At 47.3% G+C, this 57671-nt stretch carries 45 protein-coding genes and 1 riboswitch (2 of these 46 cut by a window edge); of the genes, 11 read left to right on the plus strand and 34 right to left on the minus strand.

Going from position 1 to position 57671, the window contains the following annotated elements; all coding sequences use genetic code 11:
* From BM358_RS20465 to BM358_RS20475, 3 genes are all read left to right on the plus strand, one after another.
* Window positions 1–741 carry the 3' portion of an MFS transporter gene (locus tag BM358_RS20465; protein WP_028541834.1) on the plus strand. Its footprint begins 492 nt before the window's first position, so only the last 741 of its 1233 coding nucleotides appear in the window; its start codon lies beyond the left edge, outside the window; the stop codon is at window positions 739–741.
* 328 nt (window positions 742–1069) lie between these two features.
* Complete coding sequence (locus tag BM358_RS20470; protein WP_023990304.1) at window positions 1070–2203, plus strand: virulence factor; 1134 nt, start codon at window positions 1070–1072, stop codon at window positions 2201–2203.
* Window positions 2204–2324: 121 nt separating this feature from the next.
* A riboswitch (Lysine riboswitch) is annotated at window positions 2325–2527 on the plus strand.
* 134 nt (window positions 2528–2661) lie between these two features.
* Window positions 2662–4128, plus strand: a complete 1467-nt coding sequence (locus BM358_RS20475) for an amino acid permease (RefSeq protein WP_023990305.1) — start codon at window positions 2662–2664, stop codon at window positions 4126–4128.
* Window positions 4129–4247: 119 nt separating this feature from the next.
* On the opposite strand, the gene BM358_RS20480 is transcribed toward BM358_RS20475, so the two are convergent.
* Both BM358_RS20480 and BM358_RS20485 read right to left on the minus strand, forming a co-directional pair.
* Window positions 4248–5624: an MFS transporter gene (locus BM358_RS20480; protein ID WP_028541833.1), complete on the minus strand. Its 1377-nt coding sequence runs from the start codon at window positions 5622–5624 to the stop codon at window positions 4248–4250.
* Window positions 5625–5671: 47 nt separating this feature from the next.
* On the minus strand, window positions 5672–6799 hold the full coding sequence (locus tag BM358_RS20485; protein WP_028541832.1) for a transglutaminase domain-containing protein: 1128 nt from the start codon (window positions 6797–6799) through the stop codon (window positions 5672–5674).
* A 280-nt stretch (window positions 6800–7079) separates the two neighbouring features.
* On the opposite strand from BM358_RS20485, the gene BM358_RS20490 reads away from it, so the two are divergent.
* The 3 genes from BM358_RS20490 to BM358_RS20500 are packed head-to-tail and all read left to right on the plus strand — an operon-like array spanning window position 7080 to window position 9538.
* The gene (locus BM358_RS20490; RefSeq protein ID WP_016820309.1) at window positions 7080–7325 is read left to right on the plus strand and encodes a FeoA family protein; all 246 of its coding nucleotides are present in this window, start codon (window positions 7080–7082) and stop codon (window positions 7323–7325) included.
* A complete protein-coding gene (gene feoB, locus BM358_RS20495; protein ID WP_028541831.1) occupies window positions 7316–9325 on the plus strand; it encodes a ferrous iron transport protein B in 2010 nt (669 codons plus the stop codon). The genes BM358_RS20490 and feoB overlap by 10 nt, the downstream gene beginning before the upstream one ends.
* A 36-nt stretch (window positions 9326–9361) precedes the next feature.
* The gene (locus tag BM358_RS20500) at window positions 9362–9538 is read left to right on the plus strand and encodes a FeoB-associated Cys-rich membrane protein (RefSeq protein WP_023990309.1); all 177 of its coding nucleotides are present in this window, start codon (window positions 9362–9364) and stop codon (window positions 9536–9538) included.
* A 91-nt stretch (window positions 9539–9629) separates the two neighbouring features.
* On the opposite strand, the gene xylB is transcribed toward BM358_RS20500, so the two are convergent.
* Complete coding sequence (gene xylB / locus BM358_RS20505; protein WP_028541830.1) at window positions 9630–11153, minus strand: xylulokinase; 1524 nt, start codon at window positions 11151–11153, stop codon at window positions 9630–9632.
* 48 nt (window positions 11154–11201) lie between these two features.
* Window positions 11202–12518 (minus strand): xylose isomerase, encoded by a 1317-nt coding sequence (gene xylA, locus BM358_RS20510; RefSeq protein ID WP_013311966.1) that lies wholly within the window; start codon window positions 12516–12518, stop codon window positions 11202–11204.
* A 133-nt stretch (window positions 12519–12651) separates the two neighbouring features.
* On the opposite strand from xylA, the gene BM358_RS20515 reads away from it, so the two are divergent.
* Window positions 12652–13824, plus strand: a complete 1173-nt coding sequence (locus tag BM358_RS20515; protein WP_028541829.1) for an ROK family transcriptional regulator — start codon at window positions 12652–12654, stop codon at window positions 13822–13824.
* A gap of 71 nt (window positions 13825–13895) precedes the next feature.
* Here the strand turns inward: BM358_RS20515 and BM358_RS20520 are convergent, their stop codons facing one another.
* From BM358_RS20520 to trxB, 5 genes are all read right to left on the minus strand, one after another.
* Complete coding sequence (locus BM358_RS20520; protein ID WP_023990313.1) at window positions 13896–15353, minus strand: glycoside hydrolase family 1 protein; 1458 nt, start codon at window positions 15351–15353, stop codon at window positions 13896–13898.
* Window positions 15354–15369: 16 nt separating this feature from the next.
* The gene (licT, locus tag BM358_RS20525) at window positions 15370–16206 is read right to left on the minus strand and encodes a BglG family transcription antiterminator LicT (protein WP_028541828.1); all 837 of its coding nucleotides are present in this window, start codon (window positions 16204–16206) and stop codon (window positions 15370–15372) included.
* Between the two features lie 50 nt (window positions 16207–16256).
* Window positions 16257–18146: a beta-glucoside-specific PTS transporter subunit IIABC gene (locus BM358_RS20530; protein ID WP_028541827.1), complete on the minus strand. Its 1890-nt coding sequence runs from the start codon at window positions 18144–18146 to the stop codon at window positions 16257–16259.
* A 364-nt stretch (window positions 18147–18510) separates the two neighbouring features.
* Window positions 18511–18741: a glutaredoxin family protein gene (locus tag BM358_RS20535; protein ID WP_007432162.1), complete on the minus strand. Its 231-nt coding sequence runs from the start codon at window positions 18739–18741 to the stop codon at window positions 18511–18513.
* Window positions 18742–18799: 58 nt separating this feature from the next.
* Complete coding sequence (gene trxB, locus BM358_RS20540; RefSeq protein WP_028541826.1) at window positions 18800–19741, minus strand: thioredoxin-disulfide reductase; 942 nt, start codon at window positions 19739–19741, stop codon at window positions 18800–18802.
* 281 nt (window positions 19742–20022) lie between these two features.
* Here trxB and BM358_RS20545 point away from each other — a divergent pair, with 281 nt between their 5' ends.
* Window positions 20023–20754 carry a ZIP family metal transporter gene (locus BM358_RS20545; protein WP_023990317.1) on the plus strand — a complete coding sequence of 244 codons (732 nt, stop codon included), beginning with the start codon at window positions 20023–20025 and terminating at the stop codon, window positions 20752–20754.
* Between the two features lie 81 nt (window positions 20755–20835).
* On the opposite strand, the gene BM358_RS20550 is transcribed toward BM358_RS20545, so the two are convergent.
* On the minus strand, window positions 20836–21297 hold the full coding sequence (locus tag BM358_RS20550; protein WP_028541825.1) for a hypothetical protein: 462 nt from the start codon (window positions 21295–21297) through the stop codon (window positions 20836–20838).
* A 10-nt stretch (window positions 21298–21307) separates the two neighbouring features.
* On the minus strand, window positions 21308–21862 hold the full coding sequence (locus tag BM358_RS20555; RefSeq protein WP_028541824.1) for an NAD(P)H-dependent oxidoreductase: 555 nt from the start codon (window positions 21860–21862) through the stop codon (window positions 21308–21310).
* A 133-nt stretch (window positions 21863–21995) separates the two neighbouring features.
* On the opposite strand from BM358_RS20555, the gene BM358_RS20560 reads away from it, so the two are divergent.
* Entirely contained in the window at window positions 21996–22631 is a 636-nt protein-coding gene (locus BM358_RS20560) for an HlyD family efflux transporter periplasmic adaptor subunit (protein ID WP_028541823.1), read from the plus strand.
* 9 nt (window positions 22632–22640) lie between these two features.
* On the plus strand, window positions 22641–24164 hold the full coding sequence (locus BM358_RS20565) for a DHA2 family efflux MFS transporter permease subunit (protein ID WP_023990320.1): 1524 nt from the start codon (window positions 22641–22643) through the stop codon (window positions 24162–24164).
* A gap of 146 nt (window positions 24165–24310) precedes the next feature.
* Here the strand turns inward: BM358_RS20565 and BM358_RS20570 are convergent, their stop codons facing one another.
* The 15 genes from BM358_RS20570 to BM358_RS20640 form a co-directional block, all read right to left on the minus strand.
* Window positions 24311–26293, minus strand: a complete 1983-nt coding sequence (locus BM358_RS20570; RefSeq protein ID WP_305728700.1) for a heavy metal translocating P-type ATPase — start codon at window positions 26291–26293, stop codon at window positions 24311–24313.
* Between the two features lie 429 nt (window positions 26294–26722).
* A complete protein-coding gene (locus BM358_RS20575) occupies window positions 26723–28174 on the minus strand; it encodes an aldolase/citrate lyase/malate synthase family protein (RefSeq protein ID WP_023990323.1) in 1452 nt (483 codons plus the stop codon).
* A gap of 306 nt (window positions 28175–28480) precedes the next feature.
* Window positions 28481–30922 (minus strand): heavy metal translocating P-type ATPase, encoded by a 2442-nt coding sequence (locus tag BM358_RS20580; RefSeq protein ID WP_028541822.1) that lies wholly within the window; start codon window positions 30920–30922, stop codon window positions 28481–28483.
* Between the two features lie 189 nt (window positions 30923–31111).
* Window positions 31112–31480, minus strand: a complete 369-nt coding sequence (locus BM358_RS20585) for an ArsR/SmtB family transcription factor (protein WP_007432172.1) — start codon at window positions 31478–31480, stop codon at window positions 31112–31114.
* Window positions 31481–31628: 148 nt separating this feature from the next.
* Window positions 31629–32753 (minus strand): NADH:flavin oxidoreductase, encoded by a 1125-nt coding sequence (locus tag BM358_RS20590; protein WP_028541821.1) that lies wholly within the window; start codon window positions 32751–32753, stop codon window positions 31629–31631.
* Between the two features lie 203 nt (window positions 32754–32956).
* Window positions 32957–33292 (minus strand): cytochrome o ubiquinol oxidase subunit IV, encoded by a 336-nt coding sequence (gene cyoD / locus BM358_RS20595; protein ID WP_023990326.1) that lies wholly within the window; start codon window positions 33290–33292, stop codon window positions 32957–32959.
* Window positions 33293–33901 (minus strand): cytochrome o ubiquinol oxidase subunit III, encoded by a 609-nt coding sequence (cyoC, locus tag BM358_RS20600; RefSeq protein ID WP_023990327.1) that lies wholly within the window; start codon window positions 33899–33901, stop codon window positions 33293–33295.
* Window positions 33901–35877: a cbb3-type cytochrome c oxidase subunit I gene (locus tag BM358_RS20605; RefSeq protein ID WP_023990328.1), complete on the minus strand. Its 1977-nt coding sequence runs from the start codon at window positions 35875–35877 to the stop codon at window positions 33901–33903. Before BM358_RS20605 ends, cyoC begins: the two co-directional genes overlap by 1 nt.
* A 25-nt stretch (window positions 35878–35902) precedes the next feature.
* Window positions 35903–36886: a ubiquinol oxidase subunit II gene (gene cyoA, locus BM358_RS20610; protein WP_023990329.1), complete on the minus strand. Its 984-nt coding sequence runs from the start codon at window positions 36884–36886 to the stop codon at window positions 35903–35905.
* Between the two features lie 342 nt (window positions 36887–37228).
* Window positions 37229–37477 (minus strand): hypothetical protein, encoded by a 249-nt coding sequence (locus BM358_RS20615; RefSeq protein WP_013311984.1) that lies wholly within the window; start codon window positions 37475–37477, stop codon window positions 37229–37231.
* A gap of 215 nt (window positions 37478–37692) precedes the next feature.
* Window positions 37693–39039, minus strand: coding sequence for a GH1 family beta-glucosidase (locus tag BM358_RS20620; protein WP_025721514.1), 1347 nt, complete (start codon window positions 39037–39039; stop codon window positions 37693–37695).
* On the minus strand, window positions 39036–41516 hold the full coding sequence (locus tag BM358_RS20625; protein WP_028541820.1) for a glycoside hydrolase family 95 protein: 2481 nt from the start codon (window positions 41514–41516) through the stop codon (window positions 39036–39038). The genes BM358_RS20620 and BM358_RS20625 overlap by 4 nt, the downstream gene beginning before the upstream one ends.
* A gap of 106 nt (window positions 41517–41622) precedes the next feature.
* A complete protein-coding gene (locus BM358_RS20630; protein WP_023990332.1) occupies window positions 41623–43317 on the minus strand; it encodes an ABC transporter substrate-binding protein in 1695 nt (564 codons plus the stop codon).
* A gap of 74 nt (window positions 43318–43391) precedes the next feature.
* A complete protein-coding gene (locus tag BM358_RS20635) occupies window positions 43392–44294 on the minus strand; it encodes a carbohydrate ABC transporter permease (protein WP_023990333.1) in 903 nt (300 codons plus the stop codon).
* Between the two features lie 15 nt (window positions 44295–44309).
* Entirely contained in the window at window positions 44310–45323 is a 1014-nt protein-coding gene (locus BM358_RS20640; protein WP_023990334.1) for an ABC transporter permease, read from the minus strand.
* Between the two features lie 241 nt (window positions 45324–45564).
* Here BM358_RS20640 and BM358_RS20645 point away from each other — a divergent pair, with 241 nt between their 5' ends.
* On the plus strand, window positions 45565–46041 hold the full coding sequence (locus tag BM358_RS20645) for a GyrI-like domain-containing protein (RefSeq protein ID WP_023990335.1): 477 nt from the start codon (window positions 45565–45567) through the stop codon (window positions 46039–46041).
* A gap of 74 nt (window positions 46042–46115) precedes the next feature.
* Here BM358_RS20645 and cydC read toward each other — a convergent pair whose 3' ends face one another.
* From cydC to BM358_RS20685, 8 genes are all read right to left on the minus strand, one after another.
* Window positions 46116–47882, minus strand: a complete 1767-nt coding sequence (gene cydC / locus BM358_RS20650) for a thiol reductant ABC exporter subunit CydC (RefSeq protein WP_028541819.1) — start codon at window positions 47880–47882, stop codon at window positions 46116–46118.
* Complete coding sequence (gene cydD / locus BM358_RS20655) at window positions 47863–49623, minus strand: thiol reductant ABC exporter subunit CydD (RefSeq protein ID WP_028541818.1); 1761 nt, start codon at window positions 49621–49623, stop codon at window positions 47863–47865. Before cydD ends, cydC begins: the two co-directional genes overlap by 20 nt.
* Window positions 49623–50636, minus strand: coding sequence for a cytochrome d ubiquinol oxidase subunit II (cydB, locus tag BM358_RS20660; RefSeq protein ID WP_023990338.1), 1014 nt, complete (start codon window positions 50634–50636; stop codon window positions 49623–49625). Before cydB ends, cydD begins: the two co-directional genes overlap by 1 nt.
* Entirely contained in the window at window positions 50623–52029 is a 1407-nt protein-coding gene (locus BM358_RS20665) for a cytochrome ubiquinol oxidase subunit I (RefSeq protein WP_028541817.1), read from the minus strand. The genes cydB and BM358_RS20665 overlap by 14 nt, the downstream gene beginning before the upstream one ends.
* Window positions 52030–52435: 406 nt before the next feature.
* The gene (locus BM358_RS20670; protein ID WP_028541816.1) at window positions 52436–54094 is read right to left on the minus strand and encodes a response regulator transcription factor; all 1659 of its coding nucleotides are present in this window, start codon (window positions 54092–54094) and stop codon (window positions 52436–52438) included.
* Window positions 54087–55877 carry a sensor histidine kinase gene (locus BM358_RS20675; RefSeq protein ID WP_023990341.1) on the minus strand — a complete coding sequence of 597 codons (1791 nt, stop codon included), beginning with the start codon at window positions 55875–55877 and terminating at the stop codon, window positions 54087–54089. Before BM358_RS20675 ends, BM358_RS20670 begins: the two co-directional genes overlap by 8 nt.
* Window positions 55878–56041: 164 nt before the next feature.
* On the minus strand, window positions 56042–56623 hold the full coding sequence (def, locus tag BM358_RS20680) for a peptide deformylase (protein WP_028541815.1): 582 nt from the start codon (window positions 56621–56623) through the stop codon (window positions 56042–56044).
* A gap of 218 nt (window positions 56624–56841) precedes the next feature.
* Window positions 56842–57671: the 3' portion of a YrpD family protein gene (locus tag BM358_RS20685; RefSeq protein ID WP_028541814.1), read on the minus strand. 226 nt of this gene lie beyond the right edge of the window; only the last 830 of its 1056 coding nucleotides appear in the window; the start codon falls outside the window, past its right edge — the gene reads right to left on this strand; it ends in the stop codon at window positions 56842–56844.

Below are 57671 nucleotides of genomic sequence, written 5' to 3' on the forward strand. Positions count from 1 at the left end.
TTTAGTATTGTCATTAGCGAGCAAATGGGGTGGAATACGGTATTTCGGATGCTAGGCATTTTGTATGCAATTACCTTCCTAATCGTCCTTTTTTTCCTGCCTAAAACCCCCTCCCCTCAACGAGGTGTTCGCATTTGGGCAGCTTTCAGTCAGTTGGGGACCGTTCTGCGCTCGTATCCTTTATGGTTAAGCTATACGGTTGCTTTTGTTCTCCTGATGTCCTTTGTGAGCATGTATACGGTTTTGGGTAGCTATCTTGGCGGCCCTGAATTTGGCCTGAATAGCCGACAGATGCTTTATGTCAGATCCGCTGGTATCATCGGCATGCTCCTTTCACCATTCGCCGGAAAGCTAGCCCAGAAATACGGTGTGCACCTTATATTACGTACAGCTCTTATTCTTTCCATTCTGAGTTTGGCGCTGATGGGAATGACACACTCTCTTATGACTATCGTGGTGTTGAGTGTATGCTTTGTCAGCGGCATTGCCCTGAGTGTTCCTTCACTCATAGCAATCGTCGGCCAGCTCGGCGGCGCAGCGAGGGCTATAGCTGTCTCACTATATACCTTCATCCTGTTTGCCGGTACAAGTCTAGCTCCTGTGCTTTCCATTCGCTTGATGGATAATGGCGGTAATCAGACGACTACATTTATGCTGCTGGCAGCTGTTCTGTTTCTAGGCTTTATCGCCTCCCTGCTCATTCGCAGCCACCAGAACGATCCGCTGAAGCGGAATGCATAGACAGCATCAAACTATAAACCAAACTTAAAAGCTACCTATAGCGCCACTGCGCAGTCGGATGGTGCTTCCCATCGCCACCGCTACGCTTGTACAGCACCATTCCGCCACTCCGTTTTCATGTTAATTTTTCGAGTTCGGCTTATATAGCATCCTGTTTTTATTAAAAAAACCTCCATATTCATCAGCCATGTTCACATGAATTAGTGTGAGATATGTCATTGTGTTTTCCTCGGAAACACGAACTTCTCTTTGGAGACATTCGCAGAATGAGTTACAATACAGATAAGCTATATATGGAGAACTTTTGAACAGGAGGCTGTACTGAGCTATGAAAATAACATCTATCGAGCCAACTCCCAGTCCGAACACCATGATGCTGCATCTGGATGAGCGACTGGAAGCGGGTATCCGCAGAACATATACACGGGACAATGAGCGTTCCGCTCCTCCATTTATCCGGCGCATGCTGGGCATTGAAGGGGTCAAAAGCGTGTTTCACACGACCGACTTTGTAGCCCTTGACCGCAAAGGGAATGCAGACTGGTCCACCATTTTGGGTCAAGTCCGGGATCGGCTAGGCGAGGAAGGCGCTGACGCCAATTGGGATTTGCCAGAGGAAACCTCTGGAGAAGCATTTGGCGAGGCACAGGTCTTTGTGCAATTTTTTCGCGGCATTCCTATGCAAATTCGAGTCAAGGCGGGGCAGCAGGAGGAACGAATTTCCTTGTCTGACCGCTTTGTGCAAGCCGTTACCCGTGTAGCGAGTGCAACGCTGATTAAGGAACGCAAGCTGAGTGATTACGGCGTCCGCTATGGTGAACTACCGGACATTGCACGCGAGGTCGAGCAGGAACTGGAAGCTGCCTTTCCGCAAGAGCGGCTGGAGCAGATTATCCAACAGGCGATTGCCCACGGCGCAAACAACAGCGAATTCGTGGAGGAACGCCGCGAGTGGAGCGATGCCGAGTTGGGGCAGGCCCTGCAGCACGAGGATTGGCGCACACGCTACGCTGCGCTGGATCGGCTGGAACCGACGCCCGAGCATTTGCCGCTTATCCGGCAAGCGCTGCATGACGACAAAATGCAGCTGCGGCGGCTGGGCGTCGTCTATCTGGGCGATATTCGCTCACCGGAGGCGATGGACCTGCTAGCCGAGGCACTGCGCGATCCTTCAGCGGCAGTACGCCGCACCGCAGGCGACACGTTGTCGGACATCGGCGACCCGGTCGCTACCAGCGCAATGATCGGAGCCCTGTCGGATAGCAGCAAGTTGGTGCGCTGGCGGGCGGCACGTTTTTTATACGAGGTTGGAACTGAGGATGCGCGTGATGCGCTGGAGAAGGCCGTCGATGATCCCGAATTCGAGGTTAGTCTACAGGCTAAAATGGCGCTGGAGCGCATCGAATCAGGCGAACAAGCCGCGGGAACAGTTTGGCAGCAGATGGCCAAGCGGAACTCTTAATTTAAGATTCTACGAGTGATTTTCAAAAAATTGTCGATTGTCAGAAGATGTACAGGTACGATATACTGTAGTTCGCTATACAATAAAATATCATGTCATACACCTCATCAACCCTGTTTTATGATGAGGTAGAGGTCGCGGATGTAATCAGTACACCGGAGGAGACGATAAGAGCCGTCTGAGATTCCAGTGGAAAGGTACACCCGCCGAAGTATGCGGAGCTGACTCTTTGTAAATACTCCGAATGCTGGGGCTGCTAACCGAAAGGAGCAGAACTGTCACACGCTGTCCTAACACAGACACGTGTGTTGAGCTATCTTGTTATAGAAGAAGGTATGGTGCGGAATGCATAGACAAGACCGCAGGCGTATTCCCTGCGGTTTTTTGATTTATATACTCCCCCTCCTTCTGGCTCTTGCCCTGACATGAAATACAATTTCATGAAGGAGTGTTTGAACGTGCAACACAAAGCAACACCTGACGCAACCTTGCGTAAAAGTCTCAAAGCCCGCCATATGACGATGATCGCCCTCGGCGGCTCTATCGGAACAGGTCTGTTCCTCGCCAGTGGAGGCGCGGTTGCCGAAGCTGGACCCGGTGGTGCCCTGCTGGCTTATGCAGCAGTTGGTCTCATGGTCTACTTCCTCATGACCAGCCTCGGTGAGTTGGCTACATTTATGCCTGAATCTGGCTCTTTTAACACCTATGCAGGTCGCTTCGTCGATCCGGCTTTTGGTTTCGCCATGGGCTGGAACTTCTGGTACAATTGGGCGGTGACGATTGCTGCCGAATTGGCAGCAGCGACCGTGCTCATCAAATACTGGTTCCCGGAAAGCCACTCTGCCTGGTGGAGTCTGTTATTCCTAGCCGTAATCTTCGCGCTGAACGCGTTGACCGTCAAAGGCTACGGTGAGTCTGAATACTGGTTCGCCATGATTAAAATTGTGACCGTCGTCATCTTTTTGACTGTAGGTGTGCTGATGATCTTTGGCATTATGGGTGGCCCTGCGATCGGCTTTGCCAACTTCACGGTAGGAGACGCCCCGTTCCATGGCGGATTCTTTGCTGTACTGGGCGTATTCATGGCAGCGGGCTTTTCCTTTCAGGGAACGGAGCTGATTGGGGTAGCCGCTGGAGAGAGCGAAAATCCGCGTGAAAATGTGCCGCGCGCCATCCGTCAAATCTTTTGGCGCATCCTGTTCTTTTATATTCTGGCGATTCTCGTGATTGGATTGATCATTCCGTACACCAATCCGAATCTGCTGCGGGGAGATATCAGTGACATCGGGGTCAGCCCGTTCACGCTCGTATTTGAAAAAGCAGGGCTTGCGATTGCTGCTTCTGTTATGAACGCCGTTATTTTGACTTCCGTATTGTCGGCAGGTAACTCGGGTATGTACGCGGCAACTCGGGTACTGTACGCTTTGGCACGGGAAGGTAAAGCCCCGCGTTTCCTCGGACATATCAATAGACGCGGCATTCCTATGAACGCGCTTCTGATCACGACCGCTGTCGGTATGCTGGCCTTTCTCGCCTCTCTGTATGGAGACGGTGTAGTCTATAACTGGCTGCTGAATGCCTCCGGAATGTGTGGATTTATTACGTGGGTCGGGATTGCGGTCAGCCATTATCGTTTCCGCCGTGCCTTTACTGCACAGGGTCACAGTCTAAGTGAGCTGCCATACAAAGCCCGCTGGTTCCCGTTTGGGCCGTTGTTCGCCTTCGCTCTGTGTATCATTGTCATTATCGGGCAAGGGGCGGATGCCTTCACCGGACAGGAGATTGACTGGAAAACGATGATCGCTACGTACATGAGTGTGCCGCTGTTCCTTCTGCTGTGGCTCGGCTACAAATGGACCAAACGTACTAAAATCGTTCCGTTAAAAGAATGTGATTTGAGTCCAGATGCTTCTTCGGATAAATAATAGAAAACAGTAAAAAAAAGCCCGTCTCCACATATCAGGAAAAACACGCTGGTAAACCTGGTCCAAGACCGTTTATCCGCATTTTCACCTGTATATGCCCGGAGACGGGCTTTTTCTGTTTATTTGGAGGAAGGTTCCAATGAAGCTGACAAAGACATGGATAAGGCACGACGACTAAAAATACCGTATATAACAGCAATCAGCGTCAGCACTGCAGAAAACAAGTACAAATTAACGATGCCCAGATGATCTGCAATCCAGCCCATTAACAGCAGCGATATACAAAAGGTCAAACTTGTCAGTGTGGCCTGGGCAGACAGCACCTTGGGCAAATCATGTACGGACACACTCATTTGCATCATCGTACGGCGGGATACGACGGACATTTCCGCAGGTAGTCCCATCAACAACACGATAAGCAGTGTCAGCGGCGGTAATGTGTTCAGTGCATACCACGCTGTCAGCAGCCCGTAGCCTACCATCCCCGCCAGCATGGCGGGCAGCAGTCTGCGCTGCAAATGCTTGACGCAGGCGAGGACAACGATGCCGCCGCCAATCGCTCCTGCAAAATACGCTGCATTGATGTATCCCCACCATGCCTCACTCTTGTGCAAAACCTGCTGAGCGAAAGCAAGCGTGAACGCGCCTACCCAAACCGAACCCCCTAGAAGGTCAATCATATCCATAAAAATAAGAGCTTTCAGTCTGCGACTGGCTCCGATGAGGCTCCAGCCTTCACGGAGTATTTCCTTTTTACGTTTGGGAGGTAGTGCGGTGCTCTCTGATTCCGGGCCATACAGTGTATCTTCCAACCGTGCAGGAGGCAAGTCATGATGCCCTTGCCCGGACTCAGTACCAGTTTCGGAAACTGAGACATCTCCACCTCGCACCCTTGTTCCAGGTTGCAGCAAATAATGGGCTTTGCCCTCTAGTGGATCTCGAATCAGACTGGTGAAGATCATTGCTACCATATACAGCCCGCCGGCCACCAGTAGTGTTTTTTCTGAGCCTAGCATGGCTACGAGCACACCACTAAGCCCCCACCCCGCTAATTGCACCGTCTGATCGCTGACCGATACCAGACTGTTTGCCCGCATGAGTCCTTCCCCAGACGCAAGGCGGGGAATCAGCGCATTACGCGCAGGCGTGGTCCATCCGTCCAGAAAGGACATGGCTGCCACCAACGTAAACACCATCACCCATATCGGCTCCGTACCCGCTGACCACAAGTGGCCCAGCAGAACAGCAAAGAAAGCCAATTGCCCGAACTGAGAAACGAATAAAATAAAAGGAAGCTGGAATCGGACCAAAATGAGCGGTGCTAAAAAGCCGCTGATCATCTGTGCCCCCATTCGCAGCAACGGGACGAGTACCGAAGAGAAGATCGAGTCCGTTTCATGAAAAACCAGAGACACAAGTGCCATAATGTAAAGAATGTCGGCCGCATTGGACATAGTCTGCGTGCCAAGCAAGTAGGTAAAGGAACGCTTGTGCATATAAATAGAATACTCCTTTGTTAATGTAGCTTTTTACAGCAAGATGATTAGGTCCATTTCAGGGTTACACGAAGATTGCCGGTACTTCCTAGATCCGTAATCTGATAGGAAATGGATTTTAAACCGAGTTGATATAAGGATTGTAAATCCTCCTTGAGACTTCGCTCCGTTCCCTGATAGGCAAAGGTAAGTGTCGTCCCTCCCTTATTTACAATCTTACGCACCTGTTCCTTAATGTCGGCGGATGTTTTAACCAGACCCTTGCCGTCTTGCAGCGGATATTCGAGGGTATTGTACAGTTTTTGATACACAGCAGCCTTTGATCCTCCGGTAGCTACCAGTGCTGATAAGGTTTCCCGATACGATGTATTCGCCTGAGGATACGGCTTAACCCATGAGTGATCCCGTCGCATTTCGGTATCCGTCAACAGATAATATGAAGTGCTTACCTCGTTCGCGCGATCCGGGGTTGGATCATCCCATGTCGTATCCATGTGATACCATCGACCATCTAATAAAACAAGATTCCAGGCATGCAGCTGGCCCCCTGCTCTTCCTTCCACAATCCGGTTCGTAATGCCTGCACGTTCCAGCATTTTATAGGCCAGCAGTGAATAACCCTGACAGACTGTGCTTCCCGTTTTCAGGCCATCATAGGCTGTGTACTTTTGTTGTGATTCATCATACTTCAGGCGAACGACAATCCAATCATGAATGGCCTTTACCTTCTCATGATCCGTCATTCCCTTCGTAATAATATCCCCCAGCACTGCTTTAACTGTGCTATCCACATATGCTGTCTGTTCCTTCGTCTCCCGGTAGCTTAGACGAATCGTAACCTGAGCGGAGGTCGTTGTGCCTGTATAGCTGAATGCGTAGCTTTTGATCGTATAATTCACATACGGATCGCTCTCCATGGCCTGTTGGATGGCCGTCTGTAATTGTTGCTTGAGACCGTTCACTCGCCCTTGATATGTAAAGGTCAGCGTTTCACTCCGCGTAGCCATTGCCTGTAAAAGCTTGTTCTGAAGCTGCTGCGATGATACGGATGGAGCCGGCTTGGTCGATGCCGCATACACATTGCTACCCCACTCCACAGCCTGCGGCAGCAACACAGCCAGCGCTGCACCCGCAACCAGACATTTTACAAGCCTAACCCCGATTTTTCTGTTCATACAGAGCGTTCCTGCCCTTCTTAGCATAGTTGTAAACAGCTATATCTTACCATAAAAACAGTTGCCCCAAACGCTCTAGTTTTGTCGGTTGCAGACGAGTAAGGGTGCAGTTCAAGACAGGTTGTGACATTATACACGCCTATATAATAGATGGGACAACGAGCAGACTTGTCGTTCGCAGAGAGTTTTATCACAGCAATCTAGGTTTCCTCATGATATGGTACTGGCATCGGAAGTAAATGATATTGATTCTCATTCTAGATCAGAAAGGCTGAGCACCATGCCAGAATGTATCTCACTCCTTCGTACACCATTAGGTCAAACTGTGCGTTTGCAATCTCTTGCCCCTCTTCATCCCTCATTGCGCCGCCGCTTAACAGATATGGGTATCAACGAAGGTTCCATCATACGATTAAAGAAAATCAGTTTATTGGGCGGTCCTATCGTCATTGAATGCAACGGCCAGCTGGTTGGCCTCCGTCAAAATCAAGTGAAGCAACTGGAGGTTGTTCCAACATGGACATGATCGCTCTATTCGGTAATCCCAACACAGGAAAAACCTCATTATTCAACAAGCTGACTCGTACGTATGCAGAAGTAGGAAACTGGTCCGGCGTCACAGTGGAAAAGAAAACAGGAATCCTGCGTGATAAGTCTGCCGTATTGGTGGATTTGCCGGGCGCCTACTCTTTACTCCCTCTTTCGCTGGATGAAGGTGTCGCAACCCGATATTTGCTGGAAGAACCTCCTACGGCCCTGATCAACATCGTGGATGCCTCCCAGCTCCAGCGCAATCTCTATCTGACCGTACAACTACTGGAGTATGGACGTCCGATTGTACTTGGCTTAAACATGACTGACGTAGCCGATGCCACGGGTCTTCGCGTAAACAAGGAATTGTTAGCCGATCAGTTGAACGTTCCCATCATTCCTATGGTGGCGCGTACAGGCAGTGGAAGTAAGCAAATGCTCGCTTCTCTTCGGGAGGTAAGACGTACATCCAATGCTTTTCAATTGGACTACGGCCCTGCCGTTGAAGCTGCTATTACCGATATTTGCGACTTGCTGCCAAATGCACCTGTGCCGCAACTGCGGTGGGCCGCACTGCAATGTCTGGAAGGTAATCCTGTCGTCATGGAATGGATGACGAATGAGGTACAGCGTGAACAAGTAACTGTGCGCATCCACCGTTGCGAGGAAGAACTTCTCGGTGAAGGCCATGCCATCATCCCTGCTCAGCATATTCGTTCTGTACGAACAGCATGGATTGCTGATCTGTGCACCAAGGCACTCGACACCTCCAAACTCAGACCGCACAGCTTGACGGATAGGCTGGATGCACTATTAACTCACCGATATCTGGGGGTTCCGATCTTTTTGCTGCTGATGTACGCTACCTTCAAGTTCACCTTCGATTGGGCGGGTACGATCCTTTCAGATATGCTGGATGGATTTTTTTCAGGGACACTCAGCACTTGGATTTCTGAGTTACTCGTTCACTTGAACGCGTCCGCTTTTACACAAAGTCTAGTCGTGGACGGCATCGTGGCTGGAGTCGGGGGTGTGCTTGTTTTTCTGCCTCAAATTGCTATTTTATTTCTGATAATTTCAGTGATCGAAGACTCCGGGTATATGGCACGGGTCACGATACTAATGGATCGCCTGATGCAATCCGTTGGCTTGAACGGGAAAAGCTTCATTCCCTTCATCATCGGATTTGGCTGCAATGTCCCTGCGATTATGGCGGCACGCACCATTGAACAGCCCAGAGAACGTCTCATTACAACATTGTTGGTGCCCTTTATGTCGTGTTCGGCCCGCCTGCCGGTATATGCGTTGTTTGCGGGTGTGTTTTTCCCAACACATGCGGCAAGCATCATCATGCTGATGTATGTGTTAGGAATCATCGTTTCACTTATACTTGCCAAAATTTTTTCCAAAGTATCCATTTTGTCGGGTGAGCCCTCCCTCTTCATCGTGGAACTTCCTCCCTATCGAGTGCCGCAGGCTCTTACACTATTCCGCAGCACATGGGAGAAGGTCAAAGGCTTCGTCCGTAAAGCTGGAACAATTATTCTTGCAGGTTCCGTTGGCATCTGGCTCTTGTCCAATTTCGGTCCGCAGGGCTTCGGGGCAGACATGGATGACAGCCTGCTTGCCACCGTTGGAGGTTGGTTCGCTCCATTACTGGCACCTCTCGGTTTTGGCACCTGGCAAGCAGGTGCTTCCCTGCTCACAGGCTTTATGGCCAAGGAAGTTGTCGTATCAACGATGAATATTATTTACCACGTTCCTGATATGCAGGGACTTGAACTACAGGTCAGACAGGCCTTTACACCGCTTGCCTCTTTTAGCTTTATGGTGTTCATTCTGTTGTATGTTCCGTGTCTGGCTACGGTAGCGGTCATTCGTAAAGAAACCCTTTCGTGGCGTTGGACCGCATTTTCTGTGATCTATCCTTTGACCGTCGCATATATCATCGCCGTCTTGATCTATCAATGTGGCAGATTATTAGGTTGGGGTTAAGTCAGGCCCTACAGTAAATAAAAGGAAGTGGATTCCATGATCAATATCATCATTTTATTGGCGATCCTCGGTTATAGTGCGTGGGTGCTGGTACGATTTTTGCGAAAAAGCCGTCAAGGCGCCTGTGCGGGGTGTTCGTCGAGCAAGTCATGTCCTGGCTGTGCCGGGAGTTCTATGAATGAAGATCATGCGAAAATCGAGAAAAGTATTTAATTCAAACTCATCATCACATGAAAAAAAAAGCGGCTCCGGGGGTTTCTTACACCCGAAGCCGCTTTTCATTTACGCTCAAAACTCACCGTATTCACCGATATACTGCCAAATGCTCACTTAGCTCTCGCGTATGCAGGTAAACTTCACGGTACAGTTCGTATAGACCTTCATACCGTGCCACATGTTCCGGGTTTGGCGAATATCTCGCTGCTTCACGCAAAAAAGCTTCAGCACACGCTTGCAGAGATTCAAACCAGCCACTACCATAAGCAGCCAGCATGGCCGCCCCCAAGGCAGGTCCCTGCTCGCTTTCCAGCTTGATGATATCCGCGTTAAAAATATCTGCCTGCATTTGCAGCCATGCTTCATTACGTGCACCGCCACCGATGGAAATGACTTCGTTCACCGTTTTGCCCGTTCCTCTGAGAATATCAATGGATTCCTTGAGCGAAAACGTAATTCCCTCCAGTACCGCCCGTGTAAAATGCGCAAGCTTATGCCCCGCATCCATCCCGATAAAGCTGCCTCGAATGGTTGCATCTGGATGAGGTGTACGTTCGCCGACGATATAAGGCGTGAACAGCAGCCCTTGGCTGCCCGGCTCAATAGAGTTCACATCTGCCAACAGTGCATCAAAAGAATGCCCTGGTGCAAAGGTATCCTTAAACCAGGTCAAGCTGTATCCGGCCGCGAGCGTAACCCCCATAATATAATAAGCATCCTGCTCACTATGATTAAAAAAATGCGCCCGCCCCTGCACATCAATATCCTTGCGTTCCTCATAAGAAAGTACAACCCCTGAGGTGCCGATGCTGCACAGGGTGCGGCCTTCGCTCAAAATGTCGGCGCCAATCGCGCCACATGCGTTGTCCGCACCACCTGCAAAGACCTTCGTTTCAGGCGAAAGCCCGCTCTGCTCCGCAATCTCCGGCAGTAGCGTACCCGTCTGATCAAAGGATTCCACTAGCGGCGGGAACAGCGACAACGGTAGGTCAAACGCGGCAGCGATCTCTTCGCTCCACTGCTTGTTCGCAATATCCAGCAGCAGCGTGCCCGCCGCATCCGAATACTCCGTCGCCAGCTCTCCTGTCAGACAGTAGCGCACATAATCCTTGGGCAGCATAAAATGTGCCGCACGGGCCAGCACGTCTGGCTCATGCTCCTGCACCCACAGCAGCTTGGGCAGCGTGAAGCCTTCCAGCGCGCGATTACGTGCGATGTTCAGCAGCTCCGATCCGAGCTTTTCTTCAATACGACGGCATTGTGCTGTTGTACGCGTGTCATTCCACAGAATAGCCGGACGAAGCACTTGGCCTTCCTTGTCAGTCAGCACAAGCCCGTGCATCTGTCCCGAAAAGCTAATACCGTCCACGGCATCTGTGCCGCCGATTCCGGCCTTCTCCACAAGCTGTTTCAGTGATGCTAACGTGCCACTGACCCAGTCCTCAGGGTGCTGTTCGCTATACCCCGCCTTCGGCTGATGGAGCGGATAAGACTGGGAGGTTTCATAAGACACCTGCCCCTTGCGGTTAACCAGCACCGTTTTGACCGCGCTGGTACCCAAATCTACGCCGATGACATAGCGTTCCTGCTCCTGATTTAGCTTCTCCTGCATTAGAGTTCCTCCTTCCCTGTTATCGTACTGCCCTTATTAGTTCTGGCATTAGTCAGCCAAAATGTATTGATTTAATGTTGCTTTCAGATATTCCTGACGACCAGATACGTTTTTACGTGGTGTTTCGTTTGCCAGAGCATATTCAGCCAGAGAAGCAAGCGTTGCTTTTCCGGATACGATGTCTGCTCCAATACCTTCTTTAAAGCTGCTATAGCGCTTCTCAATAAAGTCTTCAAACACACGATCTTCGATCAGTTTGGCGGCTACCTTCAGTCCCTTCGCATACGTATCCATACCTGCGATGTGCGCAAGGAACAAGTCTTCTGGCTCAAATGATGCTCTGCGCACCTTGGCATCAAAGTTGATACCGCCACGGCCCAAGCCTTCATTTTGCAGCACTTCATACATGGTCAGTGTGGCATCATACAGATCAACCGGGAATTCGTCCGTATCCCAGCCCAGCAGCAAATCTCCCTGATTTGCATCCAGTGATCCCAGCATGCCGTTAATCCGTGCTACACGTACTTCATGATCAAAAGTATGCCCCGCCAAAGTTGCATGATTAGCTTCCAGATTAAGCTTGAAATGCTGATCCAGATCATATTTTTGCAGGAAGGCAATCGTCGTCGCCGCATCAAAATCATACTGATGCTTCGTTGGCTCCTTCGGTTTTGGCTCAATCAGGAACTGAGCGTCAAAGCCGATTTCACGCGCATAGTCTACGGCCATATGGAACATTCGTCCCAAATTGTCCTGCTCCAGCTTCAAATCCGTGTTCAGCAGTGTTTCGTAGCCTTCACGGCCTCCCCAGAAAACATAGTTATCCGCGCCCAGACGTTTGCCCACTTCCAACCCTTTTTTAATCTGAGCAGCTGCGTGTGCGTATACATCTGCATTGCAAGTCGAGGCAGCTCCATGCAAATAACGTGGATGGCTAAACATGTTCGCCGTGTTCCACAGCAGTTTTTTCCCCGTAGCTTTCATATGTTCCTCAATCAGATCCACGATGGTATCCAGATTGCTGTAAAATTCCTTCAATGACGCGCCTTCTGGTGCAATATCCACATCGTGGAAAGCAAAATAAGGTAAATTCAGCTTATCCAGCAGCTCAAAGGCAGCTTCCACACGTGCCTTCGCCAAATCCAGCCCGGTAAACTTAGACCATGGACGTTCCGCTGTTTCTACACCAAAAGGATCGGAGCCGCCTGCAACCAGTGTATGCCAATAGGCCATGCTAAAACGCAAATGCTCCTCCATCGTTTTTCCCGCTACAATTTCCTGTGGATTATAAAATTTGAACGCAAAAGGATTGTCGGATTGCTTGCCCTCAAAGTTAATTTTAGATACCTGTTCGAAATAAGCCATTATAAGTTCCTCCTTTATAGTAAACGTTTACAAAAACGATTCTAGCACAGCTAAAAGACTTTGTCTATTGCTTAAACTAAGTTTGTTTTTATGATATAATATCAGGAATTACACCAACAGGAAGTGAATTAACATGAATGTCACTGGCGATCAGGCGCTTGTCAAAAAGCTGAATAAATCCATTGTGCTGGAGCGTATTCGCCTTCATGCTCCGCTATCCCGCGCACAGTTATCCAGTCAAACTGGATTAAACAAGGCCACCGTTTCCAATCTGGTGGCAGAGCTCATCACCGATGGACTTGTGTATGAGACGGGATTAGGGGAATCCAGCGGCGGGCGTAAGCCTTTGATGCTACTGTTCAACAGCCGTGCAGGCTTTGTACTCGGTATTGAGGTGAGTGTACAGTACATCAAGGGCGCTCTGACCGATCTGGCAGGTACCATTGAAACAGAGCTTACCTTTTCCCTAACCCAGCATGATCCTGCCTTTATCATGGAACAGATTCGAAAGCTCGTTCAGGAGCTCATGCAGGTCACTCCTCCCTCCCCTCATGGTATCGTCGGCATTGGGCTGGGGGTACCGGGTATGGTGGATGAAACCGGAACCGTTTTGTTCGCACCCAATCTGGGCTGGGAAGAGGTTCCACTGCGGCGGCAGCTTGAGGCTGAGCTAGGTTTGCCCGTCGTAGTGGATAACGAAGCCAACGTCGGCGCACAGGGCGAGTTGTACTATGGTATGGACGGTGATCACCGACAGCTGGTGCGGGATCTGGTCTACATCAGTGCAGGGTCCGGGATCGGGGCCGGGATTATCATTGACGGCAAGCCGTATCAAGGAGCTTGGGGGTACGCCGGAGAGACGGGTCATATGACCATTGATTGGAACGGACGGCTCTGCTCCTGCGGTAGTCGCGGCTGCTGGGAGCTCTATGCTTCGGAGAAGGCGTACGTAGCATCCACATTGAAACTGCCTGCACATAATACAGCGGAATTACTGCCGTTTGCTCAGCAAGGTGAAGCGAGTACATTAAGCGTCCTTAGTGATATTGGGCGATATTTGGGTGTGGGTATTACCAACATTGTGAACAGCCTCAACCCCGGAATGCTTATCATCGGCGGTCCACTGGCGGAAGCCAGACCTTGGTTGGAGCAAAGTATGCGTGAAGTGATTGACGAACGTGCCCTGCCCTATCACCGTCGGCAACTACAGATTCGTTTCTCCACGCTTGGCAGCCGTTCGACGATGCTAGGTGCCGCCTATGCAGCAACCGCTCCTTTTCTCGGGCGTGTGCGCGTATCTTTATAAGAAAAAAAGCGTACGGGAACACTCAAGTTCCTGTACGCCCACTTTTCTCGGGATTTTGCAAAATCCTCTTCTTACAACCCGTTATTGGAGATAACATCCTTATACCAGTAGAAACTCTTTTTTCGTTTTCTTTCAAGTGTCCCATTACCGTCATTGTCTTTGTCCACATATATAAATCCGTATCTTTTTTCCATTTCAGATGAGGAATAACTGACCAAGTCGATCGCTCCCCAGCTGGTGTAGCCCATGAGTTCAACCCCGTCTAGAATCGCTTCATGCATTTGTTCAAAATGTGCACGGAAGTAATCAATACGGTAATCATCCTGAATACTACCATCTTCCTCCACCTTGTCGTATGCCCCCAAACCATTTTCTACAATGAACAATGGTACTTCATAGCGGCTGTACAGCTCATTCAGAGAGAGTCTCAAGCCGACCGGGTCAACCTGCCAGCCCCAATCACTCGTTTCCAGATAAGGATTTTTAACGCCGCCAATCGTATTCCCACTGACTTTTTCCATGCCTTCACTATCCGCACTAGCAACCAACGACATATAGTAACTAAAGGAAATGAAATCCACCGGATGCGTCTTCAAAATTTCATCGTCACCCTCGAGCTTTTCAATCACGATTTCCTTTTCACGGAAGAAGCGTTTCATATAATGGGGATACGCTCCACGAACCTGTACATCCGTGAAAAAATAGTTGAACTGATTATCTTTAAACGCTGCCAGAATATCCTGTGGATTACAGGTGTGCGGATACGTCGTTAGCCGGGTTAACATACAGCCGATTTTAGAATCTGGAATGATTTCGTGACAGTATTTTACGGCTAGAGCACTAGCTATAAATTGATGATGCAAACCCTGATAAACCGCTAGCTCTACATTTTCAAAGCGCTCCGGTAAAATACCACCGCTCGTAAACGGATGGCGCACGATACTATCTATTTCATTAAAAGTGATCCAGTGCTTTACTTTATTTTGGTATCTTTTAAATACAGTCTTACAAAAATGGATAAAGAAATCTACAACTTTCCGTTGGGTCCAGCCTCCGTAATGGTTTACAAGATACATTGGCATTTCGTAATGGGACAGGGTGACAAGTGGCTCTATCCCGTTTTTATGCATTTCATCAAACAGCCGATCATAAAATTGCAGTCCAGCCTCGTTGGGCTTGTCCTCATCTCCGTTGGGAAAAATACGCGTCCAAGCAATAGAAACTCGTAACGTTTTAAATCCCATTTCACCAAACAATGCTAAATCTTCGGGATAGCGGTGATAAAAATCAATTCCCTGACGTTTGGGATAATCATGATCTGACGTGTCCTGCATCGCCTTTTGGATATGTTCCTCAGTCATTGAATTGTGTTTTTTATAATCAGCTTTGCTCACATTCTTTTTGTAAATAGCCATATCTGCTGTAGATATCCCTTTACCATCGACATTCCAGGCGCCCTCCACCTGATTTGCGGCTACCGCACCTCCCCATAAAAAACCTTTCGGAAATGTTCTTTTTATTTCTGTCATCTCTAGCTCCTCCTCTTTAATTTCTGCTTATGACTCGTTTTAAGTGAATGATCAGATACATGAGTTCTTCATCCGGGATCAAAAGTTCGAATTTGGCTTCAATATATTGTTGAATCGATAATGCACACTTCTCTTCTTCAGGATACTTGTTCACAATTTGGCTCATTAATTCTGGATCTTGAGAATCTAACATTTTATGCTCAAGTAATCTCTGAACAAAAAATTGAAGGTGCGTTAGAAAACGCGAATAGTTGATGCTGTGGGTATCCAGTTCGATTTGGTAATGCAGTTTAATGATGTTCAAAATGTCTTTGACCGTATTGGTCATCAATAAAACCTGGTTCATATTGTTATCGGTTTGTTGAGCATTAACCAAATGAAAGGCGATATTCGCCGCTTCCTCTTCAGGCAGTTCTAGACCGATACGCTTTTCAATCAAGGAGAGCGCATACAAGCCAATACCGAACTCTTCCGGATAAAACTTTTTGACCTCCCACAGCATCCGATTCTGAATCTTCATATTTTCTTTAAATCGTTTGGTTGCCATATACAGATGGTCTGTCAGGGATACATATAAATGCTCGTTCAAGTGACTGGATAGTGTATTTTTGGCATAAGATATGATTTCGTCTGCCAGAATCAAATACTCTTTGGGTGTTTCCTTCATTAGCGCTGTCAGATCGGAAGACATGCTTTCATTTTCAAGAACATATATCTTTTCAATCTCGTTCTCATCGACGAAGTCACCAGGTTTGCTTTTAAAGCCGATCCCTTTCCCCATCACGATAATTTCTTTGTGATCCTCACGTTTGGCAAGAACAATACTCGTATTGAGAACTTTAATTACTTTCATATCCAACGACATCTCACTTTCCAGGCTTGATTCCCCCAACAAACACACTGTTAAAGTACAGTAATTAGAGGCTTCTCCGGCCCTGTCTTTTCTGAACTTTCATGACCCATGATTTCCAGATAGTCCGCCGTGTTGGTCACAATAATCGGAGTTATCGTATCATACCCCGCCCTTTGTATGGCTTCAAGTTCAAATTCAATCAGAAGTTGCCCATGCTTAATTTCGTCCCCTTCCTGTACATGCACAGTAAAATGCTGGCCTTTCAGCTTAATGGTATCCAAACCGATGTGAATGAGCAGTTCTACGCCTTCAACTGATTTTAAGGCTATGGAATGCTTGGTGCGGAATACATTTGCTACGATGCCGTCAAAAGGTGCGACCACTTTTCCGCTACTTGGTTGAATAGCCATCCCTTTACCCATTGCTTCCTGAGAGAATGCTTCATCTTTGACCTGCTGTAAGGGAATTACGGTGCCCTCCATAGGTGCGAAAATAACGGTTTTAGATTTGAAGCTTTTACTTATACTTTGTGCTTTAGCAGGCTCGGGACGAGCTTCTTTTTTAGCCGGTTCGGTAACCGTATCTTGAAAGCCGATCATATAAACTGCAATAAACGTCACAATGATCGAAATAGCCATCGTAATAAGCGCATATACCAGGTTAGAGTGATCTTCACTGATAAACATCGGCAGTGATGCAAAACCTGGACCCACAGCTGCATAAGCTTTTAAATTCATAAGACCTGCAAACAATCCGGCAACCCCGGCTCCAATCATACAGGCGAACAGTGTTTTTTTCAGGCGTAAATGTACGCCATACAAAGCGGGTTCCGTAATGCCGAATACCCCTGAAATACCTGCGGACAAAGCAATTTGTTTGAACTTGGGATCTTTCGTTTTCAGCGAGACGGCAAATGCACCCGCGCCTTGGGCCATATTGGAAGCCAACATGGCAACCAGTACCAATGTTTCATATCCTGGTGAAGCCAGCGCAGCAAAAATAATAGGATAGAATACTTTGTGCATGCCGAACATGACGATTAGCGGCATCACGATAGACATCAATACGACTGTAAGCCAGCCGATTCGTTCCTGAATCCAGAATACACCGTTGGACATACCTAAGCCCAAATACGTACCTAGAGGTCCTAAGGCAATGAGAGAAACAGGTGCGACAATCAGAATGACGATTAATGGTTTTAGAAATATTTTCACAGGTCCGGGAGAGATTTTATCAGCAAATTTCTCAATATATGACATGAGCCATATGGTCAAAATAATAGGAATAACGGAGGTAGCGTATTGTACCGATGCTACGGGCAAGCCTGCAAATGTGACAGCTTTCTCACCTCCTAGCAAACTGATTAAGTTCGGATGAAGTAGCACACCCCCTAGGAGTACGGATACGAATGGATTAGTCTTGAATTTCTGCGCGCTGGAGAAAGCCAGCAGCATAGGCAGAAAATAAAATGCCGCATCCGAGATTACACTTAGGATCATATACGTTTGGCTTTCCTTGCTCATGATTCCGGTTACTGTGCATAGCAAGAGCAGTGCTTTTAACATCCCTGATGCAGCAATGGCCGGAATAATGGGCTGGAAAATACCTGCAATCATGCTCGCAAAACTATTGAACAATCCCTTAAAGCTTCGATCCATCTTCACTTTTTCGGCTTCATCGGAAGACGATTGATTCGGGTCCAGCAATTTGACTAGCTCATTGTAGACATAGCCTACATCATTTCCTATAATGACCTGATATTGTCCACCGCTATTCACGGCTCCCATAACTCCGTCCAAAGCTTTAATTTCATCTGTTTGTGCCAATTCCGGCTTACGAAGCGTCATCCGTAATCGAGTAGAGCAATGAATAACACTGTTAATATTATCGTTCCCGCCCACTTTGTTAAAAATGGCTTGTGCGATATCTTTGTAATTCATGAGTTACACCTACCTTCTTAAAATAAGGAACAAAAAAAGACCTAAAAAGGGTAGGGAAAAATATCCTACCCAATCTAGGTCTTGCCTGCCGAACAGTAACACGCCTTTATTGGATATTGTGCTATTTAGTTAATTAGAAGTCATAATTGATGGTGCATTGATGAATTGTTACATAGAAGCAACCCGGGTTTTAAGCGCTTACAATTAAAATATAGCACCTATTATCTACAGATGCAATACTTTTCGACAAAATTCTCTCTTTGTAAAAAGAAGTAAAAAGACCTCCATCGCAGCTGTAACTGCAATGGGGGCCTTATTTAAACCATATAACGATCATAGGACCGTCATCTGCTGTTAGGTTGGATTAAGCGTTCAACACTTTTTCAAACTTGGTTTTGTTCATACCGGAAATACGTTCTTCCCCGATCAAAGTCAATGGAACGGCACGAATGCCCATATCCCAAACCTCTTGAGCAAAAGCTTCATTGGTTTCAATGTTGCGTTCTTCGTACTCCACGCCTTTTTCACTCAAATAGCTTTTTACTTGACGGCAATGCGGGCAGTTTGTAGATGTGTATACAATTGCTTTTTCCATGAATATCACCTCATCATTTATTTTGTTACATCATATTTATTCAACCTTGCGAAGATCATTACAGGGCCAGTGCGCTGTGCTCCAAGCTTTCGATGTATTTCTCGCTGTCCATAGCAGCCATGCAGCCACTACCTGCTGCGGTAATTGCTTGTCTGTAGCGTGTATCCTGTACGTCGCCACAAGCGAATACGCCTGGCACGTTTGTTTCAGAAGTCCCCGGATTTACGACGATATAACCGTTGGCATCCGTTGTAATTTGCCCCTCGAGGAAGCCTGTATTCGGATGATGACCAATCGCCACGAATACGCCGCTAACTGTAATGGTCTCCTCTTCGCCTGTTGCATTATTCAGCACTTTCAAGCCAGTGACTCCGTTCTCGTCAGCGATCACTTCTACAGGAGTACGATTAAGCGCCCATTCAATTTTGTTGTTCGCACGAGCACGATCCTGCATAATTTTGGAGGCGCGCATTTCTTCACGACGATGCACCAACGTTACTTTGGAGGCAAAACGAGTCAGGAAATTGGCTTCTTCCAATGCAGAGTCTCCACCGCCGATGACAACAATTTCTTTGCCACGGAAAAAGAAGCCGTCGCATGTTGCACAAGTGCTTACGCCACGTCCGATATTATCCTGTTCACCGGGAATACCCAGATATTTGGCAGTCGCCCCTGTGGAAATAATCAGTGTATCGGTAACCAGTTCACCCAAACCTTCTACATCCAATGTAAATGGACGAGCAGTTGTGTCTACCTTGTTTACCCAACCTGTGCGGAATTCAGCGCCAAAACGCTCTGCTTGCTTACGCATATTATCCATCAAATCGGGCCCCATGATTCCTTCAGGAAAACCTGGGAAATTTTCGACTTCCGTAGTCGTGGTTAATTGTCCGCCTGGCTGTGGTCCTTCGATCACCAGTGGGCTCATGTTAGCGCGTGCCAGATAAATTGCAGCGGTCAAACCGGCAGGGCCGGTACCTATAATAATGGACTTGTACATATCTTGGTTCCTCCTAAAATATCATAAGTATTATATAACGAGTTTTCGGTACCGGGCGCTGGGCAGCTGCATATACTCTAAAAGTAATTCCACCAGAAGCTTATCCCAAAATGTGGACACCCGGATATTGCAAAAACGAATCACTTGTTTTGTAGGTTCTTATGACTTAGACTGATTCTAAATCCTAATTTCATTATGCGGAAATAGCTGTAAACAGTCAAATGAAGTTTTCATGAAGCGAAGCTTAAAGATAAATCAGGTATGGAGGGATTATCCCGATTATGAATGACGTTTTTGTAGGTAGCTTTATTTCTGCCCTGTCCACTGGACTCGGCGCCGTGCCCATACTATTTATGCGTAATATCACGCATCGGCTTCGCGATGTTTTGTTGGCTTATGCCGCAGGAATTATGACCTCTGCATCCGTGTATAACCTCATTCCCGAAGCGATCCAGCATTCCAATTGGTTCGTGCTGACTGCGGGAATCCTGCTCGGCTGTCTCGTATTACTGGTGATGGAAATGTATATTCCCCATGCGGATTTGGAGGACCCGGACTCCAAGACCTTTCATCTGGAGTCCAAATCTTTTCTCATTATCGCAGCTATTACATTGCACAATTTGCCAGAAGGGCTTTCCGTGGGAGTCAGCTATGCAAGTGAGACTCACAATCTCGGCAATCTGATCGCCTTCTCTATCGGCCTGCAAAATGCCCCGGAAGGCTTTATCGTAGCACTATTCCTTGTGAATCAAAACATCGGCCGTTTCAAGGCATTGGGCATTGCTACCCTCACTGGAGCCGTGGAAATCATAACGAGTCTGATCGGCTTTTATTTGAGCAGCTGGGTGAACGGACTGGTACCTTATGGGCTTGCTTTTGCCGCTGGAGCCATGATGTTTATCGTCTACAAGGAACTGATTCCCGAGAGTCACGGGGATGGCAATCAGCGGATCGCCACATTCTCTTTTATTCTCGGCTTAATTACGATGATTGGGCTAACCGAATGGCTATAGCCGAGCAACACAAAAAGGCTGCCTTCTGCCTGTAATCCAGACAGATAAGCAGCCTTTTTGGCATGTTCAAATAGAGATACCTCATTTTTTTTGGTTCATGGAGCGCAGTGCTTCACGGTACTGCTCGTCCTCACTTTTGTGAGTCTCCTTCTCTCCATTGGATATTTGGGAACGTCCATCCTTTTCTTCGTCTTTTCCAGCAAAACCACGTAAAGCCGCACGATAATCCTGATCTCCGTAAGCATCTTTGATGTTCTCGCGATCCTTTTCTACCTTCTTATCCGTCTGGATATCCGGCATATTGTGATGCTCCTCGGCATGATGTTCTTCGACGTCGAGATTTTTATGCTGCATCTCTCGCGTATGATCTGTCAATTCACGCACCTCGGGTTCCACCTGCACAGGATAAGGACGTTTGCTTCTTTGCCGTGTATCCTCTTCGATGGGGTGAGTCTTGGGAGAGGACTTGCGCGTCATCTTCGTATTAAATACCAGCAAAAAAATAAAGGCAACCGCAGCTACTACGATAAAAGCAATGGTCATCGGCGGCCTCCTATTCTCTTTCAGCGCTACGGTACCGTCTCGCTATCTCAGCGACCCGTTTGCCCAAAGAGCGACCTAGTGCAAGATCATCACCCGTTGGAAGATTAGGCGGTCCATTGGGGTCTGTCTCCACCGGACATGTTATCCCTACGCCGTAATAGGAGCCGTATAACGCATTTTCCGTAATATTAGCTGGCAGTCCTACAACAATCATGCCTTGATGAAGCATCGGAGTAATCAAATTCAGAAGTGTGGATTCTAATCCACCATGAACAGTAGCGGTTGTGCAAAACACAGCGCCGATTTTATCCACCAGCTTGCCCTGTGCCCACAGATACCCCAGCTTATCAATCCAGCTTTTCAGACCGCTACTAATGGTACCAAAATGGCCCGGGCAACCCCATATGATCGCGTCCACATTCACTAGCTCGTTCACATCGGCCTCGTTCACATGCTTTAGCAACACTTCCGTGTGCTCAAGGCGCGCGCCTTCTGCGATGGAGCGAGCGAGACGTTCGGTATGCTCATTTTCACTGTCATATACAATCATGATTCTGGTCGTCATTATGCGCATCATCCTTTGTCAGCAAAATCATCCTTTTCGCATGCGCTCTTAACCTTGCCCAAAATCCATCTGAATATTATGAATCGTTTGACGCATACTTTGAAAATCCAAGAACTAGGGAGGCATGTTACACATGAATTCACGCGCCATATTAGTCAACCTGCTAGTTATTATCATTATTCTGGCAGGAGGTGGAGCCGCCGCCTATTACTATAATCAATCCGCCAACTACATAAAAACCGATAATGCCCAAGTGAGCGGACAAGCGGTTACCGTTGCCTCTCCAAGCGCGGGCAAGCTCACAGGCTGGAATGCTGAAGTTGGTAAAACCTACACCGCTGGAAGCACGCTTGGGAATGTAGAAGGAGGCGGAAGTCGAATTAGCGTTACGATTCCAACCGATGGTACCATCGTGCAGCAATCTGCGGTCAATAACTCGATTGTTGGGGCAGGCACGCCTTTAGCGAAGGCTTTTGATCTAAACAATTTATGGATTACCGCCAATATAGACGAAACGGCTGTACAGGATCTTCAAGTAGGACAGACCGTAGATGTATATATTGATGCTTACCCGGATACGTCCCTGAGCGGTAAACTCGAAAAGATCGGTCTGGCGACCGCATCAACTTTTTCACTACTGCCCACTTCTAACACCACTGCCAACTATACCAAGGTGACACAGGTCGTGCCTGTCAACATTTCCATTCAAGGTTATAAAGGGCTGGGTATTATCCCGGGAATGAGTGCGACCATCAGAGTTCACAAGTAGGAGGCTGTCATGGATCAAAAAATGTCCGTCGGACGTATTCTGTCCGTGCTGCTGCTAGGCGCCTTCATTTCGATTTTGAATCAAACGCTGCTTAACGTGGCCATTCCACACTTGATGAATGATTTCAATGTATCTGCAACGACCGTTCAATGGCTATCCACCGGATATATGCTAACCAACGGGATTTTGATTCCAATCACCGCTTTTCTGATTGAGTCATTCGGAACACGTGCGCTGTTCATATCCGCGATGGGGTTATTTACTGCCGGGTCTGTCGTCTGTGCTGCCAGTACCGGCTTTGCGCCTATGCTGGTTGGACGCGTTATCCAGGCCAGCGGAGCGGGCATCATCATGCCTGTGGTCATGAACGTGTTCCTGACTGTGTTTCCTCCGGAAAAACGGGGCGCTGCCATGGGTACCATGGGGATCGCCATGATGTTTGCCCCGGCGATTGGACCGACTTTATCTGGCTGGATTGTGGAGCATTACAGCTGGCGGCTGCTATTTTTGCTGGTTATTCCGCTGGCGATCATTGATATTCTGTTCGCCATACGCTGGCTCAAAAATGTATCCAAGCTAACAAAACCGAACTTTGACCTGTTGGGAACCATCTTTTCCACCCTTGGTTTTGGCTTTCTGCTGTATGGCTTTAGTTCAGCTGGAGACAAAGGCTGGAGTAGCAATACGGTAATACTTACACTCGCTGCCGGGATTGTGTTTATTGTAATGTTTATCGTACGTGAGCTGAACATGATACAACCGATGCTGGAGTTCCGTGTGTTTAAATATGATATTTTCACTGTATCGACCTTAGTCGGGGCTACCGTGAACATGACAATGTTCGGCGGGATGCTGCTGCTGCCGATCTATTTGCAAAATATACGCGGCTTTACACCGCTGCAATCCGGTCTGCTGCTGTTGCCGGGTGCACTGCTGATGGGTGTGATGTCACCGATATCAGGGGCAGTATTTGACCGTATCGGCGCGAGGCCGTTGGCGATCATTGGACTGATCATTACGGCAGTCACGACATGGGAATTCAGTCTGCTGACCGATGCCACCACCTACGGACATATTATGATCATCTATACGATTCGCAGCTTCGGAATGTCATTGCTGATGATGTCCGTCCAGACGGAAGGGCTAAACCAGCTACCTGCCCATCTCGGTAGCCACGGTACAGCCATGTCCAACACAGTACGGCAAATCGCTGGGTCTATCGGTACCGCTTGGCTCATTACTGTAATGAGCAGCCGGACCACGATTCATGTAGCGGATTATGCGAATGTCGCTACCACCGCCAATGTTCCTTTAACCGAAGGAGTAGCACAGTTGGGACAAACCCTCGCGCAAACAGCGGGCGTTTCAACAGAAAGTGGTTCAGCGTTGGCGCTACAACAGGTGTACCGCAGTGCCGTTACGGAATCGACGATCCATGGCATTAATGATGCCTTCATCATTGCTACAGGGATTGCACTTGCAGGGCTATTGTTTTCCTTGTTCTTGCGACGGTCTACACCGCGACGAAGATAGACGTACAGCGTTAGCGAACTAGAGGTATGAGATGAACTTGCCTTTCAGACAGATAGGCTGGCACTGCAAAAGAAGGAGCATTCATCCCCCTGGATTTTAAGAGGTATGAATGCTCCTTCCTGTTTGTCATCTTGTAATTATTAGTCCTATGACCGCAATAAGCGCAGGCCATTCAAAATGACAAGTAATGTGCTGCCTTCATGCCCAATAACCCCAAATGGCAGGGCTATATCTTGCACAAAGTTGCTGATCACAAGCAGCAAAATGACACTTACCGCGAAGATCATATTTTGTTTGACCACCCGCTGCGCCTTGCGCGCCAGTGCTATCGTCGGAGCAATCTCCTCGATTCCATCGTTCATCAGTACCACGTCAGCGACCTCTAGCGCTGCTCCGCTGCCATGCATCCCCATGCCTAGTCCTACGGTTGCCGCAGTCAACGCTGGAGCGTCATTCACACCGTCGCCGACCATGACGACATGCCCGTACTGCTCCCGCAGCATGCGAATATGGCTGACTTTGTCCTCCGGCATTAAGCCAGCATATACGGCGTCGACTCCGGCCTGCTCCGCGATCACAGCAGCCGTTTCTGGGCGGTCTCCGGTCAGCATGACGACCCAGATCCCCTGCGCTTGCAGGCGTTTCACGGACTCTTGGGCCTGCGGACGCAGCTCGTCGCGTAGTGCCAGCATCCCGGCAATCCGATCATCCGCGAGGATAATGGATACGGTTTTGCCCTCAGCTTCCAGCCGGGCCCGACTCTCCATCCACTGTGGCTCTGCCAGAGGACTAGGTCCATCCAGTACATTTGTACGACCGATTTTCCACTTCACCCCGCCTATGATGCCTTCCATCCCCCATCCGGTGAGTGCCTGCACTTGCTCGGTTGGGAGCAGCTCTCTCTGTCCCCATTCAGCTTCGGCTTTGGCTACAATCGCTCGCGCCAGCGGATGCAAAGAATAACTTTCGATTGTAGCGACAATGTGCAATAGCTCATCGGCATCGTATTCTGCGGCGGTAATCCAATCCGTGACGACAGGTGACCCCATCGTTAACGTGCCTGTTTTGTCAAAAGCAACAACAGAAGTCAATGCCATATTCTCCACATGTGCGCCACCTTTGAACAGGATGCCCCGCCGGGCACGGTTGGAAATGGCCGATAGCATCACTGGCATAATGGATGACACGAGCGCACAGGGTGAGGCCACGACGAGGAACACCATAGCCTTGTAGAACGCTGCTGCCCACGTCCAGCCTAATGCTATGGGTGCACCGGCAATGACGATCAGCGTGACAGCAACAACAATTCGAGCGTACACCGATTCGAACGTTTTAATAAACCGCTGGGAATCAGGAACTTCGGTCTGAGCCTCTTCCACCATACGAATGATTTTTGAAAATAAAGTGTCCTCCGAGGACTGACTAACCTCTACATATAGCACGCCTTCTCCATTAATGGTGCCGGCATATACTTCGTCACCTTCCACCTTATTTACCGGAACAGATTCCCCGGTAATAGATGCCTGATTCACTGCCGAAACGCCCTTGGAGATTCGCCCGTCCGCCGGAATCAGTTCGCCCGGCTTCACCAGCAGCAGGTCGCCTGGCAACAGCTGCTCAATGCCGACCGTTTCCGTCCCCTCGCGAGACAAGCGCAAAGCCGTTTCCGGCTTCAACGCCATGAGCTCAGAAATATCCTTACTACTACGCTCGGTGGTATAGCTCTCCAGCGCACCGCTGAGTGCAAAAATAAAGATCAGCATGGCTCCTTCATTCCAATAGCCAATGGCCGCAGCTCCTAGGGAGGCAGCGATCATGAGCAGATTAACATCCAGATCATGTTCTCGGATCAGTGTTTCGATCCCTTCTCTGGCTTTGGACCAGCCCCCAAGGGCGTAAGACACCACATACAGAATGACCGATAGCCATTGCCACCAATGTGAAATCCCCCATGCCATTAGCATCAGCAATCCACTACCTAGAGCAGCTTGCATCTCCTTGTTTTTCAGCATGCTTTTAAGCTGAAATTGCGGCTTGCGATTCGGACCGGGTCGTCCGCTGCCACTGTTTTTTGAAAGGGTTCGGTTAGAGGAAGACAATGTATCTTGTAATCGTTGAGCAGCTTGCATCATGTCACGTTCCTTTCCATATTTTGTTCCTTGTACTAGCATCTCATTGAGAATGATATCCATTGTTAAGTGCCTTAAAATAGCACATGCTGCTTCGGGAAGCCCGAAGCAGCATGTTTGGCAATGAGAATGATAATCATTTTTGCATCTATACAATTATTTTGGTTTAGTGAAACTTTTGTTTTATTATATACCTTTTCTTTTCCACTTGTAAACCAGTAATGGCCTAAATAAAAAAAGATACCCGCGCAAACACCGCAGGTATCCTCCCTATTTAAAGTATCCTATTCAGGATTTGCAAAATTCGATTCCAGTCGCTCCAAAGTGCAATATATAGACGAACTAGACCATTTCGATCTATATATTGTTCATTGAAAGTCGCTTATTGGATTTTTGCAAAATCCTCTATTACATGAATTCGGGTTATCTTCAGGCTAAAGGAAACTTCCACGCATGGTTGTGTGCAGTTCCTGAAGTGTGCTGACGATCTGCGGGCTGTTGCAGTTCCAAACGCGCAGCCGCAAGGCGTGCAGCGGGAACTGCTGTGTCCGGGCAAATGACCCCCGTCAGCTCATTCTCCCAGATCGAAATCCCTTCCAGAGACTGGTTAATTTCATCTATTGCTACCCATAAAGGAAGCTCGGGCTTTACACGCCGAACAGCCTCCATTATGCATTTTATCGTATCACTAGTATTCACATGACCATCGACACCGGATGGAATCAACTGATTCTCAGCCCTAATGTCATCGGATGGAGTTGGTATGACTTCTAAAATGATCGTATCGGCAAAGCGTGCCAGATCTGCAGCTTGAGCCACCTGCTTGATCTGTCGTGCGCCCACTTCGGACATGTTATTGGGGTTGGCTGACTCCCCCGACCGTGCGGCTGGCCTGTTCCCTGTTTGGCTTACGTTAGGCACCAAAGACGGATCAACTGTCAAAAGTACGCCTACCCGATATGGAATGCACCGAAGACGTTCGCATAAGGTCTGCTCCGCAACGCCGTCAATCCAGTCTCGGGTTGCCCGGAATTCGTCCACGTCAGCCGGATTGCGCACCATAATCTCCAGCTTGGGTTCCCCCCCCTGCCGCACGCTCCGTAACGCCGCACGCAGTAATGCCTCCAGCTGCATATCTTGCAGGCTTCCAAGACCCACTGCATTGTTTTGCTCAATTAGAGCTATAGTGAGTGGTGATCCGTTCAAAGACTCGAATAAGCCTTCATATTCTGTTTCCAGCAAACTGATAATTCGGCGGGACAAATGCTCACACAATCCAGGCAGGCCAGATGCCTGGTTAAAGGTTTTGTACGTGTCAGATGCACGAGAACCGGGAATAAGGATGGGATCGGGCTCCCCGTCAGGGGCATGAATCATCTGTCCAGACTCAGCTACGTCCAGATAGGCATAGCATAATTCCCCCACGCGGCCAGATGCCTGTGACAAGGGACCATGCAGAAGACTATAACCGTCAAAACTGCCTATTTCTGATGCTGTCTCTGTACTGATGCGACTCAAACTTGCAGGAGCATCGGCATAAATCCGTATGGAGGTACGCCTGTATTCATCGCTCCATTTTAGGAGTGTGCCCATTGCTTGCCCAATATCGTTGCTGTTATTCAGCATCGTTTCCCCAAGTAATTCCGGATTCGCAGCCATCAAAGCCTCCGCTCGACTGATTACGCCCTGCTCAGCTAAACCAACCAGCCAGCCCAACGGATCTTCCTCCTGCGTAGCAGATACTTCATGGCTGCCTGCCCTTAGCGTCTCCATAGCCAACCTCTGTGCAGCAGCCTCCGTACCCGACTCTGGAACTTTGAGATCCCGGCTGTTTTTGCCACCCAACAGCTCTGCGAATACATGCATCAGTTTAGCCTCCATGCTATTAATCCATCCTTTCTTCCGTCAGCAAGTTGGCACACACGAATTCGAGTACCCCTCCAAACAAAGAAAACGCTTACTCATTATGGAGCAACCGAATCTTACATGGGCCTTACCTGTAAAGCCCCTACCTTAACGTATTAGGCACGTCACACATTTATACATCTGGGCACAACCACCCTACATCCCAAAATAAATCTCTATACTGCTGGCACAAGACCACTCGAAAAAGGAACCTATAAAATAAACACCCCCGGTCTTCACAGGATGCCTATACATCCAATGCTAACCCAGGGGTGTTTATTTTTATTCGTAAGAACGAACCTTCAATACACGCATCACATTCAATACGGCTAGCAATGTTACACCTACATCGGAAAATACAGCCTCCCACATAGTAGCAATACCGAATGCTCCCAGCGTAAGAAACACAGCTTTGACGCCTAGCGCAAATATAATGTTTTGCCATACGATACGACGTGTGCGCTTAGCGATATGGATCGCCGTAACTAGCCTTGAAGGCTCGTCGTTCATGATTACGATATCTGCCGCCTCAATCGCAGCATCCGATCCCAAACCGCCCATCGCTACACCGACATCTGCCAGTGCCAGTACGGGTGTATCATTAATCCCATCGCCTACGAACAAAATTTTGTCGCTCGTTTTTTTACTTGCAGACAACTGCTCGATGGCTTCAGCTTTGTGTTGAGGTAACAGCTCTGCCCGTACTTCATCCAAACCCAGCTGTCGTCCTACAGCCTCGGCAACTGTCCGATTGTCACCCGTCAGCATGATGGTTTTCACCACACCCAACTTTTTCAGTGAAGCAACCGTTTGGGCTGCGTCTTCCTTAACCTCATCTGAAATCAGAATGCACCCAGCATACGTTCCGTCTACAGCCACATGTACGACCGTTCCTTCATCCAGCGTCCCTGCTTGCTGCGCCGCGTTAAAAACCACATGCTCCCGCTCCATCAGCTTGGCGTTCCCGGCCGATACCAGACGACCATCTATTTGTGCCTGAATCCCGTGACCCGATATTTCACTATATTGCTGAACTCGGTCTGCTCTGAGTTCTTTACCGTAGGATTCACGCAAAGACGCAGCAATAGGGTGTGTGGAATGCAGCTCAGCCAAAGCGGCGGTTTCGAGCAAGCTTTCGTTTGTAAAATCTCCGGCAGGATAAATCCCTGTTACACGGAAAACACCTTTGGTGAGTGTGCCCGTTTTATCGAAAACAGCGTATTTCACATGATTCAGAGCTTCAAGATAGTTCCCGCCCTTGATCAGAATACCTGAACGGGAGGCTGCCCCGATTCCCCCAAAGAAGCCCAGTGGAATGGATACTACCAGCGCACAAGGACAAGAAATAACGAGGAAAACAAGCGCACGGTATACCCAATCTGCAAATTGTGCACCTGGCACAACAAGCGGTGGAACAACCGCCAACAACAGCGCTACAATAACCACTACTGGAGTATAGTATCTGGAAAATTTCGTGATAAACTTTTCAGTCGGCGCTTTTTTGGCACTCGCATTTTGCACTAATTCCAAAATTTTAGAGACCGCGGATTCACTAAATTCTTTGATAACCTCTACCGTTAGAAGTCCGTTCGTATTGATAAATCCACTCAACACACTGCTTCCCGGCTCTACAGTACGAGGCACCGATTCACCAGTCAACGCAGAGGTATCCACATGCGATTTACCATCTATAACTTTACCATCCAGCGGGATCTTCTCGCCCGGCTTAATTACAATCAAATCCCCAATGCGAACGTCTTCTGGGGACACTCTCCGTACGGACTCAGCCGTCTTCAGGTTGGCATAGTCCGGTCTAATATCCATCAGATCACTGATGGACTTACGTGAACGGTTAACTGCAATGCCTTGAAACAGCTCTCCGATTTGATAAAAGAACATGACAGCTACGCCTTCCGGGTATTCCCCAATCGCAAATGCACCCACAGTAGCCAGCGTCATCAGGAAGTATTCGTCAAAGGCCATTCCACGCACCAGGCTGCGCGCAGCCTGCAAGACAACATCACCGCCAACGATGATATATGCCAGTAAAAATAGGGCCAGCTTGCCTACACCTTCGACAGGTAACCACCAGGCAACAGCCGCAACGACCGCACCAATAGCCAAACGCGCAATCATGCGGCGCATACCGTCCGTACCGTGATCATGCGTATGTCCAGCGTGGCCATCATCTCCATGCGAATGTGAATGAGCGTGGGTGGCTTCACCATGTTCGTGCTCTGCATGGTGGTTGTGATGCTCGTGTCCATGATCGCCGTGGTTGTGTCCATCGTGCGTATGGGCTTGCTTGCCATGTGCTCCATGATGATGACCAGCGTGGCTGTGAGCCGCATGTTGCCCGACCTCGTGTGTATGCCCTTCACCTTCACCATCATGCTCATGACCGCATGCACAATCCTCTGTGCAGTCTGACTGTACTGCACCAGCATTGCTTCGACTATCTTCACGCAGGCGTCCACGAGCATTTTTTACCACCATCCGAACATGTGGCTCAAGTCTGTGAACCTTCCGTTCAGTCTGGCGAAAAATCTCTTCTTTTTGATCCGAACTTGTGGTCATCGTCAACGTTTTCGTAACAAAATTGACCGAGCAATCCAGGACCCCTTCTATTTTACTGACTCCATTTTCAATCTTTAGAGCACAGTTGGCGCAATCCAAACCTTCCAAAATCCATTCATGCCGTTCCGTTCTTTTTAGAGCATCCATAATCATCGGCCTCCAATTAACTATATATGAGCAACTGTTCATATATTATTTGTTAAGGCCATTATATTCAGGATCAGGGTCAAAAGTCAATGACTCTAGCCCCTTTTTAACAAAAAAATCGACTTCAACGGACAAACGCCAAAAGAGCGCCAATCACTTGGCGCCCTACTGTTGTTTTATTCCAAAAAATCATTGATGTGATATGTGCTGATGGGTTTGCAAAAAGATCTGCTCCACATGATTATCATCCAGTGAATAAAACACCGTCTTGCCTTCCTTGCGTCGTTTGACAATACGCAGGTTGCGCAAATAGCGAAGCTGGTGGGATACCGCAGATTGTCCCATGTTCAACACCTGGGTCAGATCATGAACACACAATTCTTTTTGTGCCAGGGCATAAATCAGCTTAATCCGTGTCGGGTCACCCAGTGCTTTAAACAGCTCCGACATTTTGTATGCGATGGAATCCTCGACAAGGGAAGATTTTATGCGCTCGATTTCCTGATCTGAACCGTGACAAGCCGGCTCGCAATCCAAAGCTTCCGTTTCAGAATTCATCCTTTTCACCCCGTGTATTTCGACTTGATGCTTCTATTATAGCAAATTCGTAGAGTTTACGAATAGCTTATATTACAGCTTGCCCTGTAACAGAAAACTTCCAAGTTTCAATGCTTGCCTAACACTATAGCTTTACACGACATAAAGCTTAATTCAACGTCTTTAATACTTCATCACTGTAAGGAATAATTTCTTCTATTTGTTGATCACGTAACTTCACCGCAAACGCTGGATCAACCAACAAAGCACGCCCAACCGCAACCAGATCAGCTTCCTCTCGTTCTACTTGCCCCACGAGTTGTTCTAATCTTGCCTCTACACTACTGGATTGATCGGTTTGACGATTATTATTTTTTTCCAAATCACTCAAAAAGGCCTTCTCCAAACCAATCGAGCCCACAGTAATAACTGGCTTGCCTGTTATCTTTTTGGTCCAAGCTGCCAGGTTTAGATCAGACCCTTCAAATTCTGGTTCCCAAAAACGGCGGCTTGAGCAATGGAATATATCCACCCCGGCCTTCACTAATGGAGTGAGAAACTGTTCAAGTTCCTGTGGTGTCTGTGCCAGCTTTTCTTCATAGTGATACATCTTCCACTGGGAGAATCGCAGTACAATTGGGAAATTCGGCCCCACTGCACGACGGCAAGCCTCAATGACCTCCACCGCAAACCGAGTACGCTGGACCAAATTGCCTCCGTATTGATCGGTACGCTTATTCGTTTTGTCCCAGAAAAATTGATCGATTAAATAGCCATGTGCTCCATGAAGCTCAATACCGTCAAACCCCACTCGCTGGGCATCGGCAGCGGCCTGAGCATAAGCGGAGATAATATCCGCAATCTCAGCCTCCGTCAATGGCTCGACCACCTTTTCACCAGCGGGAGAAATACCGGACGGACCGACAGGCAATACCTCGGGATTCGGTTGATTATCTGCACCTATTTTACGGGCCGTACCCACATGCCAGAGCTGCGGTATAATCTTGCCACCTACCGCATGAACCTCCTCAACTACCTTGGCCCATCCCTCTAATCCCTCTCCATAAAAATTAGGAATGCTTGTGTGCTCCACAGCTGCAGGATGATTAATAGCAGTGCCCTCCGTAATAATCAATCCAACTGCATTTTCCGCACGGCGACGATAATACGCGGCCACTTCAGGCCCTGGAATACCTTGAGGAGAAAAATTCCGTGTCATAGGCGCCATAACAATCCGATTGGGAAGAGATAAATTACCTGCCTTAAAAGGTTTAAACAGTAATTCTGTGTTCATTAATTTTCCCTCCGCTCTCTACTAGTATTATCGTTTTCACTCTACTGTTATACAATTCCATTTTACACATATGTAAACTTGAGTTCAAGAAGCCACAGTTTTAATTTTAATAAGCTACACAAAAAAAGAAGAAGCGGCTCTAAGTCCGCTTCTTCTTTCCTAATTCGTTTGTACTTGAGTGATTTTGCAAAAATCCTGACTTATTAGTGTGCTACCATGTTGTATTCCATAATCCATACAGAACCACCAACAATGGTCAACAGGATAACTACCCCGAAAATCAAAGTCATGACATTCCAGCGTGGTCCATTGCTTTCACGAATGTGCATGAAGAAGAAAAGCTGAACCAGAAATTGCAGCACTGCCGCGGCTAAAATAACAACCATGGTCGAAGTGCGGCTCAACATATGATTCATAACCACACCGAGAGGAATGATGGTCAGTACGATGGACAGAATAAACCCGATAACATAGGATTTCACTGAACCGTGAGAATCATCATGACCATGCGAACCCGCTCCTGTTTGATGCTGTGCCATCTACATCACCCCCATCAAATAGACGACTGTCAGCAAGAAGATCCAGACAGCGTCCAAAAAGTGCCAGTACAAGCTCAATGCCGAAACTTTGCCCTTCGTCTCTGGTGTAAGCCCGCGTTTCTTCAACTGGAACATGAGTCCAATCATCCAAACCAGACCTAACGAAACGTGAAGTCCATGCGTTCCGACTAAAGTGAAGAATGCCGACAAGAACGCGCTGGTTCCAAAATTGGCTCCTTCGTGTACCAACTCAACAAACTCGTAAACCTCAAAACCGATAAAACCAAGACCCAGGATCGCCGTCACGATTAACCAGTTAATTAATCCCTTCATGCTTCCTTTGTTCATGGCCAACACAGCCAGACCACTTGTGAAGCTGCTCGTGAGCAAGAGGAACGTTTCAATAATAACGCCCGTCATGTTAAACAGCTCTGCGCCACCCGGTCCTCCGGCTGTGTTGTTCCGAAGGACGACGAAGGTTGCGAACAAGGTACTGAACAGGATTACGTCCGTTACGAGGAAGATCCAAAAACCAAGCATCTTCAATTCTTGCGGATCGTGATGCCCGTGGTCATGATCATGGCTTTGGTGTGCTGCAGCTTGTGCCATTATACAGACCCCCTTATTGCCGCTTCCGTGCGTTTTACTTCATCCGCAGGGATATAGTAGTCGCCATCATAGGAGAAGAACGAACGGCAAATCATACAAATTGCCACACCGATCAGTCCTGGAATATAGAAGAACGACCATCCGAATACGAACCCGAAACCTGCAATGAAAAAGAATACCGACATAATGAATGGAATCGCCGAGTTCTTCGGCATATGAATCGCTTCAATTGGCGGCTGCTTTCTGAAAATACCTTTTGCACGTTTATCTTTTTCTGCCCACCAGTCATCCCGTTCTTCTACTTGTGGAATGGTAGCAAAATTGTACTCCGGTGCAGGTGAAGGAATCGACCATTCCAACGTATGGCCACCCCAAGGGTCGCCTGTTGTATCCTTCAGCTTACGATAATTCTTGATGCCCAGAAGAATTTGAAGAACCTGGAACAAGAAACCAATCCCCATCAGGAATGCCCCAACGGTCGAAACGAGATTAAGCGGCTGCCAGCCGGTATCCCAGCCATAAGTGCTCAGACGACGCGTCATACCCATCAGACCCAGAGAATATTGCGGAATAAAACATACATAGAAACCGATGTTCCAGAACCAGAAAGCCCATTTACCAGGCGTTTCAGGTAATGTGAAACCGAACATTTTAGGCCACCAATAGTACAGACCTGCCAAGTAACCGAACACTACACCACCAATCAGAGCGGAGTGAAAGTGAGCGATCAGGAAGTAACTGTTATGGAACTGGAAGTCAGCAGGCGCTACAGACAACATGACGCCCGTCAAACCAGCAATCAAGAAGTTAGGAATAAAAGCAATTGACCACATCATAGGGGTCTTGAATGTAATCTTACCCCGATACATCGTGAACAACCAGTTAAATACTTTAACCCCTGTTGGTATTGCGATAACCATCGTCGAAATCGCAAAGAATGCATTAACATCTGCGCCTGATCCCATCGTGAAGAAGTGATGCGCCCAGGTGAAGAAGGACAAGATCGCAATAATGAACATGGCGTAAACCATGGACTTGTATCCAAACAATTTCTTTTTGGAGAATACACTGATGACCTCGGAATAAATACCGAAAGCCGGCAAAACTACAATGTATACCTCAGGGTGACCCCACATCCAGATCAAGTTGATATACATCATCGGATTACCGCCGAAATCAAGCGTAAAGAAGTGTCCTCCTCCAAAGCGGTCAAGGAATAGCAAGGCTAAAGTAACCGTCAGAATTGGAAACGCGAAAATGATAATAACACATGATGAAAATACGGACCACGTAAAGACAGGAATCTTCATCCAAGTCATACCAGGTGCACGCATTTTAATGATAGTAACAATAAAGTTGATCCCTGTAGCCAATGAACCTATACCCGAAATCTGAATACCCCAGATATAGAAGTTCTGACCAACGCCGGGACTAAATTGCATTTCTGAAAGCGGTGGATAACTCAACCAACCTGCATCTGGCGAACCGCCGATAACGAAGGACAGGTTGAACAACATCGCTCCCATAAAGAAAAGCCAGAAGCTCAATGCGTTCAGGAAAGGGAACGCAACGTCGCGCGCACCAATTTGAAGTGGTACGGCAATGTTAAACAAACCAAACATCAACGGCATCGCCATAAACAAGATCATGATCGTGCCATGTGTTGTAAAAATCTGGTTGTAATGCTCAGGATGCAGTAGTGTAACATCCGGTGTAGCAAGTTGAACACGCATCAATAATGCATCCACGCCTCCGCGGAATAACATCAAGATGGCCGCAAGAATATACATAATACCGACTTTTTTATGGTCAACGGTAGTCAACCAGTTTTTCCAAAGCCAGCCCCATTTTTTGAAATAAGTGAGCACAAACACGATCCCGATCGTTGCTAGTGCGATGGAAACGTCCGCTCCATAGATCATCGGGTCTCCAGTAACGAAGAAAGTGGATGCAAACTCTTTTATTTTGTCAAGCATTGGGGGCCTCCTTCCCTGTAATCATTTAATGGTGTCCGCTCATATTCATATGACTCATGTCCATTGCAGCTTCATCTTCTGTATCGGACTTGGAAGAACCTTCTGTGGATGTGTGTCCGCCATGTCCAGCATGCGGGTTAGAAGCGCCATCCACTACATACTTGCTTACAATGTCTTGGAACAAGCCATCTGGAATTGAAGAATACTCATCAGGTTGGGACAAACCTGGTTTTGCAAGCGCCAAATAGCCGTCTTTCGTCAGCGGCTTAGACTGCTTCTTGATGTTAGCGACCCAGTTTTTGTACTCTTCATCCGACTGAACCTCTACATCAAAACGCATTTGTCCAAAATGCTCACCGCTAAAGTTTGCACCCGAACCAAAGTATGTTCCTTCGTGGTCGGCCTGCAAATGCAGTTTCATTGCCATGCCTGACATGGTGTAGATCTGACCGCCCAATTGCGGAATCCAGAACGAGTTCATCGGGGCGTCGGCAGTCAGTTCAAAACGGACTGGAACACCTTTAGGAATGTGAATTTCATTGACTGTAGCAATACCTTCTTCAGGGTACATAAAGAGCCATTTCCAGTCCAGTGAAGTCACTTGAATGGTTACTGGCTTTTGTGTACTTGCCAACGGCTTGGAAGGCTCCAGCAAGTAGGTATATCTCGCAGTTATAACCGCAAGAATGCAGATAACGATGATTGGAATAGCCCACCATACGGTCTCCAGCTTTTTGCTGTCATCCCAATGAGGTTGGTACTTGGCTTTGTTATCCGGTGCGTCGCGATATCGCCAAATGATGAAAAAAGTCAAAATCATGACCGGTACAATCAGCAGTGCAGCCATAGACGTTGAAAGAATGATCAGCTCTTTTTGTGCTTGCCCAATAGGTCCTTTTGGATCGAAAACAACGTATTTTCCGCCAGCATAAAAACACGTCCAAATGAGCAATGCTACCGTGAGCACGGTCAAAACCAACGCAATAATCGCTTTTGGTTTTTTGTTCATGTTGTTCCCCTCTCCTTAAATAATAAATTACTCAAAACTTACGAACTCCTGTAATGTTGCCCTTATATAAGATAGCAGAAAAGCGGCCACTTTTTTTATTGTTAACAGAATTGTCGATTATTTGTCCGTTTTTTGTGAAAAACATCTCTAAAAATAAAATTTCTCTTGCAAATTCAAAATTTCTTATTAATACAAAGATGACATAATAAAAACGTTATTTGTGTATCTTAAAGAAGTTATATTAAAGAAAAAAGGGGACTCCTTACAGTTATCATCCTACACTGCTCGAAGCCCCACATTGTTGTTTTCGGTATATATTGCTTTAATCATTTTTAAATTGTATTAACTGCGGCCGTTTTCCTGGTCTTCTTTCTTGCGTGCAATGACAAATGATTTCCCAACTAGAAAAATAAAAATCCCGGCAACAACGCAGCCAATACCTGTCATTAAATATATATTTCGATCAGTTAAATTACCTATATCAAGCAAAATAAGGATAATTCCTGCAATACAGGCGATCCAAGCGATAACAGATACCGTGCGGCTCATTTGGTTATCATTTGATCCTGATTTCCTAACATTCGAAGCCATACCCTCCACTCCCTCTGGTTTAAAATGGTTTAAAACGCCCTCGTCAGGTATTTTTTTCAGTATGCACACTTCTTATTTTTTTATTCCTGCTGTCTCTACATACTTGAAACAACCTGCATTCATCTTGGTTATTATTACCCCAGAGGGCCTCCTATTCAAACAAAAGGGAGCAGAGACAGGCGTAAATCTGCTTTATTTTCAAAACATCTCTTCGTTTAACGTCTGGTCTCCAACCAGTTATTACTTACTACATTTCGATACCAATAGTAACTTTCCTTCGGGGTGCGGACCTGTGTGCGGAAATCGACATGAATCATGCCAAATCTCATATTATATCCCTCTGCCCACTCAAAATTGTCCATAAGTGACCATGCCATATATCCTTTGACATGAAGGCCGTCATGAATAGCCCGGTGTACCTGCACCAAATGCTGCTGCATATACGAAATACGACGGTCATCCTGAACCTTGCCATTCACGACATCATCGTTGATGCAAGCCCCATTCTCTGTGATATAAATATCGAGGTTACCGTATTTTTGCAAATAATGCAGTACCTCGTACAGCCCACGCGACTCCACTGGCCAACCGATATCCGTTACAGGTAGCCCCATATTGATTTCTTCAGATTGAAGAAACCCGGCTTCAGGATTAAAACGATTAACTGACATAGCATAGTAATTGATACCGATCATATCAATAGGCTCGCCGATAATATCCATATCCCCATCCTGAATAGGCACGGTGGCTCCCTGCTCCGCAAACCAGTCTACCAAAAACTGAGGATACGAGCCTTGATAAATAGGTTGAAGAAACCAGTCACTGTGCAGGGAAATGGTGCGCGCACAAGCGGCTTTATCTTCCTCAGATGTGCTGTAAGGAACAGCCCAGGAGACATTGGGAGCGATACCGATCTGGCCACTGGTGCCCAGCTCGCGGAAGCGGCGCACAGAAAGACCATGCGCAACTAGCAAATGATGTCCTACATCAATGGCTGTCTGAAGATTGGTCAGACCCGGGGCATGAACACCCAGCATATTGGATAAAAAGGCGATGCACCACGGTTCATTGAATGTTAGCCAATGGTGTATTTTACCGTGAAACTCGCGGAACATCGTTTCTGCAAACTGGACAAATGCTTGAATCGTGCGACGATTCTCCCAGCCTCCAGCATCCTGAAGCGCTTGAGGCAGATCCCAATGGTACAGTGTACAAAACGGTTCAATCCCATTTTCGTTCAACAAATCGACTACGCGATGATAATAGTCCAATCCTTCTTGATTGACTTCACCGTCACCATTGGGAAATATACGCGGCCAGGACACTGAAAAACGGTATGTACGAATGCCCAGCTCCTTCATTAGGCGGATATCTTCCTCGTAGCGATGATAGCTGTCACAAGCTACATTGCCGTTATCACCGTTGAATACTTTGCCAGGCGTATGGGCAAAGGTATCCCAGATCGACAAACCTCTCCCATCCTCCTCATAAGCTCCCTCGATTTGATAGGCTGCCGTCGCGGTCCCCCACATGAAGTCCTGCGGAAATTGAAAAATGGTCATAATGTCTCTTCCTCTCCTTTAATTATAATCGTATGTCCGTTCGTTATTTCCTGCTCTTTGGTAAAAATCCATGACAAAATGAATCCTCCATGCTCAGGATCAGGCAGAGCCTGACGGGCATCAGCGCTAAACGGATGTGCACTGCGAATCGTGCAGCTTCCTGCTGAGATGGATGTGGCCAGTTCAGCACGGACAAGCCGGGAACCGGACCATTCCATACCGACCGTCATCCCGCCATGTCCCTTCAATCCACTGACCCGTCCCTCCGACCAGGCCGTTGGCAGGGCAGGCAGTAACGTCAGCTCTCCCGGACGGCTTTGTAGCAGCATTTCTGCGATCCCCGCCGCCGCACCAAAATTACCGTCGATCTGAAAAGGCGGGTGAGCGTCGAATAAATTAGGATAGGTCGATCGCGACAGCAACGTGCGAACATACCGATGTGCGGCATCGCCATCTTCCAGTCGAGCATACAGGTTAATCAACCAGGCACAGCTCCATCCGGTGTGCCCACCACCGTGATCAAGCCGTCGACGCAGCGATATACGGGCCGCCTCAGCCAGCTCCGGGGTATCACGGATGTGAATTTGTCGACCGGGGTACAACCCATATAGATGCGAGACATGCCGATGCCCAGGCTCCGCTTCCTCAAAATCGACAAACCATTCCTGTAACTGACCGTGACGGCCAATTTGATAGGGCATTAACCTGTCCCGTGTCTCCTCGCAGCGGTTGCGGAACTCATCGTCTAATTCCAGCAGGTCCGCAGCTTGAATGCAGTTACCCAACAGCTCCCGAATCAGCGTCATATCCATGGTGGAGCCCATAGATATACTGCATTCCTCGCCGTCCGGCGTTTTGAATTTATTTTCAGGTGATGTGGATGGGGATGTCACAAGCCAACCCTCCGGGCCTTCCACGAGCCAGTCCATGCAAAAGGCTGCCGCCCCCTTCATGAGTGGATAAGCTTGTTCTGCCAAATAGGCTGTATCCAGGGTAAACAGATAGCGCTCCCATAGATGGGCGGTCAGCCATACACCCCCAAGCGGCCAAAACGCCCAACTGGCATGGCCCCCTGAAGGTCCAGCGTATCTCCACACATCTACATTGTGATGAGCTGCCCACCCTTGAGCACCATAATGGTTGGAGGCTACCCTCCGTCCCGTGCGAGCAACTTCTCCAATCATGTGCAGCAATGGTTCATGGCACTCGGCAAGATTGCATACCTCTGCGGGCCAATAGTTCATCTGAGTATTAATATTGGTTGTATAATTACTGTTCCATGGCGGCTGCACCCGGTCATTCCAGATGCCCTGAAGATTGGCAGGCTGACTCCCCGGACGCGAGCTGCCCATGAGCAAATAGCGGCCATACTGAAATAACAGCACCTCCAGCCCCGGGTCGTCCTGACCTTTCTGATAACGTTCTAATCGCAGATCGGTCGGTAGAACGGAGTCGTCGGTTAAAGTATCACCTCTCAGTTCTAATACAACGCGGTCAAACAGCTTTCGGTGATCCTGTTCATGGCGTTGCCGCACCTGCTCCCTTCCCAGCGAAATTGCTTCATCTAAAATGACTTGACATGCTTCTGCTGACTCCGTTGCATCACTATTCGGCATAGCGTGAAATCCCTGAAATCCGGTAGCTGCTGCCAAATACACCGTGATTTTATCCGCGCCTGAGATGATCAGTGCTCCATCAGCACCCTTCGTCAAGGTTCCTCCCTCGGGAATAACCCTCGCCTGAACTGCGAAAGCCATCCCCAAATCATTTTCATAAACAACAGACTGTGGATGATCGCCGTGATAATTAGATTCCACATGACTGGGCGCTCGTCCAGTCAACGTAATAAAGTCCCCGGACGGCTCCTCGGATGGATCGTCCTCCTTATCGCTATCCCATTTGGATGAATCACCAAAATGTATATCCTCTCCAACCTCGTCTTCACAAGGATGGAGGGAAGTGATGCGCACGGATGCATGGATCTTCCCAAGCTTATTCGCAGTCAGTGACACCATCATGACTCCATCTGGCGCACTGGCGATAACTTCACGGGTATAGCAAACTGCATCACTCTGAAAAGTGACCGCTGCCGTTCCGGTCAGCAAATCCAGTTCCCGTTCATAATGCGCTATTTCCCCTAGACCCTCCTGCGTAATCCACAAATCTCCCAAAGGCTGATAGGCTTCCGTATCGCGACCTAGCATATTCGCATTAATCAGTTGTTCCGCTTCCTTGTATTTTCCATCTGCAATCAGCTTTCTGACAGGCTGCAAATATCGCAATGCATCATACTGAACGCCGTCTCTGGGAAATCCGGACCAGAGCGTATCCTCGTTTAATTGCAAATGCTCCTCTCTGATTCCGCCAAATACCATAGCTCCCAGTCTTCCATTGCCGACTGGCAATGCTTCCTCCCATACCTCAGCAGGCTGGCGATACCATAAACGCAGGGACTGTGGTCTTTCGCTTTTCGTCACATCAAACCCTCCCCTATCAAGATCAAACAGAGCGCTAATCCCGTATGGACCACAAGGACAAGCGCTCTGTCATTCCGGCATTCAAAATTTCGTTAAAAGCAGTCAGCTATTTAGAAGCCTTGCCACTCCATAACTCCACTCTGTCCTTCACCAGTTGCGTGTATTGCTGTTCCATTTGGACAGCTCCGGCGGCATCCAGTTCTTTAATCATGTTGTCGTATACCGTATCAAAATTGGAAGCCGGTGCTAAAATAGCTTCCGGTATACGTTTGCGGATAATGTCTGTCGTTTTTTTGAATGTAACGTTATAGCTGGATTCATTGTCTGTTGTCAGATTATAGGCTGCGCCCCAAGGCTTTACATCAAATTCTTTCTTGTCCGGGAACAGATCTTTCCACGTTTTTACGCCATACGCTTTAAGTGATTCTTTCTCCGGCTTCGAATAAGCCGCAATAATTTGTTCCGGGAATTTGGCAGTATAGTAGTTACCTGTAGGGTCCTTCACGCCGTCACCATAGTGTCCGCTGATGAGCGTGTACAAATCTATACCCGTAGATTTATTGAAGTTGGTTGTATTGTTCGTTTTTTGTTCCAGTACATCAGCAGGAATGACACGTTTGCCGTCTTTAATTTCATAATGCTTGCCTTCGATCCCCCAGTTCACTAGCACCTGTCCTTCATCGGAAGCTAAATAATCAAGGAATTTAATAGCCCGCACCGGGTCCTTGCAATTCTCTGTAATACCTACTCCATAACCGGACGTGAAGCCCGTATCCTGAAAGGAACGATCCTTGTATTCCTCCGAAAGTGTAACTGGAAAATGCGCGTAGCTGGATTCGGATTTACCTGACGCTTTTAACGCATTTTCGGCATCCTGATAACCCCACTCCTGGTCGATCAGACCGAGGACACGGCCGCTGGCAATTTTGGATTTGTATTGATCACTTTTTTGCACAAATGAATCTTTATCGAGCAGTCCTTCATTGTACATGTGGTTCAACCAACGGAAATATTCCTTTTCTTCCGGACGTTTGTAATGAAGCTTCGCTTCAAATGTTTTGGGATCAATAAAATATTCACCATCATCCGGCGCTCCAGTCGTCTGGAAGGCAGGATTCGTTACGGTAATCATAATTCTCCAGTCGTCTGCATCCAACGTGAGTGGGATCGTTTTTTTGCCATTGATCGTCGGATGTTTGGCTGCATAGGTTTTGAGTACGTTTTCATAATCCTGTAGCGTTCTTACCTTTGGATATCCTAGCTCCTTGAGCACCTTATGCTGAATTTCAAATCCCCCCGTCGCGTCAAAACTCTCCTGTCCCACACCTGCATACGTAGGAAGGACATAAATGGATTGATCTTTATTACTGTATTTCAAACGATCCATATAGGGTCCATATAGCTTTTTGAGATTGGGTGCATGATCGTTGATCAGATCTGTCAGATCAATCATGGCCCCCGCATCCACAAGCTTGTTAATATTCGCTTTAGGAGAAACCAAGTCCGGGTATTCTCCACTTGCTGCCATCAAAGCAATTCGGTCATCTCCACCTCCACCGCTGACATCAAATTCCGCATTCAAGGTTACACCTGTTTTTTTGGTGATTTCCTTGCCTATTTCATCCTTCATTCCGTTCCATTGTGGGCTTGTATCTGCTCCGAAGAAGCTAAACGTAATCGGGTCTGTGCCGCTGGATGTGCCTTCCTTCGCTGCTTTATCGCTTCCTCCACAACCTGCGAGTGCGGTAAGGGACACCGCGAGCAAGGGAATCAGTGCAAATCTGGACCAGTGTTTTTTCATGTATAAATCCTCCTATATTCCTATGATGACTTCTCCTGCAAATAACTGCTATTTTACTACCGGAATCCTGTCTTTTATGATTTCACTGCCCCCAGTGTCATCCCGCCTACAAAATATTTTTGCAGGAACGGATATACCATCAGGATGGGGAGCGTAACCGTAATCGTGATTGCCATTTTAATCGACTCTGGTGAAATTTGAGCCATTTGCTTAGCCATATCGTTACTATTCGTCATACTGGAGCCGCCTTGCTGCGTACTTTGCAGTATCTTCATCAGCTCATACTGTAGCGTCGTCCATTGCGGCGCCCCACCATTATACAAATACGTATCAAACCAAGCATTCCACTGACCTACTGCCAGAAAAAGAGCAATCGTTGCCAATACTGGTTTGCACAGCGGCAAAATAATTCTCCAGTAAATCGTAAAATCATTCGCCCCATCGAGTTTGGCTGACTCCTGCAACGCATATGGCAAACCGTCCATAAAGGAACGAATGACAAACACGTTAAATGCGCTAATTAAGCCTGGAAAAATGTACACCCAAAACGAACCCAGCAGATGCAGATCACGCATCAAAATAAACACGGGCACCATCCCGCCAGAAAAATACATCGTCAACGCCAAAAACGTAGAAATAAACTTACGAGCGCGAAACTCGACCCGACTCAATGTAAAAGCAAGCATAGACGCGCAAATCAATCCGAGTACTGTTCCGACCAAAGTACGAAGAATAGATATTTGCAGTCCCTGAAGAAGGCCATCGTACTGGAAAATCGTTTTGTAATTTTCGAGCGTAAATTGGCGGGGCCATATATAAATTCCACCGCGAACCGTGTCCGTTGAATTGTTCAGGGAAATCGCAAGTACGTTCAGAAACGGGTACAGCGTCAACACCACGATCAGAGCCATGAGGATATAATTGAACAGGTCAAACAGCTTCTCAGACCGGGTAGCATTAAATGCCTTATTCGTCATTTCGCTTCTCCCTCCCTACATGATGCTTTCTTTGGTCAGTTTTTTGAATATACCGTTCGCCGTAAACAACAGCAAAATGCTAACCAGTGAGTTGAAAATACCAATTGCCGTCCCATAAGAGAAGCGACCCAAATTAATCCCGTAATTGAGCGCGTACAGATCCAACACCTCGGAATAATCCGTCACGAGACTATTGCCAAGCAAGAACTGCTTTTCAAAACCATTGCTCACCAGATGCCCAATCGCCATAATGAACAGAACGGCAATCGTCGAGCGGATACCCGGCAGTGTAATATGCCACATCTGTCTCCAGCGGCTCGCTCCATCCACGCGCGATGCTTCATACTGTTCTTGATCAATTCCGGTGATTGCAGCTAAATAAATAATCGTATTCCAACCTGTCTCTTTCCATATGTCGGAAGCGGTTACAATGTACCAGAACCAGCTCCCCTTTGCCATGAACTGAATCGGCTCATCCACAATATGAAGCGCTACCAATATATCGTTGACAATGCCTCCGTCAATGGACAGCATTTTCGTGACCAATCCAGCCACAACTACCCAGGATACAAAATGCGGGAGGTAGGATATCGTCTGTACAAACCGTTTGAACAACATACCACGCAGCTCATTTAACAGAATTGCAAAGAAGATCGGTACGACAAAACCAAATATAATCCCCATCAGGCTCATCGCCAGTGTATTACGTAATACTAGATAAAATCGTTCGTCCTGAAATAACTCAATAAAGTTATTCAGCCCTACCCATTTCTGGTCCGTAAAGGATTTAGCTGGCTTATAATTTTGAAACGCCATCGTCCAGCCCCAGAGCGGCAGATAGCTGAAAACAAACACCCATATGACGAAAGGAATGGACATAAAATAAAGATACTTTTGCTGCTTCACACTGTCCCACAAGCCTTTTCTACCACGTTCAGGCTTCGGTCCGCGAGCCTTGCGCGGTCTTCCCCGGTTGGATTCAGGAATCACAGCACCATTGTTGGAAGCGGTTTCAGTTGAAGATTCCATAACAAGCTCCTCCTCATCTCTAGATACTATTATCATACTTTGCTGGCTTGGAAGCGGGTACCCGACGAATTAGGAGAAAAATCAGTTCAAAATTAGATATATGAGGGGTCTCTATGCCTTCCAAGCATAACTTTTTTGCGGATTCCAAACAAAATCGATCCTATAGTGAAAGATGACTAAAATTGTATTGGGGTTTACATTATAATCAAACTTGACAAACTTATTGGATGGAGGAGACTTTATGGAAACTAACGTAATAACATTACCTCTTTTTCATGTTGCAGGTTACAGAATCGAAGCCAATATTAATGAATTTGAGTCTGGTCTTGGCAAGAGCATCTATCATTCATTAATTGAAAGAAAAGATGAAATTCGGGACAGGAAAAATGAGAATGTAATTTTAATGCAAATTTATCCCATGAAGCCTGATTTTAATCCTCAGGTAGATAAGTTTACAAATATAATCTGTTATGAAATAAGTAAACTAGGTGAGGTTCCATTAAATATGATAAGTCATACTGTAAATGAAAGTAAGTATGTAACTTTCACACATAAGGGGCTTGAATCGGAGCTTGATCATTCGTATGACTACATATATGGCCAATGGATTAAAGATACCGGAAATGAACCGAAGGATTACGATTTTGAAATTTGGGGTGAGAAATATAATCCAGAAAGTTCAGACAATGAGATTGAATTATTTATAGCATTGAAATGAACGAGACACAACAATAGCCCCCAACACAAAATGTGTTGAGGGCTATTGTTTGCTTAGGTCAATCTATTCCTAGTTCACAGGCTCGGATGATCCAGCTCATACAGGTTGCGGTATCGGGGCTGCTCCTGCCAAAGCTTTTCATGACTGCCCCGCATGGAAATGACCCCTTTTTCCATAAAAATCACCTCGTCCATATGCTCCATTCCTGTCAGATGATGCGTGATCCAGATCAATGTTTTGCCTTTCAGCACACGAAACATCGTCTGCATGAGTTCATGCTCTGTCAGTGGGTCAAGTCCCACTGTTGGCTCATCCAGCAAAACAATCGGGTGATTTTGCAGCAAAATCCGCGCCAGTGCAATTCGCTGTTTTTCTCCACCGGAAAAACGAAGCCCCGTCTCCTGCATTCGGGTATCGTAGCCCTCCGGCAAAGAATCAATTAGAGTTCCAAGCCCTACCTGCTCTGTTACTGCACGAACCTCATCCAGCGTAGCATCAGGTCGTCCCAGCCGAATATTGTTCGCTACCGTTGTATCGAATAAATACGGCTGCTGGTTTAGCACCGCAAATAAACTGGAGTATACTCCACCTGTATATACGGGAATCCCTGCGACAGTGACGCTACCTTCATCAGGCTGCAATGCTCCCTGAATCAGGTTCAGCAGCGTGGACTTGCCCGCACCACTGCGGCCAAGCAATGCAACCTTGCCCCCCTGCGGTACGTGTAGGGAGATATTACGCACGCTCCATTCCTGCGTTGCCGCATAGCGGTAGCTTACGTTGTTCAGCAGCAGGTCTCCTCCGAGGCCCAATCGCATAGCGGTAGCCTGTTCCTCTAGAATGTCTGCTGTTCCGCCTGCTCCCGGTGTAGGTGTGTCTTTCTCCGAATCCTTTAACCGTCGAAGTGAATCCTGATACTCCGGTGCATGAACCACCGCTTCTCCAGCGCGAACGAAGGCATCCAGCAATGGAAAAGCCACAAGGGCAAAGGATGCCAGCCATGTGGCTTCTATACGATTCTGTGCTACCAGTCCCCCGGCCCACACAGTCATAATCACAATCCCGCCGCCTACAACGCATTGTGCGATCCAATGAGAACGCCACTCGCTCCGGCGAAGTGAATTCTCCATCACGGCAGCCCTATTGTGCCGTTGTGTAAAGGTACTCAGGAAATGCCCAGTCCGTCCGCTCAGTACCAGGTCACTCATGCCGAACAGAGCATCCGTCAGCTCCTGATAGGCTTTACTCCGTTCCTGCTTGAACATTCGCCGTTTGGCGAGTGAGGTCCATAGTGAGATAGCTGGGGCAATAAAAAGCAAAAATCCGCCATATAGCGCCATGAGCAAGGCAAAGGTTCCGTCCATCCGTCCGAGCGCCGAGATGCCTGCTGCATAAATCAGCAAAGCCGATAGCGCAGGCAGAACTAGCTTCAAATAGATGTTTTGAAGCTGCTCAATATCCTCTGCCAGCAATCCTAATAGATCCCCTGTACGGAATTTGCTGCGAATCATCAGCGCCTGCGGTTCTACTGCCCGATATAAGCGTACCCGCATACGGGACACAAGGCGCAGTGCGGCATCATGTCCTACCAAGCGCTCCAGGTACTGAATAACCGCTTTACTAAAGCCAAATGTTCGCACAAGCACAATTGGAACGTACACCATTAATATATTTTCCGGTTTTAAGGCCGAACGGGTAATCAGATGACCGGACGTAAAGAGCAACGCGCCCGCACATCCAATGGCCAGCGCGCCCAAAAGAGCAGCTACCAGAAAGGCCCAAAAATATTGTCTCAGATACGTCACAAACCAGCCTTGTCTGCTATTGTCCGTTACTCTCATATCGTCCGTTCCCTCCTTCCGATATCCCCGTCAGCAATCGGTAATATGCTCCCTTACGGGCAATCAATTGCTGATGGGAGCCTACTTCTTCCAGGCGACCTTGATCCATCATCCAGACACAGTCCATTTCTGGCATCCAATGAAGCCGGTGGGTGGCAAGAAACATTCTCTTATGTTTCAAAACCGATAAAATCGTCTGTTTTAGCTCCCATTCTGTCTCAATATCCAGATGGGCCGTAGGCTCATCCAATAAAACGACCGGACGATTACTGAGCAATGCCCGCGCCAATGCAATCCGTTGCGCCTGCCCTCCGCTCAGTGTCCGACCTGCTTCACCAATGGGCTCATTCAATCCACCCGGAAGACCGTCTACCAGTTCACGCAGTCCAACCGCGTCAATCGCCCACTCTACCTGCTGGTTGGATGCCTCCGGTTCATAAAAGCGGATATTATCTGCCAGAGAAGCGCTAAACAGGTATGGATGCTGTGGAATATAGGCAATATGCCGTTGCCATTCAGCTTTGGCATCCCCAGCCAATCCGCATCCATTCAGGAGCAGCTCACCCGAAGTGGGATCAGCAAAGCCGCCAAGCAGACTAAGCAGCGTCGTTTTACCTGCACCGCTAGCGCCAACGATGCCGATCATGTTCATGTGCGGTTCAACATGTGCAGACACATGTTCAAGCCGAGCCGAACCGTCTTCATTCAGGAGGCACACATCAGATAGCTCGAGAATGTCCAGTCCCGTGATGTCCAATCCTTTATCGCTAGCTGCCTGTTTATTCGGCTCGGTCGCATCATCTTCTGTACTGAGAATGGAGCGTATTGCTCCCCAAGCCTCCTTACCATCCAGTGAAGCATGATAGTCTGATCCCAACTGGCGTATGGGCATAAAATATTCTGGTGCCAGAATAAGCACCGCAAGCGCTGCCTCCAAACCTACCGAGCCACTAATCAGGCGCAGCCCCAAGCCTACCGCGACAAAAGCGACCGATAGCATACTAAAAAAATCGAGGGAAAATGAGGAAAGAAACGCTACCCGCAGCGTGCGCATCGTTGCTGTGCGGTATTGGTCGCTGACCTTCCCAACCGTTTCCCCATGCTCTTGGCTACGACCCAAAAACCTTAGTGTCTGAAGTCCACGTAGCGAATCCGTGAAATGGTGAGATAACAAACGATAGGAACGCCATTGCTTGTCTGCCTGCTTCCGCGCTGCCAAGCCGAGCAAAATAAAGAAGCCCACCAGAATCGGCATCGTAGTCGTCAAAATTACACCTGAAATGACATCCAATGTGAAAACATACACAAGCACAAGTATAGTTACAGCCATCATGTCAATCATTCGAGGAATGGACAGTTCCAAATACGTGCGAAAACGATCCATGCCGTCCAGTGCTAGCGTCACCAACTTGCCACTGCCTTCCTGCGCTGCAAAACCCGGCCCCCGTTCGAACAAACGTGCAAGCAGACGCTCCCGTAAGGAAGCGCCTGAAGCTTCGGCAAAACGGCCGGCTGTCCGACGTTGCAGCCAGATCATCGTATGCCTCATTGCAAAAGCTGCGAAAAACAACGCCAGCGACGGCCAAGCCATCACCAGCGGATTTTTATCAAACAAAATCGTAACAGCCTTTGCCAAGAAGACTGCTTGTGCAATCACAGCAGCCCCCTGGAGCAGGGAAAGGGCAGCCAGTAGCAGCATTACTGGCCGAATGCCCTTTAATTCTAACCATGCCTTATCCATTAGTATTCCAAATGATCCTTCTCACTGAGACGCTTATGGAAAACAAAATAGCTCCACGCCTGATAAGCCAGCACAAAGGGTAAAAGCGTTGCTGCAACAATCGTCATGGCTTTCAGTGTGTAATGACTGGAGCTTGCATTATAAATCGTCAAATCAAAAGCACTGTTAATCGAGCTCACCATAAATCTTGGGAACAAACCAACGAATAACGAAACGAAGGTCAGCAAAATCAATGCACCTGTCATCCCGAAGGCCCATCCTTCGCGGCTCTGCTTCAGGAAGTACCACGTCAGCACATAGGCGACAATTCCCACTGCTACCGCAGCATACATAAAGGGACCGCGACGTGCAAATAAATCCGTTGCAAAATAAGTCCATACCACCATGCCAGCGAGTAAAATGCCCAATACCGGAAGAAATTTGGACGCAATCACGCGAGCACGATCCCGTACTTCTCCAATCGTCCGCAGGGAAATGAACGTCAGCCCATGCATTAGGCACATTCCGACCACTGTCAGTCCAATCCATACGGTGTATCCATTGAACACATCGGAAAATCCAGCTTTCAAATCCATGTTTTGCTGAATAGGTACACCTTTCACCAAAGCCGCAAAAGCCATACCGAACAGCATCGGCGGTAGAAAGCTACCAATCAGAATGCAGGCATCCCACGTTCCTGTCCACCATTTCCCTTCAGCCTTGCCGCGGAACTCAAAAGAAACTCCACGCAAGATCAAACCTAGCAAAATAAAGACAAATACCAGATAATATCCGCTGAACATAGTTGCATAAAAATGCGGGAAAGCGGCAAACATCGCACCTGCTGCTGTAATCAGCCACACTTCGTTGGCATCCCAAAATGGACCAATCGTATTGATCATCAAACGTTTTTGTTGGTCATTGCGCGGTACCAATCCCGTGGCCATCCCCACGCCAAAATCAAAGCCCTCCAGAAAAAAGAAACCGGTAAACAACACTGCGATCAATAAGAACCATAAATCATTTAGCGTCATTATTGTCACCCCCTTGGGCAAATGGATCATGAATTACCGTTTGCTGATGTGGCTCGATATCTGGACCTTTGCGAGCCGTACGGTAAAACAGAAATGCCAGCACACCTGTTAAAATTAAATACAATGTGGTAAATGAGATGAACGAGAACAGCACTTCTCCTGCCACAACCGTAGGCGAAACAGAATCTTTTGTTTGAAGCAAACCAAATACAGTCCACGGTTGGCGACCTATTTCGGTCATGATCCAACCAGCAGTATTCCCAATGAATGGAAGGGATATCCCCCATATCATAAGACGGAAGAACCAGCGATGTGAACCTTCCAGCTTTTTACGGAACGTCAGGTAAGTACCGTATAAAGCGAGTGCAATCATGCCACATCCCGCCGCAATCATAATACGGAAGCTCCAGAACGTGGTACGTACTGGCGGGATATAATCGCCCGGACCATAGGTTTTTTCATATTCTGCTTGAAGCTCATTCATACCAGGCACAGAGCCGGAAAATTTACTATAAGATAGAAAACTCAGAGCAAAAGGAACTTTAATTTCAAAGGTATTTTCCTTCTTTTCAGGATCTATACCCGCGATAACTGTCCAAGGAGCGGGGTCACCGCTGTTCTCCCATAAGCCCTCACTGGCAGCCATCTTCATCGGTTGTGTTTTCACTAAATATTGAGCCTGACCATGACCAAACAAAGGAATAGCAATGGCACTGATTAAGGCAACAATAATGCTCAATTTGAAAGAAGGTTTAAAAAAGTCCATATTCTTTTTGTGCATCAACTTCCATGCACTGATACCCGCGATAAGAAATGCCCCCGTTGCAAAAGCAGCAAACAACGTATGCGGAAATTCCCATAACAGTTGTTCATTCGTTAACAGAGCAGCAAAATCTTTCATTTCTGCACGTCCATTTTGAATCTCATATCCTACTGGACGCTGCATGAATGAATTAGCAGCTAGAATCCACAACGCCGATAACATCGTACCGATAGATACCAGCCACATACAGATTAAATGGACCGTTTTGGACAATCTTTCCCAACCGAATACCCATAATCCGATAAAGGTCGATTCCAGGAAAAATGCAAGCAGCGCTTCAATCGCCAGCGGCGTACCGAATACATCACCGACAAAACGGGAAAAGTCCGACCAATTCATCCCGAACTGGAATTCTTGCAAAATCCCGGTGACTACGCCCAATGCAAAGTTAATCAGCAGAAACGTTCCCCAGAATTGAGCCATTTTTTTGTACAAGTCATTTTTTTTGATAACATACATAGTCTCCATAATTGCCACCAATAACGACAATCCAATGGAGATCGGCACATAAACAAAGTGAAGAATCGTTGTAGTTGCAAACTGCAACCGTGCCAAATCCAATACGTCCATGATGTTGCTCCTCCCCCTGCACTTCTCTTAACATTGATTTATAGTGTCTGTAATCTGAAGTCTTCTACATTTGTGATAGTATTCACATTCTTACATATGCAGCGGTCACTTTTTAGAAAATGACTCACTCAACTACCTTCACCATGGTTGTCATGATCCGGCTTCAGATTATCCCCATTATATAGAATAAATTTAAATGAAATAGAATCGAAAATGTGAACATCGTGTCAAATCTGTGTCATAACGATGGCGATTTGATGAAAACGGCCTAAACTACATAATAAATGTGACATTTTCGATTGATCTATCCATTTATCCGCCATAAAAAAAGAGCCTCTCTTCGTTCGGAGGTCGTACCTCCGACATCTGTAAGAGAGACTTCATAGCGTTGAACCTAGGGATTCTATCAACAGCCATCTGTTCCTCCGTTCTTTTGAACCCGATTACGGTAGGAGGAAGGTGACATTCCAACATACTTTTTAAATTTACTATGAAAATAATCTGCATTCGCATATCCTACGCGTTCCGCCACCTGGTGCACCTTAATTCCTTGAGCAAGCAATTCTCTTGCTCGCTCAATCCTCACCTTATCCAGGTAGGCATTAAAGGCCTCGCCAGTATGACTTTTGAACAGTTTGCCCAAATAGCCACTATTGTAATTGAACATATCTGCCAGTAACTCCAGTCGCAAATTTTCATCATAATGACTATGTATAAAGTCAATCATTTGTTTCATGATGATGCCCTTGCCACCAGATTCAGTCTGACCAATCCATTGCAACACATGCTCCAGCGAGTGATCCACCAGCTCGCCCAATGTGGAATAAGCATATACATCGGTTATAAAGCTGGAGTGCTCCTCCAGCACGGTTCGGCTGTGATCCTGTCCAGCTGCATACTTGTTCAACGCCAGTGTGAATGTTTGGGCGAACGCCGCCTTGATTGCAGATTCTGTGCGATAAATCCGTGGAAATTGGCCTTCCATATCCTTAATGACACGGGTTGCAGCTTCACTATTAGCCATATCTAGCGCATAGTACAGCTTTTCCGCATAACGTAGGGGATCATCTGTTGCACTATCAGACGCTCCACTCCTTTCAGTCTCGACTGTCTCCAATTCGTGTAGGTCTCCGGAAAGCATGACTCTTTCTGCCCGGAACAAAAACGTACGCTCCAATAATCGTAGTGCCTGCTCAAAAGATCTGGGAATGTCGTTAAGAATAGCTACAGGATCACCAGCAGCCACATAAATTTCCGTAGCCCACAGCTTTAGCTCCTGTCGCCAAGCAGCCAGTAACTGAACAGCATCTTTCTCCGTTTTTAACGTGGCGGGAAGCAAAAGACCCATATATATTCCAGCCTCAAACACGATACCTCTGCCCTGCTCATGGCACAATTCTGTTAGCCGCTGCTTTGCTGCCGACTGCCGGGCTTGCCGATCCCAGTCAGGTATACGTAAATCCAGCAGAATAACCTGATAGCTACTCCAGTCCAACGCTGGTAACGCGGGCTGTTGTCCATGTTTTCCGTTACCGCTTTGATGTTCAGCTTGCTTGGATGCTCTGTGAAGAGAATCGCTGCTTTCCACAGCATTACGAGCATGCTCTTGATGAACCGGAAACAATAGTGCTTCGATCCAATTACGCTCATGGGAAGGCGGACTTCCCCATTTGCCATCTTCTTTCTCGTCCTCAATGTTTTGCCGTACCCGTTTCAACTCTGTCGTCATTTCTTCCTCATCAACTGGCTTCAGTAGGTAGCCATCCACCCCGAAGCCCATGGCTTGCCGTGCATAATCAAAGTCTGCATATCCGCTTAATATGAGAAAGTGAAACGGCTCTCCGTTCTTTTCACGTATGCTTCGTATGACCTCCAGCCCACTCATCCCGGGCATACGAATATCTACAATGACCAGCTCCGGTCGATGCTCTCCGAACTTATCCAGAGCCTCGCGTCCGTTCCCTGCCGTATCGACAATACGGAAGCCACAATTCCCCCAGTCAATAATGGAGGACAATCCTTCACGAATCGCAGGCTCATCATCTACAATCATTGCTTTATACATTCGACTCTTCCCCCCTTGGTATGGAAAAGTATACGGTTGTTCCTTCTTGTAATGCGCTTTCAATATGCAGTCCATAACGTTCGCCGTACATCAATGTTAGACGTTGATGTACATTACGCAGGCCAATACTGCTTCCTTCCGGCTCTTCCGTCCCCCTGATCCGAGCTAGCAGACGGGTCAGTTGCCCAGCTTCCATGCCAATCCCATCATCTTCTACTTTAATTTTCAGCTCTCTTCGTTCTATTGCAATATCTACCTTCACGGTAACTGGCTCTTCCTTATTTTCCAGGCCATGAATGACTGCATTTTCCACCAGCGGTTGTATGATTAAGGGAGGAATCGACAGGTCCGTCGCGCTTTCTTCCAAATTCACTTCATAGATCAAACGATTTCCAAATCTGAACTGCTGAATTTGCAAATAGGACCGCACCATATCCAGCTCCTGTAGTACCGTCGTTTTACCACTGCCAATCTCCAGATTCCGGCGCATCAGCCTGCCAAGCAAACGCACCGTCGTTGCAATTTCCGCTTCCCCATTCAGATGTGCTTTCATTCGAATGGATTCTAACGCATTAAACAGAAAATGCGGATTAATTTGGCTAGCCATCATTTTTAGCTTGATATCCTTTTGTGCCAATTCCAGTCTGTTGTTATGCTCACTCGTCTCATAGACCTGCGCCATGAGTTGGCGAATACTGTTCACCATATAGTTGAAACGGCGGGATAAATCCCCGATCTCGTCCCTTCCCTCCACACTCGATACCACATGAAAATCGCCCGCGGCTACCTTACCCAGTTCATAGCTCAACCGCTGTAGGCGTTTGGTAATCAGCCAGGAAATGATGGTGATCAGAATCAGTGCCATAACCAGCACCGCAAGAACACATAGAGCACCAATCAAGCTAATTCGGTTGGCTCCCTGTACAATATGCTCCGTCGAAAACACTGAAATAATCGTAAATCCGCTCACACTGGAGGCGGGCAGCAGCTCATCCACGATGATGTTGGAGGACTTCCCGTTGATTTTCGCTTCATATATTCCCTTACCCGCACGCTGGACATCAAAGCCCAAATGTAAATCTCCCAACGTCTGACCCACCGACTGCGGACGAGTAGCTGCGACCACAATACCATTACGATCTGCAATCAATGTTTCAAAGGGCTCCTTGCTCAGCATATCATTCAACTCGGTCTGACTCAGCGATATCATCAGAACTCCCTTGGTATTATATTCGGGAAATGGAATTTGCCGTACCAGGCTCAGGCGATTAACCGGGTTATCTTCCTTATCCTGAATGTAAAACCAGTTAATCGCCGTCCCCTTCAAAGCCGTTTGGAACCACTGCTGCCGCTCAATGTTAGAGTCTACTGGAATAAACTCCAGATTATTGACAAGCGTCGGATTGTACGAATAGAACCGGATGGTAGCAACCTCTCTATATTGCTGAGTATACTCATTAAAATCCTTGTATTGATGATACGCATTCATCAGCTCTACCATACCCGGATACCGTCGGTTCGCCATCTCTCTCAGCCTCTTATCGAACATGAGCCCATTTGAAATATCCGTTGGCACACGCAGTAAATTTGCCGTCTGGCTCTTGATCTTTTCCACATTGTTTACCGTCTGGGCAATTGCACTATTCAATGCCTGCTCTCGCAAATAAAAAGTAACGCAGCCGCCTACCACCAGCACCGGGATCATGACAATCAGTACATAGGAGAACAGCAGCTTATTCCGCATACGCATATTATTCATCAGAAGCCGTACTCCACGATTCATGTCATCCCTCCTATAAGATAAGCGCTTACATTTTTGTGTATTTTCACATCCTCTATCACGAGCTACATGTTTCCAGTTTAAAGCTTCGTAACCTCTATATCCATATTTTTTTGCAAAATTAAAAAATGTGGCGAACGGAGTCACCACACTTTACGGATCATGAGCTATTTACGTACAAAAGGTTCGATATGCACTCCCTGCGGCAGCTTGTGCGGATCTTCCGGATTGATACGGTCATAGAACATAATACCGTCCAAATGGTCCATTTCATGCTGTACTACAATCGCTGCATAACCTTTGAAAGTCAATAGCTCCTGTGTTCCGTCTGGTAAATTGGCCTTAATACGAATTTTTTCATAACGAGGTACATATCCGGCTACGTACCGATCTACAGACAAGCACCCCTCACCTTGTTCCAAATAAATCATGGACGTGGAGTGGCTGACCAGCTTCGGATTAAACAACGCATACTCTACCGTTTTGTCCCCATCTTCATAATAAATAGCGCACATTCTTTTGTTCAAACCTACCTGGTTCGCAGATAATCCCACACCCGGGCGCAGTTCATAGCGGGTAGCCAGCTCTTCATTTTGGCTATTTTTCAGATAATCCAGCATCCATTGCATCTGTTGAAGATCCTCTTCAGACAGTGGCAAGCATACCGGATCAACCTTCGTACGCAAAATAGACTCCCCTTCACGCACGATATCCTTCGTGAGAAGCATGTCCATCGATTGATTACTCATTCGTCAGCCTCGATTCATTAAAATAAATATACTTTCATGTTATTCAGCAAAAGTTAGGGGAGTTCCCAATATTCCTACAAGTTTTATCCCATAAATTATATCTATTCATGAAATGAATTGTCAAAATGAAGCGGTAGTGGAGTGTAAGCAAACAATATGGCTTTTAATAAAAAAATAAAACCGCTCCTTAGAACGGTTTTATAAACTATATTAATATACTATTTTGAAAGCTTAAAAGATGTACTATTTCCACTAATTGTGACTTGAGTATTGGCTACTTCATCTTTAACTGGTGTTTTGGCTATCCCGTCAATTGATATTTCACTTAGAGTAGAATTCATCTGCCCGCTTGCTCCGGAACCAGCAATAGTTGCTAACAACTTATAATTAACTACACTGTTCACTCCAATATTTGATTTAGAAAAGATAGTGGTCAGCTTAGTATCACCATGTCTTGAACATCCAAGATCCGCACATATAGCAGTTCCCGCAAGTTTTAATCTTACAGCGTTATGTTCAACACCACTAGTATAGTTCCTCCATAAGTCCATCTGAACTGGCTGTCCAGTAATATACCCATTTTTATATTGTACCTGATTATAACCATCAAGTAGATATGAAGTTGACAGTGGATCGTCCCCACCTATTTTAAGATAAGGCTGCCAAACTCCCGGAGCATCTCCTTTACTATAAGCCAATCCTGCATCAACTTCCAATCCCCTTGCTGTAAACCCTGTATACATATACGGGGTTCCATTTGTAGCCAGCAAAGTAGAGTTACTTGATGTAGTAATGGCCCTAGTCTCAATGTAGTTACCTGTCGTACTATTGACCAATACCCTTCCTCCAAATCCTCCTTGTATTGCTTGTGGTTTAATAACGTGTGTTTCCTCTCTACCATTTTCAACTGGTAAAATAATCAACTCTGGATCTTTAATTGAAGAATCCTCATAAAAAAAGAGGTTAGTATCGTCCAAATAACAGTAGTCAACAGTTTCATATGTAGAAGATTCAATAGATGCATTCAATGATTGACTATTTGCTTTTT

Source organism: Paenibacillus sp. cl130 (genome assembly GCF_900116035.1).
GTDB lineage: Bacteria > Bacillota > Bacilli > Paenibacillales > Paenibacillaceae > Paenibacillus > Paenibacillus polymyxa_B.

What these genes read in the sequence shown, in the direction of transcription:
- BM358_RS20470 (WP_023990304.1), top strand. Translation starts at nt 1,070, where the DNA reads ATGAAAATAACATCTATCGAGCCAACTCCCAGTCCGAACACCATGATG.
- BM358_RS20480 (WP_028541833.1), bottom strand. Translation starts at nt 5,624, where the DNA reads ATGCACAAGCGTTCCTTTACCTACTTGCTTGGCACGCAGACTATGTCC.
- BM358_RS20485 (WP_028541832.1), bottom strand. Translation starts at nt 6,799, where the DNA reads ATGAACAGAAAAATCGGGGTTAGGCTTGTAAAATGTCTGGTTGCGGGT.
- BM358_RS20490 (WP_016820309.1), top strand. Translation starts at nt 7,080, where the DNA reads ATGCCAGAATGTATCTCACTCCTTCGTACACCATTAGGTCAAACTGTG.
- feoB (WP_028541831.1), top strand. Translation starts at nt 7,316, where the DNA reads ATGGACATGATCGCTCTATTCGGTAATCCCAACACAGGAAAAACCTCA.
- BM358_RS20500 (WP_023990309.1), top strand. Translation starts at nt 9,362, where the DNA reads ATGATCAATATCATCATTTTATTGGCGATCCTCGGTTATAGTGCGTGG.
- xylB (WP_028541830.1), bottom strand. Translation starts at nt 11,153, where the DNA reads ATGCAGGAGAAGCTAAATCAGGAGCAGGAACGCTATGTCATCGGCGTA.
- xylA (WP_013311966.1), bottom strand. Translation starts at nt 12,518, where the DNA reads ATGGCTTATTTCGAACAGGTATCTAAAATTAACTTTGAGGGCAAGCAA.
- BM358_RS20515 (WP_028541829.1), top strand. Translation starts at nt 12,652, where the DNA reads ATGAATGTCACTGGCGATCAGGCGCTTGTCAAAAAGCTGAATAAATCC.
- BM358_RS20520 (WP_023990313.1), bottom strand. Translation starts at nt 15,353, where the DNA reads ATGACAGAAATAAAAAGAACATTTCCGAAAGGTTTTTTATGGGGAGGT.
- licT (WP_028541828.1), bottom strand. Translation starts at nt 16,206, where the DNA reads ATGAAAGTAATTAAAGTTCTCAATACGAGTATTGTTCTTGCCAAACGT.
- BM358_RS20530 (WP_028541827.1), bottom strand. Translation starts at nt 18,146, where the DNA reads ATGAATTACAAAGATATCGCACAAGCCATTTTTAACAAAGTGGGCGGG.
- BM358_RS20535 (WP_007432162.1), bottom strand. Translation starts at nt 18,741, where the DNA reads ATGGAAAAAGCAATTGTATACACATCTACAAACTGCCCGCATTGCCGT.
- trxB (WP_028541826.1), bottom strand. Translation starts at nt 19,741, where the DNA reads ATGTACAAGTCCATTATTATAGGTACCGGCCCTGCCGGTTTGACCGCT.
- BM358_RS20545 (WP_023990317.1), top strand. Translation starts at nt 20,023, where the DNA reads ATGAATGACGTTTTTGTAGGTAGCTTTATTTCTGCCCTGTCCACTGGA.
- BM358_RS20550 (WP_028541825.1), bottom strand. Translation starts at nt 21,297, where the DNA reads ATGACCATTGCTTTTATCGTAGTAGCTGCGGTTGCCTTTATTTTTTTG.
- BM358_RS20555 (WP_028541824.1), bottom strand. Translation starts at nt 21,862, where the DNA reads ATGACGACCAGAATCATGATTGTATATGACAGTGAAAATGAGCATACC.
- BM358_RS20560 (WP_028541823.1), top strand. Translation starts at nt 21,996, where the DNA reads ATGAATTCACGCGCCATATTAGTCAACCTGCTAGTTATTATCATTATT.
- BM358_RS20565 (WP_023990320.1), top strand. Translation starts at nt 22,641, where the DNA reads ATGGATCAAAAAATGTCCGTCGGACGTATTCTGTCCGTGCTGCTGCTA.
- BM358_RS20570 (WP_305728700.1), bottom strand. Translation starts at nt 26,293, where the DNA reads ATGCAAGCTGCTCAACGATTACAAGATACATTGTCTTCCTCTAACCGA.
- BM358_RS20575 (WP_023990323.1), bottom strand. Translation starts at nt 28,174, where the DNA reads ATGGAGGCTAAACTGATGCATGTATTCGCAGAGCTGTTGGGTGGCAAA.
- BM358_RS20580 (WP_028541822.1), bottom strand. Translation starts at nt 30,922, where the DNA reads ATGGATGCTCTAAAAAGAACGGAACGGCATGAATGGATTTTGGAAGGT.
- BM358_RS20585 (WP_007432172.1), bottom strand. Translation starts at nt 31,480, where the DNA reads ATGAATTCTGAAACGGAAGCTTTGGATTGCGAGCCGGCTTGTCACGGT.
- BM358_RS20590 (WP_028541821.1), bottom strand. Translation starts at nt 32,753, where the DNA reads ATGAACACAGAATTACTGTTTAAACCTTTTAAGGCAGGTAATTTATCT.
- cyoD (WP_023990326.1), bottom strand. Translation starts at nt 33,292, where the DNA reads ATGGCACAGCATCAAACAGGAGCGGGTTCGCATGGTCATGATGATTCT.
- cyoC (WP_023990327.1), bottom strand. Translation starts at nt 33,901, where the DNA reads ATGGCACAAGCTGCAGCACACCAAAGCCATGATCATGACCACGGGCAT.
- BM358_RS20605 (WP_023990328.1), bottom strand. Translation starts at nt 35,877, where the DNA reads ATGCTTGACAAAATAAAAGAGTTTGCATCCACTTTCTTCGTTACTGGA.
- cyoA (WP_023990329.1), bottom strand. Translation starts at nt 36,886, where the DNA reads ATGAACAAAAAACCAAAAGCGATTATTGCGTTGGTTTTGACCGTGCTC.
- BM358_RS20615 (WP_013311984.1), bottom strand. Translation starts at nt 37,477, where the DNA reads ATGGCTTCGAATGTTAGGAAATCAGGATCAAATGATAACCAAATGAGC.
- BM358_RS20620 (WP_025721514.1), bottom strand. Translation starts at nt 39,039, where the DNA reads ATGACCATTTTTCAATTTCCGCAGGACTTCATGTGGGGGACCGCGACG.
- BM358_RS20630 (WP_023990332.1), bottom strand. Translation starts at nt 43,317, where the DNA reads ATGAAAAAACACTGGTCCAGATTTGCACTGATTCCCTTGCTCGCGGTG.
- BM358_RS20635 (WP_023990333.1), bottom strand. Translation starts at nt 44,294, where the DNA reads ATGACGAATAAGGCATTTAATGCTACCCGGTCTGAGAAGCTGTTTGAC.
- BM358_RS20640 (WP_023990334.1), bottom strand. Translation starts at nt 45,323, where the DNA reads ATGGAATCTTCAACTGAAACCGCTTCCAACAATGGTGCTGTGATTCCT.
- BM358_RS20645 (WP_023990335.1), top strand. Translation starts at nt 45,565, where the DNA reads ATGGAAACTAACGTAATAACATTACCTCTTTTTCATGTTGCAGGTTAC.
- cydC (WP_028541819.1), bottom strand. Translation starts at nt 47,882, where the DNA reads ATGAGAGTAACGGACAATAGCAGACAAGGCTGGTTTGTGACGTATCTG.
- cydD (WP_028541818.1), bottom strand. Translation starts at nt 49,623, where the DNA reads ATGGATAAGGCATGGTTAGAATTAAAGGGCATTCGGCCAGTAATGCTG.
- cydB (WP_023990338.1), bottom strand. Translation starts at nt 50,636, where the DNA reads ATGACGCTAAATGATTTATGGTTCTTATTGATCGCAGTGTTGTTTACC.
- BM358_RS20665 (WP_028541817.1), bottom strand. Translation starts at nt 52,029, where the DNA reads ATGGACGTATTGGATTTGGCACGGTTGCAGTTTGCAACTACAACGATT.
- BM358_RS20670 (WP_028541816.1), bottom strand. Translation starts at nt 54,094, where the DNA reads ATGTATAAAGCAATGATTGTAGATGATGAGCCTGCGATTCGTGAAGGA.
- BM358_RS20675 (WP_023990341.1), bottom strand. Translation starts at nt 55,877, where the DNA reads ATGAATCGTGGAGTACGGCTTCTGATGAATAATATGCGTATGCGGAAT.
- def (WP_028541815.1), bottom strand. Translation starts at nt 56,623, where the DNA reads ATGAGTAATCAATCGATGGACATGCTTCTCACGAAGGATATCGTGCGT.